At 67.3% G+C, this 56,274-nt stretch carries 51 protein-coding genes, 1 other RNA gene and 1 riboswitch (2 of these 53 cut by a window edge); of the genes, 19 read left to right on the forward strand and 33 right to left on the reverse strand.

All coding sequences use genetic code 11. The features are described from left to right. Together AC1RDS_RS09525 and AC1RDS_RS09530 are read right to left on the reverse strand one after the other, a co-directional pair. A protein-coding gene (locus AC1RDS_RS09525; RefSeq protein WP_026436609.1) for a porin crosses the window boundary here: on the reverse strand, positions 1-520 show its start. It extends 695 nt beyond the left edge of the window; only the first 520 of its 1,215 coding nucleotides appear in the window; its start codon is at positions 518-520; the stop codon falls past the left edge of the window. 341 nt (positions 521-861) lie between these two features. Continuing rightward, positions 862-1,926 (reverse strand): porin, encoded by a 1,065-nt coding sequence (locus AC1RDS_RS09530; protein ID WP_492226876.1) that lies wholly within the window; start codon positions 1,924-1,926, stop codon positions 862-864. 489 nt (positions 1,927-2,415) lie between these two features. Here AC1RDS_RS09530 and coq7 point away from each other — a divergent pair, with 489 nt between their 5' ends. Continuing rightward, positions 2,416-3,033, forward strand: coding sequence for a 2-polyprenyl-3-methyl-6-methoxy-1,4-benzoquinone monooxygenase (gene coq7, locus AC1RDS_RS09535; RefSeq protein WP_092697665.1), 618 nt, complete (start codon positions 2,416-2,418; stop codon positions 3,031-3,033). Positions 3,034-3,064: 31 nt separating this feature from the next. Here the strand turns inward: coq7 and AC1RDS_RS09540 are convergent, their stop codons facing one another. Further along, positions 3,065-3,514 (reverse strand): OsmC family protein, encoded by a 450-nt coding sequence (locus AC1RDS_RS09540; protein WP_092697689.1) that lies wholly within the window; start codon positions 3,512-3,514, stop codon positions 3,065-3,067. 357 nt (positions 3,515-3,871) lie between these two features. Here AC1RDS_RS09540 and ilvA point away from each other — a divergent pair, with 357 nt between their 5' ends. The 3 genes from ilvA (at position 3,872) to AC1RDS_RS09555 (ending at position 7,018) form a co-directional block, all read left to right on the forward strand. Next, the gene (ilvA, locus tag AC1RDS_RS09545) at positions 3,872-5,431 is read left to right on the forward strand and encodes a threonine ammonia-lyase, biosynthetic (protein WP_287877099.1); all 1,560 of its coding nucleotides are present in this window, start codon (positions 3,872-3,874) and stop codon (positions 5,429-5,431) included. 85 nt (positions 5,432-5,516) lie between these two features. Then, positions 5,517-6,323: an adenosylcobinamide-GDP ribazoletransferase gene (locus AC1RDS_RS09550; RefSeq protein WP_092697663.1), complete on the forward strand. Its 807-nt coding sequence runs from the start codon at positions 5,517-5,519 to the stop codon at positions 6,321-6,323. A gap of 98 nt (positions 6,324-6,421) precedes the next feature. Then, the gene (locus AC1RDS_RS09555) at positions 6,422-7,018 is read left to right on the forward strand and encodes a histidine phosphatase family protein (protein WP_492226877.1); all 597 of its coding nucleotides are present in this window, start codon (positions 6,422-6,424) and stop codon (positions 7,016-7,018) included. On the opposite strand, the gene AC1RDS_RS09560 is transcribed toward AC1RDS_RS09555, so the two are convergent. After that, positions 7,008-7,463, reverse strand: coding sequence for a type II secretion system protein N (locus tag AC1RDS_RS09560; RefSeq protein ID WP_092697661.1), 456 nt, complete (start codon positions 7,461-7,463; stop codon positions 7,008-7,010). The two genes, AC1RDS_RS09555 and AC1RDS_RS09560, sit on opposite strands and share 11 nt — an antisense overlap. 71 nt (positions 7,464-7,534) lie before the next feature. Here AC1RDS_RS09560 and gspG point away from each other — a divergent pair, with 71 nt between their 5' ends. The 10 genes from gspG (at position 7,535) to AC1RDS_RS09610 (ending at position 16,929) form a co-directional block, all read left to right on the forward strand. Then, a complete protein-coding gene (gspG, locus tag AC1RDS_RS09565) occupies positions 7,535-7,975 on the forward strand; it encodes a type II secretion system major pseudopilin GspG (RefSeq protein ID WP_208859699.1) in 441 nt (146 codons plus the stop codon). A 157-nt stretch (positions 7,976-8,132) separates the two neighbouring features. Further along, positions 8,133-8,522, forward strand: coding sequence for a type II secretion system protein GspH (locus AC1RDS_RS09570; protein ID WP_348683376.1), 390 nt, complete (start codon positions 8,133-8,135; stop codon positions 8,520-8,522). Next, a complete protein-coding gene (gspI, locus tag AC1RDS_RS09575) occupies positions 8,519-8,878 on the forward strand; it encodes a type II secretion system minor pseudopilin GspI (protein ID WP_092697658.1) in 360 nt (119 codons plus the stop codon). Before AC1RDS_RS09570 ends, gspI begins: the two co-directional genes overlap by 4 nt. A 16-nt stretch (positions 8,879-8,894) precedes the next feature. Then, entirely contained in the window at positions 8,895-9,572 is a 678-nt protein-coding gene (locus AC1RDS_RS09580; protein WP_092697688.1) for a PulJ/GspJ family protein, read from the forward strand. Next, positions 9,569-10,567: a type II secretion system minor pseudopilin GspK gene (gene gspK, locus AC1RDS_RS09585; protein WP_159433773.1), complete on the forward strand. Its 999-nt coding sequence runs from the start codon at positions 9,569-9,571 to the stop codon at positions 10,565-10,567. Before AC1RDS_RS09580 ends, gspK begins: the two co-directional genes overlap by 4 nt. Positions 10,568-10,629: 62 nt before the next feature. Further along, the gene (gspL, locus tag AC1RDS_RS09590; RefSeq protein WP_287877103.1) at positions 10,630-11,892 is read left to right on the forward strand and encodes a type II secretion system protein GspL; all 1,263 of its coding nucleotides are present in this window, start codon (positions 10,630-10,632) and stop codon (positions 11,890-11,892) included. After that, positions 11,889-12,431 (forward strand): type II secretion system protein M, encoded by a 543-nt coding sequence (locus tag AC1RDS_RS09595; RefSeq protein WP_092697656.1) that lies wholly within the window; start codon positions 11,889-11,891, stop codon positions 12,429-12,431. The genes gspL and AC1RDS_RS09595 overlap by 4 nt, the downstream gene beginning before the upstream one ends. Before the next feature lie 27 nt (positions 12,432-12,458). Then, complete coding sequence (gene gspN / locus AC1RDS_RS09600; RefSeq protein ID WP_287877105.1) at positions 12,459-13,274, forward strand: type II secretion system protein N; 816 nt, start codon at positions 12,459-12,461, stop codon at positions 13,272-13,274. 4 nt (positions 13,275-13,278) lie between these two features. Beyond that, a complete protein-coding gene (gene gspD / locus AC1RDS_RS09605; RefSeq protein WP_287877107.1) occupies positions 13,279-15,528 on the forward strand; it encodes a type II secretion system secretin GspD in 2,250 nt (749 codons plus the stop codon). A gap of 12 nt (positions 15,529-15,540) precedes the next feature. Further along, positions 15,541-16,929, forward strand: a complete 1,389-nt coding sequence (locus AC1RDS_RS09610; RefSeq protein WP_092697654.1) for a GspE/PulE family protein — start codon at positions 15,541-15,543, stop codon at positions 16,927-16,929. A gap of 177 nt (positions 16,930-17,106) precedes the next feature. Here the strand turns inward: AC1RDS_RS09610 and thiC are convergent, their stop codons facing one another. The 24 genes from thiC to AC1RDS_RS09730 all read right to left on the reverse strand — a co-directional run bounded on the left by thiC (position 17,107) and on the right by AC1RDS_RS09730 (position 47,010). Next, a complete protein-coding gene (thiC, locus tag AC1RDS_RS09615; protein WP_092697653.1) occupies positions 17,107-18,999 on the reverse strand; it encodes a phosphomethylpyrimidine synthase ThiC in 1,893 nt (630 codons plus the stop codon). A gap of 110 nt (positions 19,000-19,109) precedes the next feature. After that, positions 19,110-19,229, reverse strand: a riboswitch (TPP riboswitch). A gap of 42 nt (positions 19,230-19,271) precedes the next feature. Then, the gene (locus AC1RDS_RS09620) at positions 19,272-19,448 is read right to left on the reverse strand and encodes a hypothetical protein (RefSeq protein WP_167544066.1); all 177 of its coding nucleotides are present in this window, start codon (positions 19,446-19,448) and stop codon (positions 19,272-19,274) included. A gap of 129 nt (positions 19,449-19,577) precedes the next feature. After that, entirely contained in the window at positions 19,578-20,501 is a 924-nt protein-coding gene (gene lpxC, locus AC1RDS_RS09625; protein WP_092697652.1) for a UDP-3-O-acyl-N-acetylglucosamine deacetylase, read from the reverse strand. A gap of 284 nt (positions 20,502-20,785) precedes the next feature. Continuing rightward, a complete protein-coding gene (gene ftsZ, locus AC1RDS_RS09630) occupies positions 20,786-22,027 on the reverse strand; it encodes a cell division protein FtsZ (protein WP_092697651.1) in 1,242 nt (413 codons plus the stop codon). Between the two features lie 148 nt (positions 22,028-22,175). Then, on the reverse strand, positions 22,176-23,405 hold the full coding sequence (ftsA, locus tag AC1RDS_RS09635) for a cell division protein FtsA (RefSeq protein ID WP_026436629.1): 1,230 nt from the start codon (positions 23,403-23,405) through the stop codon (positions 22,176-22,178). Between the two features lie 50 nt (positions 23,406-23,455). Further along, on the reverse strand, positions 23,456-24,247 hold the full coding sequence (locus AC1RDS_RS09640) for a cell division protein FtsQ/DivIB (protein ID WP_092697650.1): 792 nt from the start codon (positions 24,245-24,247) through the stop codon (positions 23,456-23,458). Beyond that, entirely contained in the window at positions 24,244-25,257 is a 1,014-nt protein-coding gene (locus AC1RDS_RS09645; protein ID WP_287877117.1) for a D-alanine--D-alanine ligase, read from the reverse strand. The genes AC1RDS_RS09640 and AC1RDS_RS09645 overlap by 4 nt, the downstream gene beginning before the upstream one ends. Continuing rightward, positions 25,257-26,687: a UDP-N-acetylmuramate--L-alanine ligase gene (gene murC, locus AC1RDS_RS09650; protein ID WP_492226878.1), complete on the reverse strand. Its 1,431-nt coding sequence runs from the start codon at positions 26,685-26,687 to the stop codon at positions 25,257-25,259. Before murC ends, AC1RDS_RS09645 begins: the two co-directional genes overlap by 1 nt. After that, complete coding sequence (murG, locus tag AC1RDS_RS09655) at positions 26,684-27,754, reverse strand: undecaprenyldiphospho-muramoylpentapeptide beta-N-acetylglucosaminyltransferase (RefSeq protein WP_348683344.1); 1,071 nt, start codon at positions 27,752-27,754, stop codon at positions 26,684-26,686. The genes murC and murG overlap by 4 nt, the downstream gene beginning before the upstream one ends. Positions 27,755-27,833: 79 nt before the next feature. Continuing rightward, positions 27,834-29,099, reverse strand: a complete 1,266-nt coding sequence (gene ftsW, locus AC1RDS_RS09660) for a putative lipid II flippase FtsW (RefSeq protein ID WP_092697646.1) — start codon at positions 29,097-29,099, stop codon at positions 27,834-27,836. Beyond that, positions 29,096-30,913: a UDP-N-acetylmuramoyl-L-alanine--D-glutamate ligase gene (gene murD / locus AC1RDS_RS09665; RefSeq protein WP_287877121.1), complete on the reverse strand. Its 1,818-nt coding sequence runs from the start codon at positions 30,911-30,913 to the stop codon at positions 29,096-29,098. The genes ftsW and murD overlap by 4 nt, the downstream gene beginning before the upstream one ends. Continuing rightward, the gene (gene mraY, locus AC1RDS_RS09670) at positions 30,910-32,088 is read right to left on the reverse strand and encodes a phospho-N-acetylmuramoyl-pentapeptide-transferase (protein ID WP_287877123.1); all 1,179 of its coding nucleotides are present in this window, start codon (positions 32,086-32,088) and stop codon (positions 30,910-30,912) included. Before mraY ends, murD begins: the two co-directional genes overlap by 4 nt. 30 nt (positions 32,089-32,118) lie before the next feature. Beyond that, complete coding sequence (locus AC1RDS_RS09675; protein WP_492226879.1) at positions 32,119-33,546, reverse strand: UDP-N-acetylmuramoyl-tripeptide--D-alanyl-D-alanine ligase; 1,428 nt, start codon at positions 33,544-33,546, stop codon at positions 32,119-32,121. Next, positions 33,537-35,039 carry a UDP-N-acetylmuramoyl-L-alanyl-D-glutamate--2,6-diaminopimelate ligase gene (locus AC1RDS_RS09680; RefSeq protein WP_492226880.1) on the reverse strand — a complete coding sequence of 501 codons (1,503 nt, stop codon included), beginning with the start codon at positions 35,037-35,039 and terminating at the stop codon, positions 33,537-33,539. Before AC1RDS_RS09680 ends, AC1RDS_RS09675 begins: the two co-directional genes overlap by 10 nt. Then, positions 35,039-36,784, reverse strand: a complete 1,746-nt coding sequence (locus tag AC1RDS_RS09685) for a peptidoglycan D,D-transpeptidase FtsI family protein (protein WP_287877129.1) — start codon at positions 36,782-36,784, stop codon at positions 35,039-35,041. The genes AC1RDS_RS09680 and AC1RDS_RS09685 overlap by 1 nt, the downstream gene beginning before the upstream one ends. Beyond that, positions 36,781-37,080, reverse strand: coding sequence for a cell division protein FtsL (gene ftsL / locus AC1RDS_RS09690; RefSeq protein ID WP_092697640.1), 300 nt, complete (start codon positions 37,078-37,080; stop codon positions 36,781-36,783). Before ftsL ends, AC1RDS_RS09685 begins: the two co-directional genes overlap by 4 nt. Continuing rightward, on the reverse strand, positions 37,077-38,006 hold the full coding sequence (rsmH, locus tag AC1RDS_RS09695) for a 16S rRNA (cytosine(1402)-N(4))-methyltransferase RsmH (protein ID WP_026436641.1): 930 nt from the start codon (positions 38,004-38,006) through the stop codon (positions 37,077-37,079). The genes ftsL and rsmH overlap by 4 nt, the downstream gene beginning before the upstream one ends. An 8-nt stretch (positions 38,007-38,014) precedes the next feature. Next, entirely contained in the window at positions 38,015-38,443 is a 429-nt protein-coding gene (gene mraZ, locus AC1RDS_RS09700; protein ID WP_026436642.1) for a division/cell wall cluster transcriptional repressor MraZ, read from the reverse strand. 323 nt (positions 38,444-38,766) lie between these two features. Next, the gene (hslU, locus tag AC1RDS_RS09705) at positions 38,767-40,092 is read right to left on the reverse strand and encodes an ATP-dependent protease ATPase subunit HslU (protein ID WP_092697639.1); all 1,326 of its coding nucleotides are present in this window, start codon (positions 40,090-40,092) and stop codon (positions 38,767-38,769) included. 87 nt (positions 40,093-40,179) lie between these two features. After that, positions 40,180-40,743, reverse strand: a complete 564-nt coding sequence (hslV, locus tag AC1RDS_RS09710) for an ATP-dependent protease subunit HslV (protein WP_092697638.1) — start codon at positions 40,741-40,743, stop codon at positions 40,180-40,182. A gap of 72 nt (positions 40,744-40,815) precedes the next feature. Further along, complete coding sequence (locus tag AC1RDS_RS09715; RefSeq protein ID WP_348683328.1) at positions 40,816-42,522, reverse strand: STAS domain-containing protein; 1,707 nt, start codon at positions 42,520-42,522, stop codon at positions 40,816-40,818. 46 nt (positions 42,523-42,568) lie between these two features. Further along, entirely contained in the window at positions 42,569-43,066 is a 498-nt protein-coding gene (gene dksA, locus AC1RDS_RS09720) for an RNA polymerase-binding protein DksA (protein ID WP_425285650.1), read from the reverse strand. Positions 43,067-43,535: 469 nt separating this feature from the next. Continuing rightward, positions 43,536-44,612, reverse strand: coding sequence for a CobW family GTP-binding protein (locus AC1RDS_RS09725; protein ID WP_092697635.1), 1,077 nt, complete (start codon positions 44,610-44,612; stop codon positions 43,536-43,538). A 139-nt stretch (positions 44,613-44,751) separates the two neighbouring features. Continuing rightward, the gene (locus AC1RDS_RS09730) at positions 44,752-47,010 is read right to left on the reverse strand and encodes a heavy metal translocating P-type ATPase (protein WP_092697634.1); all 2,259 of its coding nucleotides are present in this window, start codon (positions 47,008-47,010) and stop codon (positions 44,752-44,754) included. 105 nt (positions 47,011-47,115) lie between these two features. Between AC1RDS_RS09730 and cadR the strand changes: the two genes are divergently transcribed. Then, complete coding sequence (gene cadR / locus AC1RDS_RS09735) at positions 47,116-47,607, forward strand: Cd(II)/Pb(II)-responsive transcriptional regulator (protein ID WP_287877186.1); 492 nt, start codon at positions 47,116-47,118, stop codon at positions 47,605-47,607. A 108-nt stretch (positions 47,608-47,715) separates the two neighbouring features. Here cadR and AC1RDS_RS09740 read toward each other — a convergent pair whose 3' ends face one another. From AC1RDS_RS09740 to dapF, 3 genes are all read right to left on the reverse strand, one after another. Continuing rightward, the gene (locus AC1RDS_RS09740; RefSeq protein ID WP_287877141.1) at positions 47,716-48,687 is read right to left on the reverse strand and encodes a tyrosine-type recombinase/integrase; all 972 of its coding nucleotides are present in this window, start codon (positions 48,685-48,687) and stop codon (positions 47,716-47,718) included. A 165-nt stretch (positions 48,688-48,852) separates the two neighbouring features. After that, complete coding sequence (locus tag AC1RDS_RS09745; RefSeq protein WP_092697632.1) at positions 48,853-49,548, reverse strand: DUF484 family protein; 696 nt, start codon at positions 49,546-49,548, stop codon at positions 48,853-48,855. After that, the gene (gene dapF / locus AC1RDS_RS09750) at positions 49,545-50,423 is read right to left on the reverse strand and encodes a diaminopimelate epimerase (RefSeq protein WP_492226881.1); all 879 of its coding nucleotides are present in this window, start codon (positions 50,421-50,423) and stop codon (positions 49,545-49,547) included. Before dapF ends, AC1RDS_RS09745 begins: the two co-directional genes overlap by 4 nt. Positions 50,424-50,572: 149 nt before the next feature. Here dapF and AC1RDS_RS09755 point away from each other — a divergent pair, with 149 nt between their 5' ends. Beyond that, complete coding sequence (locus AC1RDS_RS09755; protein ID WP_287877145.1) at positions 50,573-52,264, forward strand: MBL fold metallo-hydrolase; 1,692 nt, start codon at positions 50,573-50,575, stop codon at positions 52,262-52,264. A gap of 30 nt (positions 52,265-52,294) precedes the next feature. Next, a complete protein-coding gene (locus AC1RDS_RS09760) occupies positions 52,295-53,080 on the forward strand; it encodes an rRNA pseudouridine synthase (protein ID WP_287877147.1) in 786 nt (261 codons plus the stop codon). A 94-nt stretch (positions 53,081-53,174) separates the two neighbouring features. Here AC1RDS_RS09760 and rnpB read toward each other — a convergent pair. After that, an RNA gene (rnpB, locus tag AC1RDS_RS09765) (RNase P RNA component class A) lies at positions 53,175-53,626 on the reverse strand. A 103-nt stretch (positions 53,627-53,729) separates the two neighbouring features. Between rnpB and cysK the strand changes: the two genes are divergently transcribed. Then, positions 53,730-54,650, forward strand: a complete 921-nt coding sequence (gene cysK / locus AC1RDS_RS09770; protein WP_287877149.1) for a cysteine synthase A — start codon at positions 53,730-53,732, stop codon at positions 54,648-54,650. Positions 54,651-54,694: 44 nt separating this feature from the next. Continuing rightward, positions 54,695-55,849 (forward strand): J domain-containing protein, encoded by a 1,155-nt coding sequence (locus AC1RDS_RS09775; RefSeq protein WP_492226882.1) that lies wholly within the window; start codon positions 54,695-54,697, stop codon positions 55,847-55,849. A 129-nt stretch (positions 55,850-55,978) separates the two neighbouring features. On the opposite strand, the gene AC1RDS_RS09780 is transcribed toward AC1RDS_RS09775, so the two are convergent. Next, positions 55,979-56,274, reverse strand: partial view of a TetR/AcrR family transcriptional regulator C-terminal domain-containing protein gene (locus AC1RDS_RS09780; protein WP_492226883.1) — the 3' portion only. The gene runs 343 nt beyond the window's last position; only the last 296 of its 639 coding nucleotides appear in the window; its start codon lies beyond the right edge, outside the window; the stop codon is at positions 55,979-55,981.

Below are 56,274 nucleotides of genomic sequence, written 5' to 3' on the forward strand. Positions count from 1 at the left end.
CCTCGGCCATGTACTTGATCATGTTGTTGGCACGCGAGCCCATGGACATGCCCAATTCGGGCTTGTATGCCTCCATGTACGGCGAATAGGGAAAGGATGCGTAGGTCGTGGTCACCAGGTCGAACAGCATGTTGTATTGACGCCCCACGGTCAGGCGACCCAGGCTGCTGCTCTGCAGGCCCACCCAGGACTGCTGGAAATAATTGGCGGCGGCCACGGTGCCGCTGTCGGCGAGAAAGCGGTGCTCCAGATTGGCGATCGCCTTCAATCCGCCGCCCAGATCCTCGGTGACATTGATACCCAGGCGGCTTTGCGACATGCCGCCACCAATCATCTGGTCCAGCGACTGTCCCCGGTCGGTGGCCGGACCTTCGTTGGTGGTATGGCGATAGGCCACATCAACGATGCCGTACAGCTGCACGCTGCTCGCAGGGGCGCCGGCGGTCTGCGCGCAAGCAAAGCCCGAAGCCAGGGCAACGGCTCCGAAGGCGAACAGCTTCTGGATCTCGGTTTTTTTCATGGGTCGCGTCTCTTTCCGTGGTTGAGTGGATGCCAATTGAGTGTAGTAAAGGCACGCCCGTGCGAAAGCGCTTGTTGCACATTGCCTACACAGGCTTTCCCTAATAGAACGATCGTTCACTTATTGAAAAGCCAACCCTCAGCTGCTTCTCAAGTCGCGCATGAGACATGCATCCACCTGCTCTGCCGGCTCACACGCAACGCACCACAGTTGCGCACGCCAACTGGCCGGCACAGAAAAAAGTACGAACGGAAATACACATCCATAAAAAAAAGCCGCCCGTCTTGCGACGGGCGGCTTTTGTCATACCTCTATGAAAGCTGGCTCACGCCAGCCATTCATCAGAAAGCGTGGGTGATACCGACTTGCACGCCTTGCTGCGAACCGTTGGTCTTCAGACCGCCGGAACCCAGGGTGTACAGGCTGGCGCCGTCCTTGTTCTTCAGGTAGGCGTAGGTGCCATACACCGAGGTGCGCTTGGACAGGCTGTACACATAGCCCAGACCAAACTGGTCAGCTTTTTCCTTGAAACCGGCGAGCTTGTTTTCGTAACGGTTGTACGAAGCACGCACCAGGCCAGGGCCCACAGGAGCGGTTGCAGCCAGGTAGTAGCCAAGGCGCTTGTTCTCGCCGGTAGCGACGTCAACCTTCGACTCACGGTAGCCAGCCAGCACCTTGGCCACGCCGAAGTCATACGAACCACCCAGGCTCCAGGCGTCGATGTTGCTGGTAGCGACCGAGTTTGCACCGCTATTCAGGCGTTCCAGACCCAAGCCCAGGCTCAGGGGGCCGTTGTCATACATCAGGCCAGCGCCCATGTAACCGCTCTTGCTGTTACCGCCAGCAACTTCACCAAAACCGTAGTTCACGCCGACCTTGAAGCCGCTGAAGTTGGGCGACACATAAGTCACAGCGTTGCTGATACGCAGGTTGGTCGTCACAGCCTTAGCGTTGGCATTGGCATCAAGCACGCCGCCGTCAGCCCACAGGCGCGACTGGGCAAGACCCACGCTGCCGAACACGTCGTAACGGGCGGTAGCGTTGTAGGCAGCGGTCAGTTCGCGGCCCAGGCGCACTTCACCGAAGTTGCCTGCCAGGCCCACGGTGGATTGACGCTTGAACTGGAAACCGTTGTCGGTTGCACCGCCGGACTTACCATCACCGGTGTCCAGGTTGATGCCGCCTTCCAGGACGAAGTTGGCCTTCAGGCCACCGCCCAGGTCTTCCACGCCGCGGAAGCCGAGGCGGCTGGTCTTGTTGTTGCCGGAGGTCACGCCGCTCCAGTTGGAGCCGCCATTCAGGTAGGTCACGCCAGCGTCAGCAATACCATACAGGGTCACGGAAGATTGGGCCATTGCGGCGCCGGAAGCAGCCAGCACAGCCAGGGCAATCAGGGATTTTTTCATTGCGAGTTACTCCAAGGTTAAACATGGGCACCGGTTCGGAGGTCTGGGGCGCAGCGCCAGCACAGTCCCACCGGTTCCCCGGGCCAACCTCCTGGTGGGGAAGTTGGTGTTATTGCACCAGACGGGGCGCGGTTGCGCAAAGGAAATCACCGCGCAGGGTCAATTTCGTTGCGGCATTGCAACAATACACCCTCGTCGCGGAAGCCCTGCGCAACACGGCACCATGCCAATACCAATCCTGGTGCGGCAGAAAATGTCGCAATACAGCGCCTCATTGGCGGCAGCCACCACAGAAGCCATCGCAAACTACCTCAAGACAACCACTTCTGTCTGTAACAACTGTCGCATTCTCTTCAGGCATTCTTGCAACAGACCCGGAACGTTGCAACACTTCGTCGCATTGCCCCTCGCCCAATGTGCAAGCGGGAATGCATTGGCAAAACGCCTGTTTCGCACCACCCTCGCCCATTTTTCTCCCAAGAAATTCCCATGGACCCATTCCTTTGCGCCGCAGACACCGCGCTGCGCACCCTGTTTGCCAAACCCCATGCCGTGGAGGCCTCGCCCGCCGAGCCCTTTGCCGAAACCGCGCTGAATCCCGCGCAAAAGCGCCTGGCGGGCGCGCTGATGCGGGTGAACCATGTGGGCGAGGTGTGCGCCCAGGCCCTTTACACGGCGCAGGCGGCGGTCACGCGCGATGCCCGGTTGCGCAGCCATCTGCTCGAATCGGCCCGCGAGGAAACCGACCACCTGGCCTGGACGCAGCAGCGGCTTGATGCCCTGGGCGCCAGGCCCAGCCTGCTCAATCCGCTGTGGTTTGCGGGCGCCTTCGCGCTGGGCCTGGTGGCCGCCAAGGTGAGCGACCGCGTGAGCCTGGGTTTTGTGGTGGAAACCGAAAACCAGGTGGCGGAGCACCTGCAGGGCCACCTGGAAAGGCTTCCGGCCGAGGATCTGGCCTCACGCGCCGTGGTCAGCCGCATGAAGAACGACGAAGAGCGCCACGCGGCCAATGCGCACGATGCCGGGGCTGTGACCCTGCCAGCGCCCGCCCGCCTGATGATGAAGATGGCCGCCAAGGTGATGACGACCACGGCGCACTACGTCTGAACCGGCGCGGCCACAGAGCCCGCTTACGATCTCAGGCCTCGACGATCTCGAACCCGGTGGTGATGCGTGCCGTTTTGCCCAGCATGATGCTGGCAGAGCAGTATTTTTCGTGGCTCATGGCAATGGCGCGCTCCACCACGGCGGGCGCAAGGCCCTTGCCCGTCACGGTGAACTGCATGTGGATGGCGGTGAACACCTTGGGCTCCACCTCGGCCCGTTGCGACGTGAGCCTGACACTGCAGCCGCGTACATCGTGGCGGCCGCGCTTGAGGATCAGCACCACGTCGTAGGCGGTGCAGCCGCCCGTGCCCGCCAGCAGTGTTTCCATGGGCCGGGGCGCCAGGTTGAGCCCGCCATTGGCCGGGTTCGCCGCATCGGGGGCGCCATCCATGGCCAGGATGTGGCCACTGCCCGTTTCGGCCACAAAGCCCATCCCCGAGCGCGTTCCGGCGCCGCCGGTCCAGCTGACTGTGCATTCCATGTCTGTCACTCCTTGTTGGTGCGTGGCTTTTTTGACGAAATGGGCCGCCACTTCAAAAATATACGGTGAATTTTGCTGCATTGCAGCACCCGACGCGCTAGAATAGCGCCATGCGTTGCCCTTTCGGGAAGAAAGGGTTGGTAGCCCCAGGCAACCAACAGCCGCAATGCACCGATTGTCTCCTCCATCTCCTCAAAGGATGGATTCAGCCCTGGGCCTTACCGCCTGGGGCTTTTTTTTGCCTGTGCGCCGCCCAGCACTGTACGGACAGGCCCCGCCCCTGCCGGGCCGTCAGGCGTTGCGCCTATGATGGCTGCCCCGCCACCTTCGCTGCGGCGGCGCACACCCTGCCATCCCATGACCCAGCCTCTCACCCCCCTCGATTACCTGAAGAAGATCCTGACCGCGCGCGTCTATGACGTGGCCGTCGAGTCTGCCCTGGAGCCCGCCAGGAACCTCAGCCGCCGCCTGCACAACAAGGTGCTTTTGAAGCGCGAGGACCAGCAGCCGGTGTTCAGCTTCAAGCTGCGCGGCGCCTACAACAAGATGGCCCACCTGGCGCCCGAGCAATTGCAAAAGGGCGTGATCTGCGCCTCGGCCGGCAACCACGCGCAGGGCGTGGCCATGAGCGCGCGCAAGCTGGGCACGCGCGCGGTGGTGGTGATGCCCACCACCACGCCACAGCTCAAGGTGGACGCCGTGCAGGCGCTGGGCGGCGAGGTGGTGCTGGCGGGCGACAGCTATTCCGATGCCTACGACCACGCGGTGCGGCTGCAGCAGGAGCAGGGGCTGACCTTTGTCCACCCCTTTGACGACCCCGACGTGATCGCCGGCCAGGGCACGATTGCCATGGAAATCCTGCGCCAGCTGCAAAAGCTGGGCAGCAACCAGCTCGACGCCGTGTTCGTGGCGATTGGCGGCGGCGGCCTGGTGGCAGGCGTGGCCAATTACATCAAGGCGGTGCGGCCAGACATCAGGGTCATTGGTGTGCAGATGAACGACTCGGACGCCATGCTCCAGTCGGTCAACGCGCACGAACGCGTCACGCTGGCCGATGTGGGCCTGTTTTCCGATGGCACGGCTGTCAAGCTGGTGGGCGAGGAGACCTTTCGCATCGCCCAGGGCCTGGTGGATGAATTCGTCACCGTGGACACCGACGCCGTGTGCGCCGCCATCAAGGACGTGTTCGTGGATACGCGCAGCATCGTCGAGCCCGCCGGAGCGCTGGCTGTGGCGGCCATCAAGCAGTACGTGGCCAAGAACAAGACCAAGGGCGAAACCTACGCCGCCATCCTGTGCGGCGCCAACATGAACTTCGACCGCCTGCGCTTCGTGGCCGAGCGCGCCGAGGTGGGCGAGGAGCGCGAGGCCCTGCTGGCCGTCACCATCCCCGAAGAGCGCGGCAGCTTCCGCCGCTTTTGCGAGGTGGTGGGCGGCCTGCCCGGCGGCCCGCGCAACGTGACCGAGTTCAACTACCGCATCAGCGACGCCCAGCGCGCCCATGTGTTCGTGGGCCTGGCCACGCACGGCAAGGGCGAGTCGGAGAAGATCACCAGGAACTTCGAGCGCCACGGCTTCGAGTCGCTCGACCTGACGCACGACGAGCTGGCCAAGGAGCACCTGCGCCACCTGGTGGGCGGCCATTCGGCGCTGGCGCAGGACGAGCGCCTGCTGCGTTTCGTGTTCCCCGAGCGGCCCGGCGCGCTGCTCAAGTTCCTGAGCCTGATGCAGCCCACCTGGAACATCAGCCTGTTCCACTACCGCAACCAGGGCGCCGACTACGGCCGCATCCTGGTGGGCCTGCAGGTGCCGCCCGAGGACGCTGCGGCGTTTGATGCATTCCTGGCCACGCTGGGCTACCCGTATGTTGAAGAAACGCTGAACCCGGCCTACCGGCTGTTTTTGCGCTCCAAGTAACCACAATATTGCGAAAAATGGCTGCTAGTGATTACCCAATAAGCGCTAGCAGCTATCAATTTTGATAGCCTCCCGGCCCCGCACCATGCAAGCCCTGCGCCACTACCTGCTGGCCGTGCAGTTTTTTACCCGCATTCCCGTTACCGGGCGGCTGGCCGGCTGGGTGGGCTACAGCCCGGCCATGCTGCGCGCCAGTGCCGCGCATTTCCCGGGCATCGGCTGGCTGGCGGCGGCGCTGGCGGCGGGCGTGTATGCCGCCCTGCACGCGGCCCTGGCGCCCAACCCGATGGCACCGGCCGTGGCGGCGGTGTTCTGCACCATCGCCACGGTGCTGATGACCGGCGGCTTCCACGAGGATGGCCTGGCCGACGTGGCCGACGGCCTGGGCGGCAGCCATGACCGCGAGCGGGCGCTCGACATCATGAAAGACTCGCGCATCGGCGCCTTTGGTGCCATGGCCCTGGTGCTGGCGCTGCTGGCCAAGGTCAGCCTGCTGGCACTGCTGGGTGCGCACAGCCTGCTGGCGGCGGTGGCGGCGCTGGTGGGCGGCCATGTGCTGTCGCGCCTGTGGCCGCTGTTCATCGTGCGCGGACTGCCGCATGTGGGCGACACGGCCCGGTCCAAAAGCAAACCGCTGGCCGACCAGATCTCGGTTGGCGCCCTGGCGGCCGCGATGTGCTGGTGTTGGATGCCGCTGGCGCTGGTATGGCAAGCGCAATCAGCTACATACTTGATAGCATCCTTGACAGGAAGTGCGCTGGCTGCCGCGTGGCTGGCGCACTGGTTCGCGCGGCGCCTGCAGGGTTTCACGGGCGACTGCCTGGGCGCCACGCAGCAGGTCAGCGAGATCGGTTTTTACCTGGGCGCGGCGCTGGCCCTGCGATGGATGTAATTCCGTTTCCAGATCCTTCGTGTCTAGGCGCGAAGCCGCAGACAGTGCTGCAGCACGGCAAGGCGAAGCAACAACGACACGGAGGGTCTGGAAATGGAATGAGCCCGCCCACCGGCGCCCGCCTGTGGCTGGTGCGCCATGCACGACCCCTGGTGGCACCGGGCACCTGCTACGGTGCGCTCGATGTGCCAGCCGACGCCGCAGCCACCCGCGTGGCAGCGCAGCGCCTGGCAGACGCCCTGCCGCCGAAGGCGCAGGTCTTTCATTCAACGCTACAAAGATGTGAGCTGCTGGCACATGACCTTCAAGCGCTCAGGCCCGATTTGACCTCCAATCCCGACGCCCGCCTGCGTGAAATGGACTTTGGCCACTGGGAAGGGCGGACCTGGGAGCACATCGGCAAAACGGCCATCGACGCGTGGACGGCAGCCTTTGCCACCCACGCACCCGGCGGCGGCGAGAGCCTGAGCGCCATGCTGGCCCGCGTTTCGCTGGCCTTGCGCGCCACGCAGCCACAGCCCGCAAAGCAGGCCGCGCAGGATGTGGTGTGGATCACCCACGCCGGCGTGACGCGCTGCGTGGCCTGGCTGCAGGCCCATGGCGACGGCGTCTGGCCCCGGCCGGAACAATGGCCGGCGGCTGCGCCCGCGTGGGGCGAATGGGAAATCCGGAACCTGGACCGGTTCAGTTCTTGAGGGACATGTCCAGCGTCAGCGTGGCCGGCCCATCGACGCTCGCGCCCAGCCGGGCCTGGCGCGGGTCCAGCGACTGCAGCACCAGCCCCTCGTCCACTGCGGCGCCCACGCGGAACGGCTTGGCCGGCTTGCCGTCCACCGCAATCAGCGCGGCACCACCGCCGCTGCTGCGGCCCGCCAGCACACCGATCAGCGCAAAGCGGCTGGCCAGCGAGGCCACGGGCGCCCGGCCCGCCACCGCATCGGTCGCTGCCGGCACACCCAGCAGGCGCGCCATGGCCTGGGCATCGGGTGCCACGGGCGCGGGGGCCACGGCCGGCACCGCCAGCCCCACGGGCCGTGCCGACAGGCGCAGCCCCCAATAGACCACGCTGGCGCCCGCCAGGGCCCAGAGAGCCAGAGTCCCCAGGCGCACGCCCCATTTGCTGTGTGTATTGGTCACCATGCGGGGATTATGATTCACGCGATCCGACCCTCCCGAGACCGCCTGCAGTGAACAAATCCTCCACCCTCCCCCTGCGCCCCGCCCGCAGCCGCCTGGCCACGCACCTTGCGCGGGGCTTCACCCTGATCGAGCTGATGGTGGTGCTGGTCATCATCGGCGTGCTGGCCGCGCTGATCGTGCCCAACGTGCTCGACCGCGCCGACGATGCGCGCAGCACCGCCGCCCGCACCGACGTCACCAATGTGATGCAGGCGCTCAAGCTGTACCGCCTGGACAACCAGCGCTACCCCACGGCCGAACAGGGCCTGCAGGCGCTGGTCGCCAAGCCCACGGCCGCCCCCATCCCCGGCAACTGGAAACCCTACCTCGAAAAGCTGCCCAACGACCCCTGGGGCCGCCCTTACCAGTACCTGAACCCCGGCATCAAGGGCGAGATCGACGTGATGTCGTTCGGTGCCGATGGTCAGTCGGGCGGCGAGGGCAAGAACGCGGATATCGGCAGCTGGCAGTGACCGGTCTTCTTTCCCCACGCATCCCAGGCCCATGAAACCGGCGCGCCCCCGGCCAGGGACGCCGTGGAACTGGCTTTGCCAGGCCACTGGCGCCGTCCCCCTTCCCGCGCGCAGCGCGAGCCGCGCAGCGGCTCAGGGGGGCTTTACCCTGCTGGAATTGCTGGTGGTCATCAGCATCATGGCACTGGCCACGGCGGGCGTCAGCCTGGCGCTGCGCGACGGCGGGCAGACGCAGCTGGAGCGCGAAGCGGCACGGCTGGCGGCCCTGCTGGAATCTGGCCGGGCCCAGTCGCGCGGCACGGGCGTGCCGGTACGCTGGCGCGCCGATGCGCAGGGTTTCCGGTTCGAGGGCCTGCCCGCCGGCACGCTTCCCACCCGGTGGCTGGATGCCGGCACCACGGTGCGCGGCCCCGCCACCCTGCAACTGGGGCCCGAGCCGCTGATCGGGCCGCAGCAGGTGCTGCTGACCCACCAGGCCCACCCCGAACGCACGCTGCGCGTGGCCACCGACGGCCTGCGGCCTTTCGCGGTGGAGCCACTGCCATGAAAACGCCAGAACAGGGCTTTACCCTGGTCGAGGTGCTGGTGGCGCTGGCCATTGTGGCCATTGCCCTTCTGGCGGGCTTGCAGGCCACCACGGCGCTGACGCGCAATGCCCTGCGGCAATCGGACATCGTGCTGGCCCAGCTCTGCGCCGAGAACGAACTGGTCAAGGCCCGCCTGTCGCGCCAGATGCCGGGGGTGGGCGACAGCAGCCAGCCCTGCGAGCAGGCGGGGCGGCGCTTCGATGTGGCGGTGATCGTGCGGCCCACGCCCAACCCGAGTTTCCGGCGCGTGGATGCGCAGGTGTTCGATGGCGAAAACTCCGTGCTTCGCCTGTCCACCATCGTGGGCAGATATTGATATGGGAATGGCTGGCATGACGCACTGGGGCGCGCGCCGCGCACGCTCTCCCAACGGCTTCACCCTGATCGAGCTGCTGGTGGCCATTGCCATCATGGCGCTGATGGCCATCCTGGGGTGGCGCGGGCTGGACGGCATGGCGCGGGCGCAAGAGACGACACGCCAGCGGGCCGATGAACTGCTGGTGGTGCAGGCCGCGCTCGCGCAGTGGGGCGCGGATCTGGACGCCATCGTGTCCGTGCCCTACACCACGCCGCTGAACTGGGACGGCCAGGTGCTGCGCATGACGCGGCGCAGCAGCGCCCGGCCCGACGAAGGCGCCCTGGTGGTGGCCTGGACCCGGCGCGATGTGCAGGGCGCCAGCCACTGGCTGCGCTGGCAATCGCCCCCGGTGCGCACCCATGCCGACTGGCAACAGGCCTGGCAGCAGGCGGCCCAGTGGGCCGGCAACCCCGGCGAAGCCGAGCGGCGCAGGGAAGTGGTGCTGCTGCCCCTGGACAACTGGCAAATCTATTTTTACCGCGGCGGCGCCTGGTCGAACCCGCAGTCCAGCGGCAATAGCGCGCCCGGCGAGGCCAACGCCGCGCTGCCCGATGGCGTGCGCCTGCAGATCACCATCAGCCCGGGCCAGGCTCTGGCAGGGCAGATCACGCGCGACTGGGTCAACCCGGTGCTGGGCGGCGGCAAGTCATGAGGCACCGCACCGGCTCTTTGCACAACGCCGCAGGCCCGGCCCGCCAGCGCGGTGCGGCCCTGCTGGCGGCCATGCTCACGGTGACGCTGGTGGCCACCTTTGCCGCCGCCGCCCTGTGGCAGCAGTGGCGCGCGGTCGAGGTCGAAACGGCCGAACGCGCCCGGCTGCAGTCGGCCTGGATTCTGGTGGGCGCGCTCGACTGGTCGCGCCTGATCCTGCGCGAGGACGGCATCACCGGCGGTGCCGACCACCTGGCCGAACCCTGGGCCGTGCCGCTGCAGGAGGCGCGCCTGTCCACCTTTCTGGCGGCCGACCGCAACATGACCCAGGTGGACGACGCCAGCACCGACACCACCGACGCCTTTCTGTCCGGCCAGATCACCGACCTGCAGGGGCGGCTGAACCTGAGCAACCTGATCGATGGCGACAAGGTCAACGCAGGCGCCTTGCGCCAGTTTTCTCGCCTGTTCGAGCGCCTGGGCCTGCCTGCGCAGCAACTGAGCCTGCTGGTGCAGGGCCTGCGCGAAGCCAAGGCCAGCCAGGGCGCCAACAGCAGCGCGCCCCTGCTGCCGCCGACCCTGGCCCAGCTGGGCTGGCTGGGCCTGCCCCCCGCCACACTGGCCGTGCTGGCGCCGCATGTCACGCTGTTGCCGGTGCGCACCCCGGTGAACCTGAACACGGCCGACGTGGATGTGCTGTTGGCCGCGATCGACGGGCTGGACATGGCGGACGCGCAAAAGCTGGTGCAGGCCCGGCAGGCGCGCCATTTCCGGGCGTTGACCGATGCCTCCGACCAGCTGGGCGCCAGCATTGCGCTGAACGCCGACGACCATGCCATCGCCTCGCGCTACTTCGAGGTGCGCGGACGCCTGCGCCTGGGCTCCAGCGTGGTGGAAGAACGCTCGCTGGTGATGCGCCAGGGCACCACCGTCACCACGCTGTGGCGCGAACGCGGCGCTTTTGACAGCGCAGGCGCGACCGCTGCGGCGCGCTGAGCGGCCTTGCCGCACGCAGCACTGTCAACTCTGCCCCCTAAAATGGCCCGCAAATCCCGCCCATGAGCACCCTGATCCTTTTCCTGCCCCAGGCACCTTCCGGGTCCGCCACCGCCTACAGCTACACGCTGACCGCCGACGGCCACACCGCACTTCGCCACGCCAGCGCCCCGGCGCCGCTGCTGCCCGAGCCTGCCCGGCCGGGCGGCGAGGTGGTGGCGGTGGTGCCGGCAGCGGCGCTGTCGTGGCAGCGCGTGCAATTGCCCCAGGGTGTGCCGCTGGGGGTGAGCCAGCAGACACCGCGCCTGCGCTCGGTGCTCGAAGGCCTGCTGGAAGACCAGCTGCTCGACGAACCTTCCCAGCTGCACTTTGCCCTACAACCGGGTGCCCGCGCTGGCGAGCCGGTATGGGTGGCCGTGTGCGACCGGGCCTGGCTGCGCGAAGCGCTGCAGACACTGGAGGCCGCAGGCCGGCGCGTCGCGCGCGTGGTGCCCGAATTTGCACCGGGCCCCACCGCCAGCGGCGGGCCCGAGCTGTTTGCGCTGGGCAGCCCCGAGGATGCCCAGCTTGTGGTTTGCGGCCACGGACCCGATCAGGGCGTGGCCGTGCTGCCCCTGTCCGCTGCGGCACTGGGTCTGATCGGCCCGGCCCCCCGTCCCGGAGACCCCGACGAAGCGATGCCGCCGGTGCGCGCCGAGCCCGCCGTGGCGACACTGGCCGAGCGCACGCTGGGCCGGTCGGTGGTGCTGCACACCACCAGCCAGCGCGCACTCGATGCGGCGCGCAGCGACTGGGACCTGGCGCAGTTCGACCTAGCCAGCACCGGGCGCACCCGTGCCCTGCGCAAGGCTGGCAGCGCCGCCAGCGCCTTTCTGCATGCACCGCAGTGGCGCGCGGCACGCTGGGGCGCAGGCCTGCTGGCCGCCGCCCATCTGGTGGGCCTGAACGCATGGGCCTGGCAGGAGCGCGGTGCGCTCGCCGCCAAGCAGGCGGGTGTGCGCAATGCGCTCACCCAGACCTTTCCCAAGGTGCAGGTGGTGGTCGATGCCCCCGTGCAGATGGAACGCGAACTGGCCACGCTGCGCCAGGCCGCCGGCAGCGTGTCGCCGCGCGACCTGGAGCCCCTGCTCGCGGCGGCAGGCGCTGCCCTGCCCGCAGGCCAGCTGCCCAATGCACTCGAATACACCGCGGGCGAGCTGCGCCTGCGCGGCGTGACGCTGACGGCCGAAGAGCAGGCGGCCCTGGCCACCCGGCTGCAAGCGGCAGGCTACAGTGCCCGCCTGGACGACGGCAGCCTGTTGCTGCGCCCGGAGACCACACCATGAACACCCCCCTCCACACCGTCGTACAAGACCGCTGGAAGGCCCTGGCCCCGCGCGAGCAGAACCTGCTGCTGGCCGCGGGCGCCGTGGTGGCCCTGGCGCTGCTGTGGTGGGTGGCCCTGGCGCCAGCCCTGGCCACGCTGCGCACGGCCCCCGCGCGCCATGCGGCCCTGGATGCCCAGCTGCAGCGCATGCAAAGCCTGCAGGCCGAAGCCCTGCAACTGCAGGCCGCACCCCGCAGCGCCCCCGGCGATGCCGTGGCCAGCCTGCGCGGCACGCTGACCGAGCGCCTGGGCGCCACGGCCCAGCTCACGCTGGCGGGCGACCGCGCCACCATCACGCTCAAGGGTGCGCCCGCCGACGCCCTGGCCCCATGGCTGGCCCAGGCGCGCAGCAATGCGCTGGCGGTGCCGGTCGAGGCCCGCCTCGCACGCAGCGCGCCAGCAGCCAGCCCTGCGGCCCCCACCCCCCTCGGCAATGGGCCCGCTGCAGCCGCACCGCGCTGGGATGGCAGCCTGGTGCTGCTCCTGCCAGCCCGCTGACCGGTTGCCACTTCCGTGTTCCGCAACGTGTCCCTTCCCCAGCGTTCCCGGCCCCGGCGCACCGCCAAGGCAGCCCCGCGCGCGCCCTGGGGCTGGGCTGCGGCCGGCGTGCTCGCGGGTGTGCTGCCGGCATTGGTGGTTTTTGCGCCGGCGCAGTGGCTGGCCGGGGCGGTGGACCGCGCCAGCCAGGGGCAAGTGCTGCTGGCCCAGGCGCGCGGCACCGTGTGGACCGGGTCGGCCCAGCTGGTGCTGACCGGCGGCGGCGCCAGCCAGGACCGCACCGCCCTGCCCGGGCGCCTGGAGTGGCGCTTGCGCCCCCGCTGGACCGGCCTGCACGCCCAGGTGCACGCCGCCTGCTGCATGGCTGCGCCCCTGCAGGCCCGCATGGACGCGCGCTGGGGCGGCGCACGCCTGGCCATCGCCGATGGCCAGAGCCAGTTCCCCGCCGGCCTGCTGACCGGCCTGGGAACACCCTGGAACACCCTGCAACCCCAGGGCCAGCTGGCCCTGCAGACCCGGGGCCTCGAAGCCCTGTGGACCGCAGGCCGCCTGGTACTGGCGGGCACGGCGCAACTGGACGCGCGGGCCATGTCCTCGCGCCTGTCCACCCTGCGCCCCATGGGCAGCTACCGGCTCGTGCTGCAGGGCGGCGAAGTGCCCACGCTCACCCTGAACACACTCGATGGCGACCTGCAGCTGAACGGCAGCGGCCAATGGGTGGGCCAGCGCCTGCGCTTTACCGGCGAGGCCAGCGCCACGCCCGAGCGCGAGGCGGCCCTGGCCAATCTTCTGAACATCATCGGACGGCGCAATGGCGCGCGCTCCATCATCACCGTGGGTTGACGCTATGACTTCCAATCTTTCACCCCGACTGCAATTTGCTATCAACACAATAGCTGCATGCGCTTTTTTGGTATGCACAAGCGGTCCAGTTCATGCCCAAACGGCGATAGGAACCGGCACCAGCAGCGTGCGCCCGGGCGAGCCCGTCACGCTGAACTTCGCCAACGCCGAGATCGAGGCCGTGGCCCGCACCATGGCCACCATCACCGGCCGCAACGTGGTGGTGGACCCGCGCGTGAAAGGCCAGCTCACGCTGATCACCGAGCGGGCCGTGACGCCTGCGGCCGCTTTCCAGCAATTTCTGGCGGCGCTGCGGCTGCAGGGCTTCACGGTGGTCGAGTCCGCCGGCCTGTACAAGGTGGTGCCCGAGGCCGATGCCAAGCTGCAGGGCGGCAGCGTGAGCGTTTCGCGGGGCGGTGCGGCGGGACCCGGCGGCGGACAGATCGTCACGCAGATCTTCAAGCTCAACTATGAGAACGCGGCCAACCTGGTGCCGGTGCTGCGCCCGCTGATCAGCCCCAACAACACCATCAACGTGAACCCCGGCAACAACTCGCTGGTGATCACCGATTACGCCGACAACCTGCAGCGCCTGGCGCGCATCGTGGCGGCCATGGATGTCTCGAACGCCAGCGATGTGGAGGTGATCCCGCTCAAGAATGCCGTGGCCGCCGACCTGGCGCCGCTGGTGGCACGGCTCATCGATGGTGGCGGCGCAGCCGGCCCGGCCGCGGCCCAGGGCCAGACCGACACCTCGTTCAAGACCACGCTGCTGCCCGAGGCGCGCAGCAACTCGCTGATCCTGCGCGCCGCCAACCCGGCCCGCGTGGCCCAGGTGCGCGCGCTGGTGGACAAGCTCGACCAGCCGCCCGTGCCCGGCAGCAGCGCGGCCAGCGGCAACATCCATGTGGTCTACCTCAAGAATGCCGATGCCACCAAGCTGGCGACCACGCTGCGCGCAGCCATCTCGGCCACGGGGGGCGGCAACGCCGTGTCGTCGGGCTCTGCGGGAACGAGCGGCCTGTCCACCACGGTGGCGTCCTCCGGCACGGCCGGCACCAGCAGCGCCGGCAACAGCGCCGGGCTGGGCGCCGGCAGCGGCGGCGGCGGCCTGGGCATGGGTGCGGGCGCGGGCTCCAGCAGCAGCGCCAGCGGCAACCAGCCCTCCACCGGCGGGCAGATCCAGGCCGACCCCACGACCAACTCGCTCATCATCACCGCGCCCGAGCCCCAGTACCGGCAGCTGCGCGCCGTGATCGACAAGCTCGACGGCCGCCGCGCGCAGGTGCTGGTGGAAAGCCTGATCGTGGAAGTCACGGCCAGCAAGCTGGCCGAGTTCGGCATCCAGTGGCAGAGCGTGCTGGGCAGCAAGGGCGACGGCGTGGTGGGCGCCATCGGCACCAACTCGGCGGTGTCGGGCGGCAACATCCTGGGCCTGGCCGCCGGCATTGCCACCGGCAGCGCCACGGCCCTGGCATCGCTGGGCGGGGGCCTGAACATTGCACTGGCGCCGCGCGTCAACGGCCAGTACTACCTGGGCGCGCTGGCCAACTTCTTGCAAAACAGCGGCGATGCCAATGTGCTCTCCACCCCCAACCTGATGACGCTGGACAACGAAGAGGCCCGCATCGTCATCGGCAACAACGTGCCCTTCGTCACGGGCTCGTACGCCAACACCACCGGCAACAACTCGGTCAATCCCTTCACCACCGTGGAGCGCAAGGACGTGGGTCTGATGCTGCGCGTGCGCCCCCAGATCAACGAGAACGGCACCGTCAAGATGGCCATCTACCAGGAGGTCTCCAAAATCGACGGCAACACCCTCAAGGACGTGAACGGCCCCACCACCAGCAAGCGCTCCATCGAATCGAACGTGCTGGTCGAGGACGGCAGCATCATCGTGCTCGGCGGCCTGCTGGAAGACAGCTACCAGCAGGCCGAGGACAAGGTGCCGTTGATGGGGGACATCCCCGTGCTGGGCAATCTGTTCCGCAGCGAGAACCGCTCGCGCAAGAAGACCAACCTGATGGTGTTTTTGCGCCCCGTGGTAGTGCGCGATGCCGCCGCCAGCGATGCGCTGATGCTCGACCGCTACGAAGCCATCCGTGCGCTGCAGCAGGTCGCGCAACCCGCGCCCAGCGCCGTGATGGGCTCGGTCTCGGCGGCCCCGGTACTGCCCGCGCTGCGCCCCGAAGCCACACCGCCCGCACCCACGCCCGCGTCGTACGAACCCGCTCCCGTCAGCGCACCCTGAGGCGGCACCACCATGCGCCATCCCCTGCCTTATGCCTTTGCGCGCACCGCCCAGTTGCTGCTGGAGGACGACGGCCAGCAGCTGGTGCTGTGGCACGGCCCCCAGCCCAATGCCAGCGCGCTGTCGGAGGTGCTGCGCAAGCACCCCGTGCAGCAGTTGCTGCCGCTCGACGCCCATGGCCTGGCCCAGCGCATCAGCGCCGCCTATGCGCAGGGTGAATCGAGCGCCGCCACGGTGGTGAGCGAGGTCGAATCCGACGCCGATCTCTCGCGCATGATGCAGGAGCTGCCCGCCGTGGAGGACCTGCTGGAAACGGCAGACGACGCGCCCATCATCCGCATGCTCAACGCCCTGCTCACGCAGGCCGCGCGCGATGGCGCCAGCGACATCCACATCGAGCCCTACGAGCGCCATTCCAGCGTGCGCTTTCGCGTGGACGGCAGCCTGCGCGAGGTGGTGCAGCCCAACCGCGCGCTGCACGCAGCGCTGATCTCGCGCCTGAAGATCATGGCCGACCTCGACATTTCCGAAAAGCGCCTGCCGCAGGACGGTCGCATCAGCCTGCGCCTGGGTACCCGGGCCATCGATGTGCGCGTGTCCACCCTGCCCAGCGCCCATGGCGAGCGCGCCGTGCTGCGCCTGCTGGACAAGAGCGAAAGCAAGATCAGCCTCGAAGCCGTGGGCATGCAGGGGGACACCTTGCAGCGCTTCACCAGCCTGATCGCCCAGCCCCACGGCATCGTGCTGGTGACCGGCCCCACGGGATCGGGCAAGACCACCACGCTGTATGCCGCGCTGAGCCGACTCGACGCCACGCGCAACAACATCATGACGGTGGAAGACCCCATCGAGTACGAACTACCCGGCGTGGGCCAGACCCAGGTCAACAGCAAGATCGAGCTGACCTTTGCCAAAGCCCTGCGCGCCATTCTGCGCCAGGACCCGGACATCATCATGATCGGCGAGATCCGCGATTTCGAAACCGCGCAGATCGCCATTCAGGCCTCGCTCACGGGCCACCTGGTGCTGGCCACGCTGCACACCAACGATGCCGCCAGCGCCGTCACGCGCCTGACCGACATGGGCGTGGAGCCGTTCCTGCTGAGTTCGTCCCTGCTGGGCGTGCTGGCCCAGCGCCTGGTGCGCAAGATCTGCCCCCACTGCGCCGGCCAGGGCTGCGACGCCTGCGGCCAGACCGGCTACGCGGGCCGCACGGGGGTGTTCGAGATGCTGGTGACCAATGACACCATCCGCGCGCAAATCCACAGCCAGGCTTCCGAGGCCGACATCCGCGCCGCGGCACTGGCCAACGGCATGGCGCTGATGCGCGACGACGGGGAGCGCCTGATCGCCGCCGGCATCACCAGCCGCGAAGAAGTGGTGCGGGTGACGAGGGACTGATCGCCAGGTGCGCGCCGGTGGCCGGCGCCGTTGGACCCCGGTACCGCCACGGGAAGTTCGGGCGTGCAATGCGACATGTTCAACAGCGGCAAGCACCTACGGCATAAGCGCCATTCGCCAAAAAGAGCGTCCAGCGCTTATACAGAAAGCGCCAGAAGCTCTTTTTAGTAGCAACCGTCAGACCGGCTGGATCGGCACATACAGGCTGCCACCGCCGCGCTGGAACTCCTCGGCCTTGGTCTCCATGCCCGCCGCCAGCGCCTCGGCCTCGGCCACCCCCTTCTGCGCAGCGAAGTCGCGCACTTCCTGCGTGATCTTCATCGAGCAGAACTTGGGGCCGCACATGGAGCAGAAATGCGCCACCTTGGCCGAGTCCTTGGGCAGGGTTTCGTCGTGGTATTCCTTGGCCGTCTCGGGGTCCAGGCCCAGGTTGAACTGGTCCTGCCAGCGGAAGTCGAAGCGCGCCTGGGAGAGTGCATCGTCGCGCGAGCGGGCGCCGGGGTGGCCCTTGGCCACGTCGGCCGCGTGGGCGGCGATCTTGTAGGCGATGATGCCCTGCTTCACGTCATCACGGTCGGGCAGGCCCAGGTGCTCCTTGGGCGTCACGTAGCACAGCATGGCCGTGCCCATCCAGCCGATCATGGCCGCGCCGATGGCGGACGCAATGTGGTCGTAGCCCGGCGCGATGTCGATGGTCAGCGGGCCCAGGGTGTAGAACGGCGCCTCGTGGCAGGTCTTGAGCTGCTCGGTCATGTTGGCCTGGATCATGTGCATGGGCACATGGCCGGGGCCTTCGATCATGGTCTGCACGTCGTGCTTCCAGGCGATCTGGGTGAGTTCGCCCAAGGTGTGCAGCTCGGCGAACTGCGCTTCGTCGTTGGCGTCCGAAGCACAGCCGGGGCGCAGGCCATCGCCCAGGCTGAACGACACGTCGTACGCCTTCATGATGTCGCAGATGTCCTCGAAGTGCTCGTACAAAAAGCTCTCGCGGTGGTGCGCCATGCACCACTTGGCCATGATGGAGCCCCCGCGCGAGACGATGCCCGTGCGGCGCTGGGCCGTGAGGTGGATGTAGGCCAGGCGCACGCCGGCGTGGATGGTGAAGTAGTCCACGCCCTGCTCGGCCTGCTCGATCAGCGTGTCACGGAAGATTTCCCAGGTCAGGTCTTCGGCGATGCCGCCCACCTTCTCCAGCGCCTGGTAGATAGGCACGGTGCCAATCGGCACGGGCGAGTTGCGCACGATCCAGTCGCGCGTGGTGTGGATGTTCTTGCCGGTCGAGAGGTCCATCACGTTGTCGGCACCCCAGCGGATCGCCCACACGAGCTTTTCCACTTCTTCTTCAATGCTCGACGTGACGGCCGAGTTGCCGATGTTGGCGTTGATCTTGACCAGGAAGTTGCGGCCAATCGCCATCGGCTCCACCTCGGGGTGGTTGATATTGGCGGGAATGATGGCGCGGCCCCGGGCCACTTCGTCGCGCACGAACTCGGGCGTGATGATGCGCGGGATGCTCGCGCCCATGGGGTTGCCCATCAGGCGCTGCTCACGGCCTGCGTCGGCCATGTACTGCTGCATCCACTCGCGCTTGCCGTTTTCACGGATGGCCACGTACTCCATCTCGGGGGTGATGATGCCTTTGCGTGCGTAGTGCATCTGCGTGACGTTGGCGCCAGCCTTGGCGCGCAACGGCTTGCGCTGCAGGGCAGCGGCTTCGGCGCGCAGCTGGGCCAGGCGGGTGGCGTCCTCGCTCTTTTGCCCGTCGTCCAGCGCCACGGGAGCGCGGCCTTCGTAGTGCTCCACGTCACCGCGGCCGGTGATCCAGCCGCCGCGCACGCTGGCCAGGCCCTGGCGCACATCGATCACGGCGTTCGGGTCGGTGTAGGGGCCCGAGGTGTCGTACACGCTGACCTGCTCGCCGTTGGTCAGCGCAATGTCGCGCACGGGCACGCGCAGATCGGCGTGCAGCTGGCCGGGGATGTAGGCCTTGCGCGAGGCAGGGAATGGTTCGCGGGTGAGGGCGAGCAGTTCGGCGAATTTCTCGCGGGCGACAGGTTCGGGGGCATTCATGGGGCAGTCTCCTGGTTCCGGTGGCGGGGCTGCTCCGGAATGGACCTGCTCCCCCGCAGCTGCACGGGACAGCTGGGGCATGGCGCCCGCGCCAGGCAGCTGGCATGGGGCATGGAGGGATCGGCTCTTCTTCCGCCGGAATGAACCGGATCAAGTTCGTCGGGTTCGCGTCTGGGCCCGCATTTCAGGCCTCCGCATCTCAGTGCATCAGCACACCCCGGAGCAGGCGCGAGTATAGGCCAGCGCGGCGGCGGCTGCTGCCGTGCCGGTTTTCATGCCAGGCGCCCGATGAACAGCACGGCAAAGAAAAAGACCGTCGCGATGAGGGTCCACTTCAGCACCACCAGGCCAAAGCGCTTGTAGCGCGCCTGGCCCGTGCCGGCATAGAACGCAAAGGAAACCGCTGCCGCCAGCAGCAGTGCCATGGCCAGCCAGCGAAACAGCAGCATTTCAGCGACTCCCTGCGCGGCGAAAACTTGCGCAGCGCAAGCCAGGGACGCCAGGCAAGGGCCACCCCGCAGCGAGGGTATCTTCCCCCTGGGGAGAAGCCGCGAAGCGGCTCAGGGGGGATCTCATATTCACCAGGCCCGCGCGGGTTGCAGGAAGCCGCTGGGCGCCTGGCGCTCGTCCTCGAACGTCACTTCTTCCCAGGCGTCGCGCTGCGCCAGCAGCTCGCGCAACAGCAGGTTGTTCATGGCGTGGCCCGAACGGAAGGCACTGTAGGCAGCCAGCAGGGGCTTGCCAACCAGGTACAGGTCGCCCATGGCGTCAAGGATCTTGTGTTTGACGAACTCGTCGTCGTAGCGCAAGCCGTCGCTGTTGAGCACCTTGTAGTCGTCCATCACGATGGCGTTGTCCAGCCCGCCGCCCAGCGCCAGGCCGCTGGAGCGCATCATTTCCACGTCGCGCGTGAAGCCAAAGGTGCGCGCGCGCGCAATGTCACGGCTGTAGTTGCCGGTCCCCAGGTCGAACTCGACCCGCTGGCCCGTGGAGTCGACCGCCGGGTGATCGAAATCGATCTCGAAACTGAGCTTGTAGCCATGGTAGGGCGTGAGCCTTGCCCATTTGGCTGCGGCCCCCTCGCCCTGGCGCACCTCGACCGGCCGGGTCACGCGAATGAAGCGGCGCGGCGCGTTCTGCAACGCTATGCCTGCGCTTTGCAGCAGAAAGACAAACGATGCCGAGGAACCGTCGAGGATGGGGACCTCTTCTGCCGTGATGTCCACATACAGGTTGTCGATGCCGAGGCCGGCGCAGGCCGACATCAGGTGCTCCACGGTGTGCACCTTGGCATTGCCCGTGCCAATGGTCGATGCCAGGCGGGTATCGGTCACCGCCGTCGCGCAGATGGGGATGTCCACGGGCTGGGGCAGATCCACGCGGCGAAACACGATGCCCGTGTCGGGCTGTGCCGGCCGCAGGGTCAACTCGACCCGCTGGCCGCTGTGCAGCCCCACGCCAACAGCGCGGGTGATCGTCTTGAGGGTGCGTTGCTGAAGCATGGGTAGATTTTAGTGGGCCGACCCGTTGATCACGGCACCGTCTCAACTATGACCCTGATAGAAAACGGAGTGGCCGAGACCGGCGCAACACGTACCAGGGATGCCGAGCAAGGGCCGCCCCGCAGCGAGGGCCTCGTCCCCCTTCCCGGAGCGCGTGGCGAGGCGAGAGAAGGGGCTGAGGGCCGCGGCTCCAAGCCTGCCTGCGCAGGTTTGGACGGTCCCGAAGAGCAGCCACCTCTGGGGGCTGCCCCGAGCGGCGCAGCCGCTCAGGGGGATGGACCGGATCAATCCGCCTGCTTGCGCAGGAAAGCCGGGATCTCCAGATCGTCCATGCCACCCGACGAGAGCGCATCCACGCGGGCGGCCGCCTGCGTGCGGTTGGTGCGCCAGACGCTGGGCACCGACATGCCGCCGTAATCGGCCTGGGAACCACCGACCATGCCACCGGCCACCCCGACGGCACCGCCCATGCCACCGCCAACAGTCATGGGCATCTGGTAGGCCATGTTGTCCGTGCCGGTGCGCAGGCCGCCCTGCACCACCGAAATGGGCTGGCGGCGTGCGTTGGGGCGCGACAGGCCCGTGGCCACCACGGTGACGCGGATCTCGTCGCCCAGGCTGTCGTCGTAGGCGGCGCCGTAGATGACATGCGCATCAGGCGATGCGTAGGCATTGATGGTGCTCATGGCCAGGCGCGACTCGGACAGTTTCAGGCTGCCCTTGGCGGCCGTCACCAGCACCAGCACGCCCTTGGCGCCCGACAGATCGATGCCTTCGAGCAGCGGGCAGGCCACGGCCTGCTCGGCAGCGATGCGGGCGCGGTCGGGGCCGCTGGCGGTGGCCGTGCCCATCATGGCCTTGCCGGGTTCGCCCATCACGGTGCGCACGTCTTCGAAGTCGACGTTCACATGGCCGTATTCGTTGATGATCTCGGCAATGCCGCCCACGGCGTTTTTCAGCACGTCGTTGGCATGCGCAAACGCTTCGTCCTGGGTGATGTCATCGCCCAGCACTTCGAGCAGCTTCTCGTTGAGCACCACGATCAGCGAATCGACATTGGCTTCGAGTTCGGCCAGGCCGTTGTCGGCATTGGTCATGCGGCGGCCGCCTTCCCAGTCGAAGGGCTTGGTGACCACGCCCACGGTGAGAATGCCCATTTCCTTGGCCACGCGCGCGATCACGGGCGCTGCGCCGGTGCCCGTGCCGCCGCCCATGCCCGCGGTGATGAACAGCATGTGGGCGCCCTGGATGGCGGCACGGATGTCGTCCACCGCCGCCTCGGCAGCGTCCCGCCCCTTGTCGGGCTTGCTGCCCGCGCCCAGGCCGCTCTGGCCCAGCTGGATGGTGCGATGGGCCGAGCTGCGGGTGAGCGCCTGCGCGTCGGTGTTGGCGCTGACGAACTCCACGCCCTGCACGCTGCGGGCAATCATGTGTTCGACGGCATTGCTGCCGCCACCGCCCACGCCGATCACCTTGATCTGGGTGCCCTGGTTGAATTCTTCGGCTTCGATCATTTCGATGGTCATGTTGGAGCTCCTGGTGCTAGATTCGTATGCAATTGCCAAATGGGAAAAGGAAGTTGGGTGGAAGAGCATGGCGGTCCGGTACATCGCCATCGCTCACGCGGCAGGAGATGAGGGCTTCCCCGCGCTAACCAGAGTGGATATTTCATGGTCAGAAATTCCCCACGATGAAATCCTTGAAGCGCCCGAACGCGGTCTTCATCGACCCGCTCTTTTGCGCCACCTTGAAGCCACGCAGCCGCGCCAGCCGGGCCTCTTCGAGCAAGCCCATGACGGTGGCGGCACGGGGCTGGGCCACCATGTCCGACAGGGCGCTGGAATACTTGGGGATGCCGCGGCGCACGGGCTTCAGGAAAATGTCTTCACCCAGTTCGATCATTCCGGGCATCACCGAACTGCCGCCCGTGAGCACGATGCCCGAGGACAGCACTTCTTCGTAACCCGACTCGCGCACCACCTGCTGCACCAGCGAGAAGATCTCCTCGACACGCGGCTCGATCACGCCGGCCAGCGCCTGCTTGGACAACATGCGCGGGCTGCGGTCGCCCAGGCCGGGCACTTCCACCTGCGCCTCGGGGTCGGCCAGCAACTGCTTGGCGTAGCCGCTTTCGACCTTGATGTCCTCGGCGTCCTTGGTGGGCGTGCGCAGCGCCATGGCGATGTCGCTGGTGATCAGGTCGCCGGCGATCGGGATCACGGCGGTGTGGCGGATGGCGCCACCGGTGAAGATGGCCACGTCGGTGGTGCCGGCGCCGATGTCCACCAGCACCACACCGAGTTCGCGCTCGTCGTCGGTCAGCACGGCCTGGCTGCTGGCCAGCGGGTTGAGCATGAGCTGCTCGACTTCCAGGCCGCAGCGGCGCACGCACTTGATGATGTTCTCGGCGGCACTTTGGGCGCCGGTCACGATATGGATCTTGGCCTCCAGGCGGATGCCGCTCATGCCGATGGGCTCTTTCACGTCCTGGCCATCGATCACGAATTCCTGCGGCTCCACCAGCAAGAGGCGCTGGTCGCTGCTGATGTTGATGGCCTTGGCCGTCTCGACCACGCGCGCCACGTCGGCAGCAGTGACTTCCTTGTCCTTCACGGCCACCATGCCGCTGGAGTTGAGCCCCCGGATATGGCTGCCCGTGATGCCGGTATAGACGCGCTGGATCTTGCAGTCGGCCATCAGCTCGGCCTCTTTCAGCGCCTGCTGGATGCTCTGCACCGTGGCATCGATGTTCACCACCACGCCGCGCTTGAGGCCATTGCTCGGCGCCACGCCCAGGCCAGCCAGCTTGAGTTCGCCATTGGGCAGCACCTCGGCCACCACGGCCATGACCTTGGCCGTGCCGATGTCCAGCCCCACCACCACGTCTTTGTATTCTCTTGCCATATCAGTGTCTGCCCTTCGTTGTCCTGTCCAGTCGCGGCCGCTCCCCGCGGCTATTTCTTCTTTGCGGCCGCTTCCGCGGTCACGGTCGTCACCCCGCGCAGGCGCAGCGCGTAGCCCCCGGCATGGCGCAGGTCGGCCGACTCCAGCGCGTCGGCGCGGCGCCGGTATTGCGCCGCCACCTGCGTCAGCGTGCGGGTGAAGCGCTGCGTGCGCTCCACCACCTCCTGCGGCGTGCCGCCCCCCAGCTCCAGCACGGCGTTGCTGTCGAGCGTGGCGCGCCAGCCACCGCGCCCCGTCAGCTCCAGCGCCTCCACCGCCATGCCCAGCGGCTCGAACACCGGCTGCAACAAGCCATGCATCCGCAGCACTTCGGCCGAACTGCCCTGGGGGCCCATCAGGCGGGGCAAGCCTTCTTGCTCCACATCGCCCACGTTGGCCTCGAACACCTCGCCCTCGCGGTTGACCAGTGCCGCGCCCGTGTCGGGCCCCCAGTAGGCGGCGGCATCGTGTTCCTGCAGCACCACCCGCAGGCCGCGCGGGAATTCGCGCCGCACCAGGGCCTTGCGCACCCAGGGCGCCTGCTCGAAGGCGGCGCGCGCCGCACGCAGGTCGATGGTGAAAAAGTTGCCCACCAGCTGCGGCGCTACGTTGGCCCGCAAGGTCACGGCGTTGTTGTGCACCAGCTCCCCCTGGACCACGATGCGCGCCACCGAAAAACCGGGGTAGCGCAACACCCAGCGCGTCCCCGCTGCCAGCAGCAGCAGGACGCAGCACAGGAACAGGACCGATGCGGTCAGGTTCATGAGCTTGACGTCCAGCGGTGCGGGCAGCGACTGGTTCATGGCGCGGTGTTCTCCTGCGGTTGGCCTTGCGCGGGGCTGAGCGTGGCGCCCGGCGGCGTGTCCAGCGTGGCCGTGGCGAGCACGCCCACGCACAGGTTTTCGTAGCTGATGCCCAGGGCGCGGGCCGACATGGGCACCAGCGAATGCCCGGTCATGCCCGGCGAGGTGTTGATTTCCAGCAAAAAGGGCTTGCGGTCACTGGCGCGGATCATGATGTCGGCCCGCGCCCAGCCACGGCAGCCCAGCGAACGGAAGGCCTGCACCACCAGGCGCTGGATCTCGCGCTCCTCGGCTTCGGGCAGGCCGCTCGGGCAGTGGTATTGCGTGTCGTCGGTGAAATACTTGTTCTGGTAGTCGTAGTTGCCCTGGGGTGCGACGATGCGGATCACCGGCAGGGCATAGGCACCGGCGCCTTCGCCCAGCACCGGACAGGTGGTTTCGTCGCCCTCGATGAATTGCTCGCACAGCACCTCGGGGTCGTAGCGCGACGCCAGCGCATAGGCCTGCGCGCACGCCTCGGGCGTGGAGACCTTGGTCAACCCGAGGGTCGAGCCCTCGCGCGCCGGCTTGACAATCATGGGCGTGCCCAGCACCTGCAGGGCCTGCGCGGTTTCCTCGGCGCTGGCCACGAGACGCCAGTCGGGCGTGGGCAGCCCTTCGGCGCGCCAGATGCGCTTGGTCATGATCTTGTCCATCGACATGCTGGACGCCATCACGCCAGGGCCGGTGTACGGAATGCCCAGCAATTCCAGCGCACCCTGCACCGTGCCGTCTTCGCCATGGCGCCCGTGCAGGGCAATGAAGCAACGGTCATAGCCGCCGCGCTGGAGTTCGCCCAGATCGCTGTGCGCGGGGTCGAACGCGTGGGCATCCACGCCGCGCGAGCGCAGTGCCTGCAGCACGCCGCGGCCGGACATCAGCGACACATCGCGCTCGGCCGACGCGCCGCCCATCAGCACCGCCACCTTGCCCAGTGCACGCGCATCAATATTGGAACCAAATGTATTCATTACGCTTTCCCTGTCTGCGACAGTAGCTCATTATTTTGTAGCATTTCAACGATTTTCCCGGGTACGGCACCGATGGTCCCCGCGCCCATGCACATCACCACGTCGCCGTCTTTGGCGTTGTCGGCAATGACCTGGGGCATGTCGGCCACGCTGTCGACAAAAAGTGGTTCCACCCGGCCCGCCACACGCAGCGCGCGCGCCAGCGAGCGGCCATCGGCCGCGACGATGGGCGCTTCGCCGGCGGCGTACACCTCGGTGAGCAGCACGGCGTCGGCCGAACCGATGACCTTGACGAAATCCTCGAAGCAGTCGCGCGTGCGGCTGTAGCGGTGCGGCTGGAAGGCCAGCACCAGGCGCCGTCCGGGGAAGGCACCGCGCGCCGCCGCCAGCGTGGCGGCCATCTCGACGGGATGGTGGCCGTAGTCGTCGATCACGGTGAACTGGCCACCGCCCTTGGCGGGCAAGTCGCCATAGCGCTGGAAGCGCCGCCCCACGCCCTTGAAGCCGGCCAGCGCGCGCTGCACGGCGTCGTCGGGAATGTTCAGCTCCACGGCCACCGCGATGGCCGACAGGGCGTTGAGCACGTTGTGCTCGCCCGCCAGGTTGAGCACCACCTCCATGTCGGGCAGCGAGACGCCGTTGCGCCGCTGCACCGTGAAGCGCATCTGGCCGGCATCGGCCCGCACGTTGATGGCGCGCACCTGGGCATCCTCGGAGAAGCCGTAGCTGGTGACAGGGCAGGTCACGCTGGGCAGGATGTCGCGCACCGCCGGGCTGTCCACGCACAGAATGGCGGTGCCATAGAAAGGCATGCGGTGCAGGAAATCGATGAACGCCTTCTTGAGCCGGCCGAAATCGTGCCCGTAGGTCTCCATGTGGTCGGCGTCGATATTGGTCACCACCGCCATCACGGGCAGCAGGTTGAGGAAGGACGCATCGGACTCGTCGGCCTCCACCACGATGTAGTCGCCGCTGCCCAGCTTGGCATTGGCGCCCGCGCTGTTCAGGCGCCCGCCGATCACGAAGGTGGGATCGAGCCCCGCCTCGGCCAGCACGCTGGTCACCAGGCTGGTGGTAGTGGTCTTGCCGTGCGTGCCGGCAATGGCGATGCCCTGCTTGAGGCGCATGAGTTCGGCCAGCATGAGCGCGCGGGGCACCACGGGAATCTTCTTCTCGCGCGCAGCCAGCACCTCGGGGTTGTCGGCCGTGACGGCGGTGGAGGTGACCACGGCGTCCGCGCCTTCGATGTGGGCCGCCGCATGGCCCAGGCAGGTCTGGATGCCCAGCGCTTGCAAACGGCGCAGTGTGGCGCTGTCGGCCAGGTCAGAGCCCGAGATGCGGTAGCCCAGGTTGAACAGCACCTCGGCGATGCCGCTCATGCCGGCGCCGCCCAGGCCGACGAAATGGATGTGGCGAATCGCGTGTTTCATGATCCGGCGAGCTCCTCGCAGGCTGTCACCACTTCGCGCGTGGCGTTGATTTTTTGCATTTTTTGGGCCTTGAGCGCCACATCCGCAAGCATGGATCGCTCCAATTTCAATAGCATTTCAGACAGTCCCTGGGGCGTGAGGTCGCGCTGCTGCACCAGCCAGCCGCCGCCCGCATTCACGAGAAACTGCGCATTGGTGGTCTGGTGGTCGTCCACGGCCGACGGGAAGGGCACGAAGATGGACGCGGCCCCCACGGCAGCGATCTCGGTGACCGTGCTGGCACCCGCGCGGCAGACGATGATGTCGGCCGCCGCAAACGCGCTGGCGGTGTCGTCGATGAAAGGCGTCAGTTCCGCCTCCACCCCAGCCGCGGCGTAGTTGGCGCGCAGCGCATCGATCTGCGTCGCCCCGCTCTGGTGGAGCACGGCGGGGCGTTGTGCAGCAGGCATGAGCGCAATGGCTTGCGGCACGATTTCGTTGAGCGCGCGCGCGCCCAGGCTTCCGCCCACCACCAGCAGGCGCAGGGGGCCGGTGCGGCCCGCAAAACGTTCCGCCGGGCCCGGCTGTTGCGTGAAGGCGGTGCGCAGGGGGTTGCCCACCCACTGGCCCTTCCTGAACACGTTGGGGAATGCGGTGAACACCCGTTCGGCCACGCCGGCCAGCACCTTGTTGGCCATGCCAGCCACCGAGTTCTGCTCGTGCAGCACCAGCGGCTTGCCCGCCAGCACGCCCATCATGCCACCCGGAAAGGTGATGTAGCCGCCCAGGCCCACCACCACGTCGGGCTTCACGCGCCGCACCACCTGCAGGGCTTGCCAGAAGGCACGCAGCAGGCGCAGCGGCAGCAAGGCCAGCGTGACCAGGCCCTTGCCGCGCACGCCCGAGAAATCGATGAGTTCCAGCGAAAAACCGTGCGTGGGCACGATGCGCGCCTCCATGCTGCCCGGCGCGCCCAGCCAGTGCACGCGCCAGCCACGCGTGCGCAGCTCCTCGGCCACGGCGAGGCCAGGGAAGATGTGGCCACCGGTGCCGCCGGCCATGATCAAGGCGGTTTTCTGCGCGCTCATACGCGGCCTCCACGCATCGAATGCTTCGCATTCGGCAGCGTTGCACGCTGCTGCAGCTTGTTTTGGTGAAACAAGCTCCTCATACGCGGCCTCCGCGCATGAGGAGCTTGTTTTCATAGTCGACGCGAAGCACCACCGCCAGCGCCACCAGATTCATCAGGATCGCCGAGCCGCCAAAGCTCATCAGCGGCAGCGTGAGACCCTTGGTGGGCAGCGCGCCCAGGTTCACGCCCATGTTGATGAAGGCCTGAAAGCCGATCCAGATGGCCACGCCCTGCGCCACCAGGCCTGCGAACACGCGATCGAGCGCAATGGCCTGGCGGCCGATGTGCATGATGCGGCGCGTCATCCAGACAAACAGCAGGATCAGCGTGAGCACGCCCACCAGGCCGAATTCCTCGCCGATCACGGCCAGCAGGAAGTCGGTGTGGGCTTCGGGCAGCCAGTGCAGCTTTTCGACACTGCCACCCAGCCCCACGCCGAAGATTTCGCCGCGCCCGATGGCAATGAGCGAGTGCGAGAGCTGGTAGCCCTTGCCCAGTGCATGCTGCTCGCTGAAGGGGTCGAGGTAGGCAAACACGCGTTCGCGGCGCCAGGGCGAGGTGGCGATCATGAGGCCGAAGGCCGCCACCAGCACGCCCGCGATCAGGAAGAACATGCGGGCATTGACGCCGCCCAGGAACAGGATGCCCATGGCGATCACGGCCACCACCATGAAGGCCCCCATGTCCGGCTCGGCCAGCAGCAGCACGCCCACGATGGCCACGGCCGCGCCCATGGGCAGCACCGCGCGAAAGAAGCGCTCTTTTACCTCCATCTTGCGCACCATGTAGTCGGACGCATACACCAGCACGGCAAACTTGGCCAGTTCCGAGGGCTGGAAGTTCATGATGCCCAGGGACAGCCAGCGCCGCGCGCCATTGACCACCGTGCCTACATGCGGAATCAGCACCGCGACCAGCAGCACGATGGACACCACGAACAGCCAGGGCGCCACGCGCTCCCAGGTGGCCATGGACACCTGGAACGCCAGCAACGCCACCACGAAGCCGACGATCAGGGCGAACACATGGCGCGTCAGAAAATGGGTGGCGGCAATCTTGCCGAAACGGGGGTTGTCCGGCATGGCGATGGACGCCGAGTACACCATCACCAGCCCCCAGGCCAGCAGCGCCACCACCACCCACAGCAGGGCCTGGTCAAAACCCAGCACCGTGGCGGGCGTGCTGTGGCGCTGGCGGTAGTCGGTGCCGCCCACGCGCACCGGCAGCACATCGGCGGCCTTGCCCGACAGCCCTTTCAGCCAGGCCGTGACGCGCGACCAGGTACCGGTGGCGGCGGTCATGGCATGCCCCCCAGTTCCTGCCCGGCTTCGTGTGCCATGTCGCGCACCGCGTCGCAGAACACCTGGGCGCGGTGGGCGTAGTCGCGGAACATGTCAAAGCTGGCGCAGGCGGGCGACATCAGCACCGCATCGCCCGCGTGGGCGCGCTGCGCGGCCAGCTGCACGGCCTGCGGCAGGGTCTGCGCATCGACCAGTGGCACACCCGCACCTTCCAGGGCTGCGTGGATCAGCGGTGCATCGCGCCCCATCAGCACCACGGCGCGCGCATACCGCGCCACCGGCGCTGCCAGCGGCGAAAAATCCTGCCCCTTGCCCTCGCCCCCCAGGATGACCACAAGGCGCCGGTCGGCGCCCAGCCCGGCCAGGGCCGCCACCGTGGCCCCCACATTCGTGCCCTTGCTGTCGTCGAAATACTCCACGCCCGACACCATGCCGATGGGCTCCACGCGGTGCGGCTCGCCGCGGTATTCGCGCAGGCCATACAGCATGGGCGACAGCGCGCAGCCGGCCTCGCAGGCCAGCGCCAGGGCGGCCAGGGCGTTGATGGCGTTGTGGCGCCCCCGGATGCGCAGCGCATCGGCCGGCATCAGGCGCTGGATGTGCAGCTCTGGTTCTTCGCTGCGCCCGCGCTTGCGGGTTTCGTCTGATTCGTGGGCACGCACCAGCCAGGCCATGCCACCGACCATCTCGATGCCGAAATCGCCCGGGCGCCTGGGCATGTCGCCGCCAAAGGTGGTGTGCGCACGCTGCTGCGGCTTTTGCAGCTTCACGCGCACCGGCTCCGGCAGCATGGCCATCACGGCGGCGTCTTCGCGGTTGAGCACCATCACGCCGTGCTGCCCGAAGATGCGGGCCTTGGCGCCGGCATAGGCCCGCATGTCGCCATGCCAGTCCAGGTGATCCTGCGTGATGTTGAGCACCGCAGCGGCCGTGGGCTCGAAACCCGCCACGCCGTCGAGCTGGAAGCTCGACAGCTCCAGCACCCACACCTGGGGCAGCGTGCCCGCGTCGATGCGGGCCGCCAGCGTGTCGAGCAGCGTCGGGCCGATATTGCCCGCCACGGCCACCGTCTTGCCTGCGCGCTCGACCAGCTGGCCCGTGAGCGAGGTGACCGTGGTCTTGCCATTGGTGCCGGTGATGGCCAGTACCGCCGGCGCATAGCCGTGCGCGGTGCGCAGCGTGTCCAGCGCCATCGAATAGAGGCTCAGTTCGCCGCCAGTGCTGATGCCCATTGCGTCGGCAGCTGCCAATACAGCCGCAATCGATGCAGGACTCAGGCCCGGCGAACGGTACACCGCGTGCAGGCCCTGCCCCTCGACCAGATGGGCACCGAACTCGCCCGCCACGAAACGCACCTGCGGCAGCTCCTGCTGCAATGCGGCGAGCTGGGGCGGGGCTTGCCGCGTATCGGCCACGGTGACCTGCGCGCCGCAGCGCACGCACCAGCGCGCCATCGCCAGGCCCGACGCGCCCAGGCCGAGGATGAGGATGTTCCGGCCCTGCAGCGGCACCATGCCTTCGCCGGGCCGGCCCAGCGGCTCGGCGGGTTCGCCGGCGGACACCTTTTCGGTGGCATCCACGGCCTGCGGGACCGGGGCGGACACGGCCTCGGGCGCGGTCACGTCGGCAAAAATCTGCGCCACAAAATCGGCAGCCGCCTGGGCGGCAGAGACCGCAGGCGGCGCTTCGGGGTCCCATGCGGGCGCGGCCGCACGCTTGCCCGCGGCCGGCAGGCCTGGGCCGGCCTCCACCTCGGGCGGCGTGGCCACCGGTGACTCGGCGGCTGCGGGGATGAGGGGATCGTCCGGGTTCATCGCAGTTTCAGCGTGGACAGGCCGACGAGGCACAGCAGCATGGTGATGATCCAGAAGCGCACGACCACCTGCGTTTCCTTCCAGCCGCTCTTTTCGAAATGGTGGTGCAGCGGCGCCATCTTCAGCAGGCGCCGGCCTTCACCGTAGCGGCGCTTGGTGTACTTGAACCAGGTCACCTGCAGCATCACCGACAGCGCCTCGACCACGAAGATGCCGCCCATGATGGCCAGCACGATCTCCTGGCGCACGATGACGGCGATGGTGCCCAGTGCCGCGCCCAGGGCCAGCGCGCCCACATCGCCCATGAACACCTGGGCCGGGTGCGCGTTGAACCACAGGAAGGCCAGGCCCGCGCCCGCCATGGCCGCGCAGAAGATCAGCAGTTCGCCCGAGCCGGGAATGTGCGGAAAGAACAGGTATTTGGAATACACCGAGCTGCCCGTGACGTAGGCAAACACCCCCAGCGCCGAACCCACCATCACCACCGGCATGATGGCCAGGCCATCGAGCCCGTCGGTCAGGTTGACGGCGTTGCTGGAGCCCACGATCACGAGGTAGGTCAGGATGACGAAACCCAGCACACCGAGCGGGTAGCTCACTTCCTTGAAGAACGGCAGTTGCAGGCCGGCCTTGGGGGGCAGATCGAGCGAGAAACCCGACTGCACCCAGCTGATGAACAGCTCCAGCACCCGGGCGTTGGAACTCTCGGAGATGCTGAACACAAGGTACAGCGCGGCCACCAGGCCGATCACCGATTGCCAGAAATATTTCTCGCGCGAGCGCATGCCCTCGGGGTCCTTGTTGACCACCTTGCGCCAGTCGTCCACCCAGCCGATGGCGCCAAAGCCCAGCGTGACCAGCAGCACGATCCAGACGAAGCGGTTCGACAGGTCGAACCACAGCAGCGTCGAGATCGCGATCGACAGCAGGATGAGCACGCCGCCCATGGTGGGCGTGCCGCTCTTGGACAGGTGCGACTGCATCGCATAGCCCCGGATCGGCTGGCCGATCTTGAGCGAGGCGAGCACGCGGATCACGCGCGGCCCCGCCACCAGACCGATGAGCAGCGCCGTCAGGGCCGCCATCACCGCACGGAACGTGAGGTACTGGAACACCCGGAAGAAGCCGAACTCGGGCGACAGGCCCTGCAGCCATTGCGACAGCATCAGCAGCATGCGGCACCTCCCTGCGGTGGGCGACGGACATCAATGGCTTGCATCTGGGCGTCCCTCCGGGTGAGCGGTTGGCTTTGCTTGTTGTTCTGCGGTGGCAACCATCGCCTCCACCACCTGTTCCATCTTCATGAACCGCGATCCCTTCACCACCACGCTGCCCACCTGGGGCAGCATCTCCAGCACCGCCGCCTGCAGCGATGCCATGTTGTCAAAATGCCGCGCAGCCCCGAAGGCGCGGGCCGCGTTGGCCGACTGCGCACCCAGCGCATACAGGTGCGCAATGCCCGCAGCGTGCGCGTGTTCGCCGGCCTCGGCGTGGAACTGCGGGCCCTGGTCGCCCACCTCTCCCATGTCGCCCATCACCAGCAGCTGCGGCGCGGGCAGCGCGGCCAGCACGTCAATGGCGGCGCGCATGGAATCGGGGTTGGCGTTGTAGGTGTCGTCCACCACGGTGATGTCACGGCCCGCCAGCAGCAGATTGAGCGCGCGCGAGCGCCCCTTGACGGGTGTGAAACTGCTCAGCCCGCGTGCTATCGCGTCCAGCGGAGCCCCTGCCGCCAGGGCACAGGCCGCCGCAGCCAGCGCGTTGGTGACGTTGTGCTGGCCGGCGATCTGCAGGGTGCATGACAGCGCGCCCGCGGGCGTGGCCATCTCCACCGCCCAGGCGCCCTGCTGCCAGCGGGCGTGCAGACATTGCACGTCACCGCCCTCGCCGAACGTGATGCAGCGGCGCGGCGCGGCCAGGCGGCTCCACAGTGCGGTGTAGGCATCGCCTGCGGGAAACACGGCCACGCCATTGGCCGGCAGCGCCGCGAAGACCGAACCGTTTTCCTCGGCCACGGCCTGCACGGTGTGCATGAATTCGAGGTGTTCGCGCTGGGCGTTGTTCACCAGCGCGACCGTGGGCTGCGCCATGGCCGCCAGGGTGACGATCTCGCCCGGATGGTTCATGCCCATCTCGATCACCGCGGCGGCATGGCCGGCGCGCAGGCGCAGCAGCATCAAGGGCACGCCGATATCGTTGTTGAAATTGCCCTGCGTGGCAAACGCGGCCTCGCCCTTCCAGCCGCGCAGGATGGATGCCACCATCTGCGTCACCGTCGTCTTGCCGTTGCTGCCCGTGATGCCGATCAGCGGCAGGCCGAACTGGGCGCGCCACCCGGCCGCCAGGGCACCCAGCGCCGCCAGGCTGTCGGGCACCTCGATGCCGGACAACCCTGCGGCTTGCAGCCCGCCATGGGCGATGGCGGCCATGGCACCGCCTGCACGGGCATCGGCCAGGAAGGCATTGGCATCAAAGCGCTCGCCCTTGAGCGCCACGAACAGGTCACCCGCCTGCAGGGTGCGGGTGTCCGTGTGCACCCGTGCCAGCGGCGTTGCCCCATCGCCCACCAGGCGTGCCTGGGGAATGGCGGGGCGAATCCAGTCGAATGCCTGCTGCAGGTTCATCATGCCCATGCGCTGGCTCCCCGGGCGGCCAGCGCTGCCCGCGCCTGCGCCATGTCATCAAACGGCCGGCGCACGCCGGCGGTTTCCTGGTAGTCCTCGTGGCCCTTGCCGGCAATCAGCACCACATCGGCCGCATCGGCCTCGCCGATGGCCAGCGCAATGGCGGCCGCCCGATCCGGTTCGGCGCGGACGGTTTCGCCGGCAATCGTGCCCTGCAGGATCTGGTGCAGGATGGCCACCGGCGCTTCGCTGCGCGGGTTGTCGCTGGTCACCACCACCCAGTCGGCATGCTGCTGGGCCACGGCGCCCATCAGCGGGCGCTTGCCGGCATCGCGGTCGCCGCCGCAGCCGAACACGCACCAGAGCTGGCCGCCGCGCTCGGCCGCCAGCGGGCGCAGCGCCTGCAAGGCCTTGTCCAGCGCGTCGGGGGTGTGGGCGTAATCCACCGCCACCAGCGGCTGCCCCGGTGCCACCAGCCGCTGCATGCGGCCGGGCACGGGCTGCAGGCTGGCGCAAGCCTGCACGGCATCGGCCAGCGGCACGCCCTGGCTGCGCAGCGTGGCCAGCACGCCGAGCAGGTTCAGCACGTTGTAGTGGCCGATCACGCGGGTCTGCAGCGGCAGCCGCTGCGCCCCCTCCACCACCGTGAAACGCAGGCCCTGGTCACCCAGGGCAATGTCCTGCGCCACCAGCCGAGCCGTGCCCTGGGCAGAAATGCTCCACAGGTCGAGCGCGCCACCCGCGAGTTCGGCGTGCAGTTGCGCACCGGCGGGGTCGTCCACGTTGATGACGGCGGCCTGCAGGCCGGGCCAGTCGAACAGGGCCCGCTTGGCCAGCCAGTAGTCGGCCATGCTGCCGTGGTAATCGAGGTGGTCCTGGGTGAAATTGGTGAAGACGGCCACGCGGATCGGTGTGCCATCCAGGCGCGCCTCGGCCAGCCCGATGGAAGACGCCTCGATGGCGCAAGCGCCCAGCCCCTGGTCGGCATACCGGCGAAACGCGCGCTGCAGGCGCACGGGGTCGGGGGTGGTCATGCCCGTGGCTTCGAGCCCAGGCGGAACCCCCATGCCCAAAGTGCCAACCAGCGCACACCCGGCACGCACATGCGGCGCTTGATTCGATAGCGCATTCCAGGCATCCGCCAGCCACCAGGCGGTGCTGGTCTTGCCATTGGTGCCCGTCACGGCCAGCACCGCCAGCTGCTGCGCGGGGTGGCCAAACCACTGTGCGGCGATCGGCCCCGTGGCGGCCTTGAGGCCATGCAATGCGGCCATGTGGTCGCCCGTGAACCCAAACGCCTCCACGCCGGCCTGTTCCACGAGGCAGGCCGTGGCGCCCCGCACCATGGCATCGGCCACATGGGCACGCCCGTCGGTCGCGGCTCCGGGCCAGGCAATGAAGCCATCGCCCGGTACCACCAGGCGGCTGTCGGTCTGCAAGGTGCCGGTGACGCGCGCGCGCAGCCATTGCACGGCATCATGGGCAGAGGTCAGCACATGCATCACAGCGACTCCTCCACCCCGTTGGTGACGATCTGCGGCTTGACGGCCATGTCCGGCTGCACGCCCATCATGCGCAGGGTCTGCTGCACCACCTCGCTGAACACCGGCGCGGCCACGAGGCCGCCGTACACCTGGCCATTGCTGGGCTCGTCGATCATCACGGCCACGATGATGCGCGGCTTGTCGATGGGCGCCATGCCGGTGAACCAGGCGCGGTACTTGCCGGCGGCATAGTTTTTTCCGACCTGCTTGCGCGCCGTGCCCGACTTGCCACCCACCGAGTAGCCCACGGTCTGCGCTTTCTGCCCCGTGCCGCCGGGGCCTGCGGCCATCTGCAGCATCTTGCGCACCTGGTCGGCCGTGCGCTCGGAGAACACGGGCACGCCCACCGCCGCCGTGTCGGTCTTGAGCATGGTGGCAGGAATCACGCGACCACCATTGGCAAACACGGTATACGAGCGCGCCATCTGGAACAGGCTGGCCGACAGACCGTAGCCGTAGGACATGGTGGCCTGCTCCACCGGGCGCCAGCTCTTGTAGGGACGCAAACGGCCGGTGACCACGCCGGGAAAATGCAGCTGCGGCTTTTGTCCGAAGCCGGCCGCCGAAAAGGTTTCCCACATCTCGCGTGCAGGCATCTGCATGGCCAGCTTGGTCGTGCCAACGTTGCTGGATTTCTGGATCACACCTTCCACGGTGAGCGCACCGTAGTTGTGCGTGTCCGAAATGGTGGAACCCGTAATGGTGATGCGCCCGGGGCTCGTGTCCACGATGGTCTCGGGGCGCACGCGACCTGATTCAAGCGCCAGCCCGATGGTGAAGGGTTTCATGGTCGAACCGGGCTCGAACACGTCGGTGAGCGCACGGTTGCGCAGCTGCTCGCCGGTGAGGTTCTGGCGTTTGTCGGGCACGTAGCTGGGGTAGTTGGCCAGCGCCAGCAGCTCGCCCGTGTGCGCATCGAGCACCACCACGCTGCCCGCCTTGGCCTTGTGCGCGGCGACCTGGTCACGCAGCTTCTGGTAGGCGAAGAACTGCACCTTGCTGTCGATGGACAGCTGCATGTCGCGGCCGTCCACCGGTGGCACGGTTTCGCCCACGCCTTCGACCACGCGGCCCAGGCGGTCCTTGATCACGCGGCGCGAGCCGGCACGCCCGGCCAGCTCGCTGTTGAAGGCCAGCTCCATGCCCTCCTGGCCCTTGTCTTCCACATTGGTGAAACCCACCACATGCGCGGCCGATTCGCCTTCGGGATACTGGCGCTTGTATTCCTTGCGCTGGTAGATGCCCTTGATGTCGAGGGCGGCGATCTGCTGGCCCAGCTCCCAGTCCAGCTGGCGCTTGATCCAGACGAAAGTCTTGTCTTCGTCGGCCAGCTTGGCATTCAGCTCCGACGCAGGCATGTCGAGCAGCCGTGCCAGCTGCTTGAGCTTGGCGCGCACCTCGGGCTTGTCCTGCTCCACATCTTCGGGGATGGCCCAGATGCTGGCCGCCGGCACGCTGGAGGCCAGGATGAGCCCGTTGCGATCGAGGATCTTGCCCCGGTTGGCGGGCAACTCCAGCGTGCGCGCAAAGCGCACCTCGCCCTGGCGCTGGAAGAAATCGTTGCCGAATACCTGCACATAGGCCGCGCGCGCGCCCAGCCCCACGAATCCCAGCGCAATCATCGCCACGATGAACTTGCTGCGCCACACGGGTGTCTTGCTGGCCAGCAGCGGGCTGGAGGTGTAGAGAACGCTGCGGCTCACGGCTGCACCCCCGAAGCGGTCGTCGCGGCACCGGCAGGGTCGGCCACATACTGGGTGATGGCCGGGGTGGCCGTGCGCATCTGCAACTGCGCCCGCGCGATTTTCTCCACCCGCAGGGGGGTGGCCTGCGCGCGTTTTTCCACCTGCAGGCGCTGGTGCTCGGTCTCCAGCCGGCGCGCCTCGGAGTTGGCCCGGTCCAGCTGCGTGAACAGGCGGCGCGACTCATACTGCGTGTGCACCAGATACAGGGCGCTGGCCATCACCGCCACCAGCAGGACGAGGCTGAGCCGGGTCATGCGGGCGCCTCCGTGCGCTCGGCCACGCGCATGATGGCGCTGCGCGAGCGGGGATTGGCCGCCACTTCGGCGGCGCTGGGCTTGATGCGGTCCAGCGCGACCAGCTTCATGACCTTGGGCGGTGCAAACGGCGCACGGCGGTCGTACACCTCCTTGGAATGCTGCGCGATGAACTGCTTGACGATGCGATCTTCGAGCGAATGAAAGCTGATCACCACCAGCCGCCCACCTGGCTGGAGCACCGACAGGCTGGCTTCTAGCGCCTGCTGCAGCTCTTCAAGTTCAGCGTTGATGAAAATCCGTAAAGCCTGAAATGTGCGCGTTGCAGGGTTCTGGCCCGACTCGCGGGTTTTGACCGCACCAGCCACGAGATCGGCCAGTTCGGCGGTGGTTGCAAGAGGCCCCCGCTCCTCGCGCCGAGCAACAATCGCCTTTGCAATGGGGCCAGCAAACCGTTCTTCACCGTAGTCACGTATCACCTCCGCAATCTGTTGCACCTCGGCAGTGGCCAGCCACTGGGCCACACTGGTCCCCCGCGTGGTGTCCATGCGCATGTCCAGCGGGCCATCGAAACGGAAACTGAAACCCCGCTCGGGACTGTCGATCTGGGGCGAGCTCACCCCCAGGTCCATCAGCACGCCGGCCGCACTGCCCGGCGGCAAATCCGCCAGATGGCGAAAACCTTCATGCCGAATGGAAAAACGCGCATCAGTGATGCGCGTTGCCTCCTGGATGGCTTGCGGGTCCTTGTCGAACGCCACAAGACGCCCTTGCGGCCCCAGCCGCAGCAGGATGTGCCGCGAATGCCCCCCGCGACCAAAGGTGGCGTCGACCCAGGTGCCGGCAGGCTCGGGGCCCGCGCCACCCAGCAGCGCGTCCACCGCTTCATCGAGCAGGACCGTGGTGTGTTGCAAATCAGGGGTCACCACGGGCCTTAGAAAGAGAAATCCTTGAACACATCGGGCATTTCGCCCTGCATGGCCTGCGCTTCCTGCGCGTCGTAGGTGGCCTTGTCCCACAGTTCGAAATGGTTGCCCATGCCCAGCAGGATGGCGTCCTTGGCGATGCCGGCCGCCTCGCGCAGCTCGGGCGACACCAGCACCCGGCCGGTGGCATCCATTTCCACATCCATCGCATTGCCCAGGAAGATGCGCTTCCACCACTGGGCAGACATCGGCAGCTGGCCGATGCGCTCGCGGAACTTCTCCCATTCGGGACGGGGAAACACCATGAGGCAGCCGTGGGGGTGCTTGGTGATCGTGAGTTGGCCGGCCGCGGTCGCGCTCAGGACGTCACGATGCCGGGTCGGCACGGACAGCCGACCTTTCGCATCGAGACTCAGCGACGAGGCACCTTGAAACACGGAACGATTCCCCTAGCAGGACGATGAACCCTTGAACCCAGAACTGGCGTTTCAAGGCACTTTTCACCACTTAATTGCACTTTTTTGCACTGTAGCAGGAAAAACATTCCATGCAAGGGCGCCTGCAACAAACTTTTGCAATGGAATCAAGGACTTAGAAGCGTTTTCGAAGGATTCGAAACCCTAAAATCCGTTGCTCAGCAAGCACTTAGAACTGCCTATGCAAGTGATACCTGAAGGCAGGACGGGCACGCATTTGGTTTTGCCCCGCCAGCAAGAGCAGGGCGCGGCAACGCAGTTCTCGTTGGGAGCGCGAATCCGTCTCAGAGGATGTAGCGCGACAGGTCTTCGTCCTGGCTCAGGGTTTGCAGCCGCGTGTCGACATAGGCCGCGTCCACGGTGACCTTCTGGCCGGCCAGGCGCGCCGCGTCGAAGCTGACATCGTCCAGCAGCCGCTCCATCACGGTGGACAGGCGGCGCGCACCGATGTTTTCCGTGCGCTCGTTCACCTCGAAGGCAATGTGTGCCAGGCGCGTGATGCCCTCGGGCTGAAAGTCGAGCGCCACCCCTTCGGTGGCCAGCAGCGCCTGGTATTGCTTGACCAGCGAGGCGTGGGTTTGCGTGAGGATGGCTTCAAAGTCCTGCACCGACAGGGATTCCAGTTCCACCCGGATCGGAAAGCGCCCCTGCAGCTCGGGAATCAGGTCGCTGGGCTTGGACAGATGGAATGCGCCGGAGGCGATGAACAGGATGTGGTCCGTCTTGACCATGCCGTATTTGGTGGACACCGTGGTGCCTTCCACCAGCGGCAGCAGATCGCGCTGCACCCCCTGGCGCGACACATCGGCGCCGCTGGTTTCCTGGCGTGCCGCGACCTTGTCGATCTCGTCGATGAAGACGATGCCGTTCTGCTCGGCATTCTGGATGGCGCGGGCACGGATCTCTTCCTCATTCACCAGCTTGCCCGCCTCTTCTTCGGTGAGCAGCTTGAGCGCTTCGGCAATCCTGAGCTTGCGGGTGTGGCGCTTGCCCTGCCCCATCTGGCTGAACATGCCGCGCAGCTGCTCGGTCATTTCCTCCATGCCGGCCGGGCCCATGAGCTCCACCTGGGGGCGGCTCTCGGCCAGGTCGATCTCGATCTCCTTATCGTCCAGGCTGCCTTCGCGCAGCTTCTTGCGAAACACCTGGCGCGCCGTGCTGTCCGCCGCCGGCTCGGCGCCCGTCGCGGCACGGGCCGGCGGAATCAGCACATCCAGGATGCGCTCTTCGGCCGCGTCCTCGGCGCGGGCCCGCACCTTCTTCGTCTCAGACTCGCGCGTCTGCTTGACGGCCATCTCGGCCAGATCGCGGATGATGGCGTCCACATCCTTGCCCACATAGCCCACCTCGGTGAACTTGGTGGCCTCGACCTTGATGAAAGGCGCGTCGGCCAGGCGCGCCAGGCGCCGGGCGATCTCGGTCTTGCCCACGCCGGTGGGGCCGATCATGAGGATGTTCTTGGGCGTGATCTCGTGGCGCAGGCTGCCTTCGACCTGCTGGCGGCGCCAGCGGTTGCGCAGCGCAATGGCCACGGCGCGCTTGGCGCTGGCCTGGCCGACGATGTGGCGGTCGAGTTCAGAGACGATTTCCTGGGGGGTCATGGACGACATAAGGCTAATCCACTGTCAAAAATGGCTGCAGCGCTTATCCATCAAACGCAAACAGCTACAAACAAAATAGCAATCACACACCCGCCGTCACAGCGTCTCGATGGTGTGGTTCATGTTGGTGTAGATGCACAGTTCGCCGGCGATTTCCAGCGACCGCTTCACGATGTCCTGGGCCGACAGGTCGGTGTGGTTCAGCAATGCCTTGGCAGCCGAATGCGCATACGCACCGCCCGAGCCGATCGCCACGATGCCCTGCTCGGGCTCCAGCACATCGCCATTGCCCGTGATGATGAGCGAGGCACTCGCGTCGGCCACAGCCAGCATGGCCTCCAGGCGGCGCAGCACGCGGTCGGTGCGCCAGTCCTTGGTGAGCTCGATGGCGGCGCGGGTGAGGTGGCCCTGGTGCTTCTCCAGCTTGGCCTCGAAACGCTCGAACAGCGTGAAGGCATCTGCCGTGGCGCCGGCGAAACCCGCCAGCACCTTGCCGTGGTAGAGCTTGCGCACCTTGCGCGCCGTGCCCTTGACGACGATATTGCCCAGAGTCACCTGGCCGTCGCCGCCGATGGCGACCTGTACGCCCTGGGGCGTCTGGCGGCGCACGCTCAGGATGGTGGTGCCGTGAAAAACAGGGTTTTGACGAGATGAATCCATAGCCATCCCAGCTGGGGGCGACGCGGTATTTTGCAAGCCACCGCCCCGGCCACGATCACCCCGTGCGCCGGTTCAGTTCTTGCGCGGGACGACCCAGGCGTGCTCATTGACGCCAATCACATTGAAGAAAATCGCCACCAGGCGGTGCAGATTGTGGAACTGCACCACATGGCCGCGGGACTGCTGCTCGGCAGCCCAGTTGAGCACCGATCCGGCAGCGCCAAAATCGATGCGGATCAGGCGGTCGCAGGCAATGACCAGGGGTTCTCCGGGCCGCATCAGCGCCTGGAAAGGCTCCAGCTGTGGCGTGGCATCGCCGTCGATGTGGCCACTCAGCGTCGCCGCGGGAGCCGATTCGGGCGCCGCAGGCACGGCGGCCTCGGGGGCCAGCAGATCGTGGCCGGCAGCCTCTGCGGCATGCGCCGCTGCGTTTTCGCTGTCCGCGTAGCTGCAGCGCGGTACCGTCCACGAAGGGGGCGACACCTCATAGGTCACGCAGTAATCCAGTGCGACCAGTTCGAACTCATCGGGGCTGGCCATGAGCCGCAGGGCCGCCATGCGCAGGCGCCACCACTCGGGGCTGCTGGACCGGTCGCCCGACTGGGTCTTGCTCTCCAACAGCGCGTTGAGCGCAGACACGCCGGAGAACACAAACTGTCCTCTGCGCTCCGCCCACTGCGTGAACTGGTCGGCCAGCAGCGGCACGGCCGCGTCCTCGATGGCCACCAGCCGCCCCCAGGCCAGGGTCCAGGGCGAGGCGGCGCGCCCCAGCGCGGCCTGCAACGCGGCCACGGACGACACCGCCATGGTCGAAGGTGCCGTCCAGCTGAAATCGCGCCGTGCAGCCACCGGCGCTTCGGCGGGCGCCGCAGAAGATGCCAGCCCCAGCTGCTCGGGTATCGAGAACCACAGCGGCGCCGAGCGGTTGAAGCGCGCGGCAAAATCAATCGCCAGCGTGTCAAAACGGTCCTGCTGACCTGTCGCGCGGTACAGGTCAAACAGCGTCATCCAGATTTCCAGTTGCTGCTGCGGGTCGTCCTGCTGGTGTTGTGCGAGTACCTCCCGCAAACCTGACTCGGCGCCGGCATGGTCGCCATTGGCAAACCGGATGGCGGCTTCTTCTAGATCGGGTTCGTGCACGAATTCCTCCGGTTCGACGGCGTATTCAGGTTCGGCGGCGGGCGCCGCAGGGCTGAAGGACGCCGCAGGTGCATGGGCCCGCATGGAGGCATCCGTGCCGCCAGCGCCTGCAATGGCCATGCTGTCATCTGCAAACAAGGGCGCGACCGAGGGCTTGGCCTCCAGCGGTACCTGCAAAGTGCCCGGCCTGGTGGGCGCATACGCACGCGCGGCGGCGTTTTCATCCCCCTGGGGCTGCATATCCAAAGGCTGGGTGGGCGCATCTGCATGCTGCTTGCCCTTCCACCACTGCTGCGACATCTGCGCTTCGATTTCGTCGATTTTCTTGAGCGTGACCGCACGCTCGTCGGGCGAAGTCATGCTGCTCTGGAAGAAAGACGGACGACCCGCAGGGTCTTCGGCGCCATGGCCCTGCAGCACCTCGCGCTGGCGCAGTTTGCGCAGCTGATCGAACTCGCGGCGACGAACGAAGTCGTTGCGCCGCTTGCGCTCGATCATCTCCTTGAGCATCTGCTTGCTGTACTGGCTCTCCCGATCGGCCTGGATCGAGTCGAGCTCTGTCCAGTTGACCGTGGGGTTGCGCACAAACCGCACCACCTTGGACAGCAGACCGCCGAGTGTGGTGTCTTGCTTGCTCATAGGCAGTCAGGTCGGGTGCGCATAAAGAGTTCAGGCCCGCCCGCCTTCAGTCGCCAAACATCTTCTGCTTGAGTTCACGGCGTTGCTGCGCTTCCAGCGACAGCGTGGCGGTGGGACGGGCGATCAGGCGGCCCACCCCGATGGGTTCGCCGGTTTCATCGCAATAGCCGTAGTCACCCGAGTCGATGCGGGCAATGGATTGCTCGATTTTCTTGAGCAGCTTGCGTTCGCGATCACGGGTACGCAACTCCAGCGCATGCTCTTCCTCAATGGTGGCGCGGTCGGCAGGATCGGGCACCACCACGGTGTCTTCGCGCAGGTGTTCGGTGGTTTCACCGGCACTGTTGTGGATGTCCTGCTTGAGCTGGACAAGCTTGAGGCGGAAAAACGCCATCTGCTTGTCGTTCATGTACTCGCTGTCGGGCATCGCCATCACTTCGGCGTCGGTCAGCTCTTCGGCGCTCTTGTCTTTCCAGTTGTTCGCCAGTTTGGGGTCTTTCTTGGCAGCCGTGTAAACAGGGTGCGCTTGCGCGGTCGTGGGCATGGTGTGTAGATAACTGGCTTTGGCAGCGGTGGAAGCCACTGCCTGGGCCATGGATGGTACGGTCAATTGGGCCAGCCGGGAAGAAGGCCGGGTGCTGCGCACGGGTACTTGGCTGCCGGCCCGCAAGGCCTGCTCGGAGGCCTCTGCGACGGCAGGGCTGGCGGCTTTGGGGGCGACCTGGGCAGTAGCCTTTGCAGCAGCCTTGCTTGCCGCTGGGGCGGCGGCATTTTTTGCCGCGGTTGGGGCCGCTTTTGCGGCCGCCTTGGGTTTGCTGGTTTCGGCTTTCACTGACAGAACTCCTCGCGTAACGGGCTGGCCCGGGCTGCGCAGGCAGCCAAGGGCGGGTGGCAAGCCTTCCGGGGTTTTGCCGGGGCGCGATTGTATCGACCTGCGCGGACGCAAACGGGAACGTTGCAGATACAACACAAAAGGATGTGGGGCCATCCCTGCCCGTTCCGGTGCAAACCGTTCAAACGAGACTCTGCTCCAGCCCCTGCAGAAAGATGTCCTTGGGCAGGTCGATGCCGATGAAGACCATCTTGCTGGTGCGCGCCTCCCCTTCGGCCCACTGGGGGCCCAGGTCGCTGCCCATGAGCTGGTGCACGCCCTGGAAGATCACCTTGCGATCGGTGCCCTGCATGTTCAGCACGCCCTTGTAGCGCAGCATGCGCGGGCCATAGATGTTGACGATGGCACCCAGAAAATCCTCCAGCTTGGCCGGATCGAACGGGCGATCCGAACGGTAGACGAAGCTCTTGACATCGTCGTCATGGTGGTGATGGTGCCCATGGCCCTCGTGTCCGTGCTGGTGCGAAGGGTGGTTGCAGTGCTCGCCGTGCACATGGTCGTGGTGCCCATGCCCATGGCCGTGGTGGTCGTGCTCCTCCTCTTCCTTGAGGAAGTCGGGGTCGATATCCAGCTTGGCATTGAGGTTGAAGCCCCGCAGGTCCAGCACCTCCTTGAGCGGCACCTCGCCAAAGTGCACGGCCTTGATGGGCGCGCGCGGGTTCATGTGTTTCAAGCGATGGATCAGCGCCTCGGTGTCCTCGGCGCTCACGAGGTCGGTCTTGGACAGGAAGATCTGGTCCGCAAAGCCCACCTGGCGGCGTGCCTCCTGGCGGTCGTTGAGCTGCTGGGCCGCGTGCTTGGCATCGACCAGCGTGATGATGGAGTCGATCAGGTAGGTTTCGGCGATCTCCTCGTCCATGAAGAAGGTCTGCGCCACGGGGCCGGGGTCGGCCACGCCGGTGGTCTCGATCACGATGCGATCGAACTCCAGCAGATTCTTGCGCCGTTTGGCAGCCAGCAACTGCAGGGTTTCGCGCAGGTCTTCGCGGATGGTGCAGCAGATGCAGCCATTGCTCATCTGCACGATCTGCTCCTTGGAGTCGGTCACCAGGATGTCGTTGTCGATGTTCTCTTCGCCAAATTCGTTCTCGATCACGGCGATCTTCTGGCCATGGGCTTCGCTCAGCAGGCGCTTGAGCAGCGTGGTCTTTCCGGAACCCAGAAAACCGGTGAGGATGGTGACAGGAATGAGGGACATGGGGAGTAGCCTTGGGAGATGCAATGGGCCGTGCAGCCCGTTGGACGGAGCACCAGACCGCGAAGGGGTGAGTTTAGCGGGGCACAAAAGCCCGCGCCGGACGCGGCGCAACCGGGCCACCAGCGGAAAAGGCCGTCGTCTATGCCACCGGCTGCTCGTCCACCGCGCGCAGCATGCGCAGACCGTTGAACACCACGATCAGGCTGGCACCCATGTCGGCAAATACCGCCATCCACATCGAGGCGCCGTTGAACAGCGCCAGCCACAGAAATACCAGCTTGATGCCCAGCGCCAGCGCAATGTTCTGCCACAGCACGGCGCGCGTGCGGCGCGACAGCCGCATGAGCTCTGGAATGCGCCGCAGATCGTCGTTCATGATGACCACATCGGCCGCCTCCATGGCCGTGTCGGTGCCTGCCGCCCCCATGGCGATGCCGATGTCCGCGCGGGCCAGCGCGGGGGCATCGTTGATGCCGTCCCCCACCATGGCGGTGAGGCCGTGGCGCGCCTGCAGGGCTTCGATGGCCGCCAGCTTGTCTTGTGGCAGCAGGTTGCCCTGCACCTCCTCCACGCCCGCCTGGGCGGCGATGGTGCCAGCCGTCACCTGGTTGTCGCCTGTCAGCATCACCGGGGCCACGCCCATGGCACGCAGCGCGGCCAGCGCCTGGCGGGAGCTGTCCTTGATCGTGTCGGCCACCGCAAAAATGGCCAGCACGGCGGTATCGGTTGCCAACAGCGTCACGGTGCGGCCCTGGGCCTCGTGGGCGGCCAGCCGCGCCTCGATGTCGGCACAGCACAAGCCGCGCTCCTCGATCAGGCGATGGTTGCCCAGCACCAGTGCCTGCCCGGCAATGCGGGCCTGCACGCCGCGCCCGGGCAGGGCCGTCAAGGCCTCCAGCGCCGCGCCCGTTGGCGCACCCTGGACGGCATCCAGCCCCTGCGCAATGGCCCGCGACACCGGGTGGTCGGAATGCCCTGCCAGACTGGCCGCCCAGCGCAGCACCTGCGCCGGCACCACCGGGGCACGCCCCTCGGGCAGCGGCAGAACCTCGGTCGCCACCAGCCGGGGCCGGCCTTCGGTGATGGTGCCGGTCTTGTCGAGCGCTATCGCCTGGATCTGGTGGGCGGTCTCCAGATAGACCCCGCCCTTGATGAGAATGCCGCGCCGCGCAGCGGCGGCCAGCCCGCTCACCACCGTGACCGGCGTGGCAATGACCAGCGCGCAAGGGCAGGCAATCACGAGCAGCACCAGGGCCTTGTACAGCGCCTGCGTCCAGGGCACATCCATCAGCCAGGGCATGAGCAGCGCCACCGCCACGGCCAGCGCAAACACCACCGGCGTGTAGATGGCGGCAAACCGGTCCACCAGCTGCTGCGTGGGCGCGCGGCTGCCCTGGGCCTGCTCCACCGCATGGATGATGCGGGCCAACGTGGTATGGCTGGCCGTGGCCGTCACCCGCATTTCCAGGGTGCCGGTGTCGTTGATGGTGCCGGCAAACAGGGTGTCGCCCGCAGCCTTGTCCACGGGCAGGCTTTCGCCCGTCACCGAGGCCTGGTTGACCGCGCTGGTGCCCGCGATGACCACGCCATCGAGCGGTACGCGCGCGCCCGGCCGGATGCGCACCACCGCGTCCAGCGCCACAGCGGCCGCGGCGGCTGGCTGCCAGGCACCGTCGGGCTGGCACACCTCGGCCGTATCGGGCGCCAGGTCGAGCAGGCTTTTGATGGCGTTGCGGGCACGATCCACCGAACGTGCCTCGATCAGCTCCGCAATGGCATACAGCGCCATCACCATGGCGGCCTCGGGCCACTGGCCGATGACAAACGCGCCGCTCACGGCCACGGTCATCAGCGCATTGATGTTGAGCCGTCCGCGCCCCAGTGCAGCCAGGCCCTTGCGGTAGGTGGAAAAACCGGCCAGCCCGATGGCAGCAGCGGCCAGTGCCATGCCGGCCGCCTGCAACACCCGCGTGTCTGGCGCCAGAAAGGCCAGCAGATCGGCCGCAATGGCCAGTCCCAGCGCCCACCCCAAACGCCACAGCCCCTGCGCGCCCGGCAGATGGGCATATGCCTGCGCCACAGGCTGCGGATCAAACCCCGCCTGCCGGATGGCCGCCAGAATTTGCGGCATCGCCGCGGGCGCCGCATCAATGGCCAGCGTGCGGGCCGCCAGCTGGAAGCGCAGGCCGTGCAGGCCAGAAATGCCCGCCAGGGCGTGGCGGATCTCGCTTTCCTCGGCCGCACAGTCCATGCTGGCGATGCGGAAAACCGCCCCGTGGGCGGCCCCACGCGCGACGCCTTCGGCGCCCTGCACGGCGGTGGGCCCAAGGGCCGGCGCGCAGGAACAATGGCCGCAGGCATCCGCCGGGGCGGGAGAAGTGTGGGGGGGTGTGCTCATGCTGGCTTTCCTTGCTTGACCCTATTGGAAACCCTGATGCCACTTCAGAGTCAAGCACGCGCGCGGCGTACCATGGCCACACCACCCCACGAGCAGCACACCCCCATGAAAATCGGCGAGCTGGCCGCCCTGGCCCACACCCCGGTCGCAACCATCCGGTATTACGAACGCGAAGGCCTGTTGCCCGAGGCCGCCCGCAACGGGAGCAACTACCGCATCTACGACGAAGCCCAGGCCACGCGCCTGTCGTTCATACGGCACTGCCGGGGCCTGGACATGACGCTGGACGAAATCCGCACCCTGCTGCGCTTCAAAGACGCGCCCACGCGCAGCTGCGGCGATGTCAACGCCCTGCTGGACGCGCACATCGGCCACGTCGCGGCGCGCATCCGCGAACTGCGCCAGCTCGAAAAGCAGCTCAAGCAGCTGCGCAAGCAGTGCCACGAAGCCCAGGATGCCGCCCACTGCGGCATCCTCAATGGGCTGACCGACATCGCCAGCCGGCCGGGCCGGCTGCACGCGGGCCATGTGCACGGCACGCATGTCCGCGCGACCGCACCCAGCGCCACGCGCACGCCGCAAAAGCCCGGCGGTTGACCGGCGCTAGCGCCCATGAATATTGCGCAGACAGCCATATAAAAAGAAATGTTATTGCACCACCGCTCGGTGGGTTGACGGGCCCCTGGGCCGTAGCGGCCTCAGCGGCTACTTGCGCCGCGCGCGCGGGTGCGCCGCGTCGTACACCTTGGCCAGGTGCTGGAAATCCAGCCGCGTATAGACCTGCGTGGTGGTGATGTTGGCGTGGCCCAGCAGCTCCTGCACGGCACGCAGGTCGCCGCTGCTTTGCAGCAGGTGGCTGGCGAACGAGTGGCGCAGCATGTGCGGGTGCACCGGCGTGGTCAGCCCCGCCTGCTGGCTGCGCTGGCGCAGGCGCAGCCAGACCGACTGGGCCGTGAGCCGCGCACCGCGCTGGCCCACGAACAGCGCCGCATCGAGCCGCGCAGAGCCATCACCACCAAATGGCGTGGCGCGCAGCGCCAGCCAGGCCTGCAGCGCGGCCACGGCGGCAGCGCCCACGGGCACGCTGCGGCGCTTGCTGCCCTTGCCGAACACATGGGCCTCGCCAGCCTGCAGGTCGATCCAGCCACGGCCCTGGCGCTGCGTGTCGGGGCCGGGCACGGCATCCAGCCCCACCAGCTCGCCCACCCGCAGGCCGCAGCCATACAGCAGCTCGACCATGGCCGCATCCCGCGCTTCCAGCCAGGGGTCGGCGCCGGCATGGTCGAACTCGGCCAGGCGCACGGCGTCGTCCACGCCCAGCGCCTTGGGCAAGGGTTTGGGGGCCTTGGGTGCGCGCACGTCCTGCACGGGGTTGTGCCCTATCAGGCCCTGCCGCCCGGCCCAGGTGAAAAAACCGCGCCAGCCCGACAGGATGAGCGCAATGCCCCGCCCACTGCGCCCCGCACTGTGCATCTGCGCCACGAAACGGCGGATGTGGGCGCTGGTCAGTTGCAGCAGGGGCAACTGCACGCCCGCCGCCAGCTGCGCCAGTTTTTCCAGATCGAGGGTGTACAGCGTGAGCGTGCGCGCGGCCAGGCGTTTTTCGACCCGCACATGCTCCAGATACCGCAGCACATGGGGGTCGGCAGGCAACGGCACGCTCGACACGTCAGACATGGCGACTCAGAAAGATTGCAGTGGAGAGTCCACCGCCGTAAGAACCACGCGCAATGTCGGCAACTGGCGCGCCGCCATACCAGCGCCACCGCGGAACCGGCTTTGCCGGGCCGGGGGTGGCGTCCCCCCTCGGGGGGGATGACGCGCAGCGTCTCAGGGGGGAGGTCATCGCAGGCGCATCAGCGCCGCGCTCGCCAGTTCGGCCATGCGCGCCAGGAATTCGGTGCCCAGGGTGGCATCAAAGCGCTGCGGGTCGTGCGAGCCCAGCACCAGCAGGCCAAAAGCGGGGGTGGCGCTGTCGATGGCGCCTTCGCGCAGCGGCAGCAGGGCCAGGGACTGGGGTGGTTCGCCCGCCTCGCCGGCCAGCCAGGCGGCGGGCTCAAAACCCAGGTTGGGGCCGCAGAACGGCATGGTCAGCGAGGAGGCGAAGGCCTGGGCGTCCTCGCTGGCGCCCTGGGTGAAGTCGGCGTCGATATAAGGCCCTGCAACACCCCACACGCGCACGGCAGCCTGCGGCACATCGAACAGCGTGCGCAGCCCGTCCACCACGGCCTGGGGTAGGTCCATGGGGTCGCGTACCTGCAGCAGGGCGCTGGTCCAGTGGTCCACCTTGGCGGAGATGGCGGCGTTCTCGTTGCCGTGGCGCACCATTTCCATGATGCGCTGCTCCAGGCCCTTGATCTTCTCGCGCAGCATTTCTGCCTGGCGCTCTTGCAGGCTTACGGCGCGGGTGCCATGCGGGCTGGAGATCTGCACGCTGGCCAGCACCTCGGCGTGGCGCTCGAAAAAACCGGGTGTCTGGGTGAGAAACTGGGCGATGTCGTCTTCGGTGATCGGAGGGATGTGGGAGCTGGTGGTCATGGCGTGTCAGGGAGTTCGATCTGGCCGTCAAAAACAGCGGTGGCCGGGCCGGTCATGAAAACGGAGTCGGCCTCCTGGCCGCTCCAGGCAATGGTGAGCAGGCCGCCGCGGGTCTGCACGTCCACCTGGGCGTCGAGCAGTCCCAGCCGGATGCCCGCTGCCACGGCAGCGCAGGCGCCGGAGCCGCACGCCAGGGTTTCCCCCGCGCCGCGCTCGAACACGCGCAGGCGCACATGGCTGCGGTCCACGATCTGCAGGTAACCGGCGTTCACCCGCCGCGGAAAGCGCGGGTGCGATTCGATCAGCGGGCCGGTCTCGGCCACGGGCGCGGCGTCCACATCCTCCACCAGTTGCACGGCATGCGGGTTGCCCATGGACACCACCGCGACCAGGACAGCAGCATCTTGCGCAGACCCAGAGAGCGCCAGAGGCCATTTTTGCCCCACACCCTGCGCCACCGGCGTGAGGCCAGTCGCGTCAAAAGGCACCAGCGCCGCGTCAAACACCGGGCGACCCATGTCCACCGTCACGCGGCCATCAGGATTGAGACGGGGGGCAATCACGCCGGCCAGCGTCTGTACGCGAATCGTGTCCTTGTGCGTCAGGCCCTTGTCATGCACATAACGCGCAAAGCAGCGCGCGCCGTTGCCGCACTGTTCCACCTCGCCGCCGTCGGCGTTGTGGATCACGTATTCGAAATCGATGCCCTCGCCCGGCGAGGGCCGCACGGTGAGAATCTGGTCGGCGCCCACGCCAAAGTGGCGGTCGGCCAGCCAGCGGTAGTGCGCCGGAGTCAGCCCCAGCCGGCCCCGCGTTTCGTCGAGCACCACGAAATCGTTGCCCGCGCCCTGCATTTTGGTGAAGCGAATCTTCATGGGCTGGATTATCGTCGGTGGGCTCCATCCACCCACAATAGCCCCGACACTCCCTGCTCCCCATGGCCCGATTGCAAGCTTTTTCCGAGCCAGTGCCATCCGGACATGTACGGCCGAAAAGCAACCCGCGCCCTGCCCATAATTCAAGCATGCCCCGCACCACCCAACAACTGCACACCCACCGCGAACCCGTTGCCACCCGCCCTGCCGCCACCGTGCTGTTGCTGCGCGATGCACCGGACAACGGCGGGTTCGAAATCCTCATGACCCGGCGCTCGGGCACGGCCAGCTTTGCACCTGGCGCCTATGTGTTTCCGGGCGGGGGCATCGATGCACTCGACGCGCAATCACACGCCGCCGCCGACCGCCGCCCCACGCAGGACGACCTGCACCTCACCCAGGCCATTGCCGCCATCCGCGAGAGCTTTGAAGAGCTGGGGGTGCTGCTGGCGCGCCATGCGGATGGCCCCCGCAAGGGTTGGATGGCCGATGCGCAGGACATCGCCGCCATCGACCGCCACCAACCCTTTGTCGCGCAGTGCCAGGCCCGCGGCCTGCGCCTGGCGGCCGACAGCGTGTACCTGCTGGCCCACTGGACCGGCGACCGCGACCTGCCCCGGCGCTTTGACGTGCCGTTTCTCGTGGCCCGCATGCCCGAGGGCCAGGAGCCCGTGGCCGACGAGGCCGAGCAGTTCGAGCCCGTGTGGGTGCGCCCTGCCGATGCCCTGGCGCGGCACGAGGACGGACAGTTCTTCATGATCTTCCCCACCATCCGCACGCTGCAGCGGCTGGCCCAATTCACCAGCACCCAGGCGGTGCTCGACGCCGTGGCGCACGAGCAGCCGCTGTGGGTGAGCTGCCCGCGCGCCGGCATCCTGGCGGGCAAGGAAGCGCGCTACATGGAAGACGAAGCGCCGTTTGGCGAGCTGGCCCTGGTCTGCCCCGACGGACAGATCGTGCACCCGCTCGACTGGCAGGCCGAGCGCCCCATGCCGCTGCTGCGCAACGTGATGCGCCTCACGGCCCCCAACCCCGGCGTGATGACCGGCCCCGGCACCAACAGCTACCTGGTGGGCGACCCGGCCACGGGCTTCATCGCCATCGACCCCGGCCCGGCCGATGCCGAGCACCTGGACAAGCTCTGGCGTGCCGCCGGGGGCGATATCCGCATGATCGTGTGCACCCATTCGCATGCCGACCACTCGCCCGGCGCCGCGCCGCTGCAGGCGCTGTGCGTGCAGGCGGGCCAGGTCAGGCCGCCCATCCTGGGCCTGCCATCGGCACCCACGGCCCGCGCCGCCAGCCAGTTCACGCCCGACCGTTCGCTACAAAACAATGAGCTGCTCGCGCTGACCGGACAAACGCCAGAGGGAAAAATAACGCACACCCTGCAGGTCATCCACACCCCCGGCCATGCCGCCAACCACCTGTGCCTGCTGCTGCAGGAAGACGGCCTGCTGTTCAGCGGCGACCACATCCTGAACGGCAGCACCACCGTGATCGACCCGCCCGACGGCAACATGGCCGACTACCTCGATTCGCTCGATCGGCTGGATGCGGTGTGCGCCGAACACGGCGTGGAATTCATCCTGCCCGCCCACGGCTACGTGCTGGGCGGACCGATCCATGGGGCGCGCAGCGCGATTGCCCGGCTCAAGGCCCACCGCCTGGCGCGCGAGGCCAAGGTGCTGGCCGCCATGCAGGCGCAGCCCGATGGCAGCATGGACGACTGGGTGCAGCGCGCCTACGACGACGTGCCCCCGCGCCTGTGGCCCGTGGCCCAGCGCTCGCTGCTGGCGCATGTCGAGCGCATCCGTTCGCTGCAGCCTGGCAATAACTGAACGACAAAAACACCTCACACCACCCATTCAATGACCGACAAGAACCCCGACCCCAGCCACATCCGCCTGGCCAAACGCGTGGCCGACCAACTGAACTGCTCGCGCAGCACGGCCGAGCAGTTCATCGAAGGCGGCTTTGTGCGCGTGGACGGCCAGGTGGTGGAAGCCCCCGGTGCCCGCGTGCGCCCCGACCAGGCCGTGGCGGTGGCGCCAGACGCCAGCCTGCTGGAGCTCACGCCGGTCACACTGCTGCTGCACAAGCCGGCGGGGTTCGAGGCTGGCCTGGGACTTCCGGCCGGGCAAGCCGCCCACGCCAGCCGCAGCCAGGGCGCGCCACAGGCCGCCACGCTGCTCGGTGCTGCCTCGCACCTGGCCGAAGACGCCTCGGGCATCCGCGTGCTGCAGCGCCATTTCCGGCAGCTCGAATGCTTCACGCCGCTGCCCACCGAGGCCAGCGGCCTGGTGGTCTACACGCAGGACAAACGCATCGCGCGCAAGCTGGCGGAAGACATCGAATCGCTGGAGCAGGAATGCATCGTCGAGGTGAAAGGCGAGATCGCCCCCAATGGACTGCAGCGCCTGTGCCACGGCCTCACGTTCAACGGCCGCCCGCTGCCGCCCATCAAGGTGAGCTGGCAAAACGAGACCCGGCTGCGCTTTGCGCTGAAGGGCATCCGCCCCGGGCAGGTCCCGGCGATGTGCGAGGCCGTGGGCCTGTCGGTGGTGGCCCTCAAGCGCATCCGCATCGGCCGCGTGCCGCTGGCCAAGGTGCCCGAGGGGCAGTGGCGCTATCTGCAGCCGTGGGAACGGTTCTAATCCGCTGCGCGGCTGCGCGCTGCCCGGGGAGAGGATTCAAAAACAATAGCTGCCAGCGCTTGATTGACAAGCACTGGCAGCCATCTTTATCAATGTGTGAAGCGCGCCGATAAGCCGGATTCTGTGCACTGCCGGCCCTCTTGCGAAGACCCGCAGCGTGACCGCCATTACTCTGGGCCGGGTGTCGCCACCACGGCTCGATGCTACCTACCCGCCAGCTCTGCGGAACCACATCAACGCTGGCCTACTTGGTATTGCTGCGCGTAGAGATTGCCCGTTTCACCCCGAGCGGGCTTGCCCGCTCGGGGTGGCTGTTCGGACCCGGCTTTCGCCGGGTTCGGACAGCTCTCGCTGTCCTCTCGCCAGCTTGCGCTGGCGCCTCACAGAACACTCCGTGGCAGGTAGTTTCCACCCGGACTCGTCTCTGTTGCTCTGATCCTCACCTCACGGTGGGCAGCCGTTAGCTGCTACGCTGTCCTGTGCAGTCCGGACGTTCCTCCAGTGCCTGGTTTCCCAGATTGCACCAGCGGCGGTCTGGCGCGCTTCACAGGAGTGATTATCGCCCCGATCGGCATATCCATATGCTGCACACCCACGATGAACTGGGCCAGAATGCGTGGGCAACCCCTCTTTTCCCAGGAGACTTCCCATGAAAACCGACAACATTCTGCAAGCCATCGGCAACACCCCGCATGTGCGCATCAATCGCCTGTTTGGTTCGGGTGCCAACGTGTGGATCAAGTCCGAGCGCAGCAACCCCGGCGGCTCCATCAAGGACCGCATTGCGCTGGCCATGGTGGAAGACGCCGAAAAATCCGGTGCGCTGAAGCCCGGCGGCACCATCATCGAGCCCACCAGCGGCAACACCGGCGTGGGCCTGGCCATGGTGGCGGCCGTCAAGGGCTACAAGCTCATCCTCGTGATGCCCGACAGCATGAGCATCGAACGCCGCCGCCTGATGCTGGCCTACGGCGCCAGCTTTGACCTGACGCCGCGCGAAAAGGGCATGAAGGGCTCGATCGCCCGCGCGCAGGAGCTGCAGGCCCAGACACCCAACTCATGGATCCCGCAGCAGTTCGAGAACCCGGCCAACATTGAAGTGCATGTGCGCACCACGGCGCAGGAGATCCTGGCCGACTTCCCCGACGGGCTCGATGCGCTCATCACCGGTGTGGGAACGGGCGGCCACCTCACCGGCGTGGCGCGGGTGCTGAAAGCCAAGTTTCCCCAGCTCAAGGTGTTCGCGGTGGAGCCCACGCAATCACCCGTCATCAGCGGCGGCCAGCCATCGCCGCACCCCATCCAGGGCATTGGCGCGGGCTTCATCCCCAAGAACCTGGACACCAGCGTGCTCGACGGCGTGATCCAGGTCGATGCCGAACCGGCGCGTGAATACGCGCGCCGCAGCGCGCGCGAGGAAGGCATGCTGGTGGGCATCTCCAGCGGCGCCACGCTGGCGGCCATTGCGCAAAAGCTGCCCGAACTGCCCGCCGGCAGCCGGGTGCTGGGCTTCAACTACGACACGGGTGAGCGCTACCTGTCGGTCGAAGGCTTTTTGCCCACGGCTTGACAACCCACGCCGGGTGCGCGCGGCAAGGCACAATCTCGCGCTCCATGGCCACCCGACACCACGCCCCCGTCCACATCTCCGTGGCGCACCCCGGTGCGCCGCTGAGCGCACAGCAAAAGAAGTTCAACCGCCACATCGAGCGCATCGCCCAGCAGCGTGCGTTGCTTGCCGACTGGCAGCAGGCCATCGCCGCCTACCGCGAGCGCCATGCGCGCGAGGCCGTGCCGCTGCAAAAGATGCACCAGGAGCTGATGGTCGAGCTGGTGCAGTACCTGGACGCGGCCAGCGACAACAAGAAGCTCACCAAGGCCGAGCGCCGCACCCTCGGCGAGGCCATCACCGACCGGCTCGCCATGCTGATCGACGCCCTCCCCGACGAGGCCACGCGCGCCAGCCTCAAGGAGATCTACAACCGCCACAGCGGCAGCGACTACGACGCCGAAGAGGCCGCGGGCAACGACGTTGCCAAGGAAATGGCGCAGGCCATGGCGCGGCAGGTGTTCGGCGTGGACGTGGACCTGCAGGATGCCGACATGGACTCGCCCGAGGACTTCCTGCGCCGCCTGCAAGAGCAGTTGCAGGCCCAGCAGGAACGGCATGAACAGGCCGGGCAGCAGCGCGAGGCCCGCCGCGCCGCGCGGCCGCGCAAGCCCAGCACCCGCGAGCTCAAGGCCCAGGAAGAGGCGGCGCAAGCCACGCAGTCGGTGCGCGAGATCTACCGCAAGCTCGCCAGCCACCTGCACCCCGACCGCGAGACCGACCCCGCCGAGCGCGAGCGCAAGACGGTGCTGATGCAGCGCGTGAACCAGGCCTATCAGGACAACAAGCTGCTCGACCTGCTGCAGTTGCAGTTGGAGATCGAGCAGATCGACCCCGAGCACATCGCAGGCCTGAGCGAGCAGCGCCTGCAACACTACAACCGCGTGCTGGCCGAGCAGTTGAAGGAACTGCAGCAGGAGGTGCGGGAGGTGCAAGACCATTTCCTGATGGCGTTCGGGCTCGACCCCTACCAAAACCTCAAGCCCGCGGGCCTCCTGCGCGAGCTGCGTGCGCACCTGCAGATCGTCGAGTACGAGAACCTGCAGCTGCGCAATGCGCTGAACGCCTTGCGCGCCGACCCGGCCACGCTCAAGGGCTGGATCAAGGCCGAGCGCCAACAGCAAAAGGCGCAGCAGGACGACATGGGCGAGTGGTTCTGACGCCGCCCTTCAGGCGCTGTCCCGATAGCGGCCCGGGCGTGCCGACAAACCGCCACCATCACCAGAAACACCAGCAGGTGCTTACTGGAAAATCGTTTTATGCTATCAATAGCATTGCAAATATGGCGATCAGAACTGGGATTGCTGCGCGCACGCGGTCCTAGCCACGGGCCCATAGGCCGCCATGAACGCAGCCACCGCGCGCTGCACGGTGGCGCCGATTTCTTCGGCTGACATCGGCTCCAGGGTCTGGAACAGAAAGCGGTCCAGCCATTCGGCCTCCAGCAGCCCCCGCAGGTGCAGGGCGGCAATGCGGGCATCGGCCTGGCGCAACTGGCCCGCGTCCATGGCCTGCTGCAAAAACGCTGCCGTCACCGCCTCGCTGCGCACGGGACCGAGTTCGTAGCACTGGCGTCCCAGGTCCG

It is taken from the genome of Acidovorax sp. GW823-FHT02H02, assembly GCF_058797075.1.

Bases quoted from the DNA above. Each gene is read 5' to 3' on its own strand.
- ftsZ (WP_092697651.1), bottom strand. From the start codon at position 22,027: ATGACCATCGAAATGATCGAAGCCGAAGAATTCAACCAGGGCACCCAG.
- coq7 (WP_092697665.1), top strand. From the start codon at position 2,416: ATGGACCCATTCCTTTGCGCCGCAGACACCGCGCTGCGCACCCTGTTT.
- lpxC (WP_092697652.1), bottom strand. From the start codon at position 20,501: ATGCTTCAGCAACGCACCCTCAAGACGATCACCCGCGCTGTTGGCGTG.
- AC1RDS_RS09560 (WP_092697661.1), bottom strand. From the start codon at position 7,463: ATGGTGACCAATACACACAGCAAATGGGGCGTGCGCCTGGGGACTCTG.
- ftsW (WP_092697646.1), bottom strand. From the start codon at position 29,099: ATGACCGCCGCCACCGGTACCTGGTCGCGCGTCACGGCCTGGCTGAAA.
- murC (WP_492226878.1), bottom strand. From the start codon at position 26,687: ATGAAACACGCGATTCGCCACATCCATTTCGTCGGCCTGGGCGGCGCC.
- hslV (WP_092697638.1), bottom strand. From the start codon at position 40,743: ATGGATTCATCTCGTCAAAACCCTGTTTTTCACGGCACCACCATCCTG.
- mraY (WP_287877123.1), bottom strand. From the start codon at position 32,088: ATGCTGCTGATGCTGTCGCAATGGCTGCAGGGCCTGTCGCCCGAGTTC.
- gspL (WP_287877103.1), top strand. From the start codon at position 10,630: ATGAGCACCCTGATCCTTTTCCTGCCCCAGGCACCTTCCGGGTCCGCC.
- AC1RDS_RS09640 (WP_092697650.1), bottom strand. From the start codon at position 24,247: ATGAACCAGTCGCTGCCCGCACCGCTGGACGTCAAGCTCATGAACCTG.
- gspK (WP_159433773.1), top strand. From the start codon at position 9,569: ATGAGGCACCGCACCGGCTCTTTGCACAACGCCGCAGGCCCGGCCCGC.
- AC1RDS_RS09715 (WP_348683328.1), bottom strand. From the start codon at position 42,522: ATGAGCAAGCAAGACACCACACTCGGCGGTCTGCTGTCCAAGGTGGTG.
- cysK (WP_287877149.1), top strand. From the start codon at position 53,730: ATGAAAACCGACAACATTCTGCAAGCCATCGGCAACACCCCGCATGTG.
- AC1RDS_RS09680 (WP_492226880.1), bottom strand. From the start codon at position 35,039: ATGCATGTGCTGACCTCTGCCCATGATGCCGTGCAATGGCTGCGCGCG.
- AC1RDS_RS09620 (WP_167544066.1), bottom strand. From the start codon at position 19,448: ATGCTGCTGTTTCGCTGGCTGGCCATGGCACTGCTGCTGGCGGCAGCG.
- AC1RDS_RS09745 (WP_092697632.1), bottom strand. From the start codon at position 49,548: ATGACCACCAGCTCCCACATCCCTCCGATCACCGAAGACGACATCGCC.
- AC1RDS_RS09725 (WP_092697635.1), bottom strand. From the start codon at position 44,612: ATGTCCCTCATTCCTGTCACCATCCTCACCGGTTTTCTGGGTTCCGGA.
- AC1RDS_RS09755 (WP_287877145.1), top strand. From the start codon at position 50,573: ATGCCCCGCACCACCCAACAACTGCACACCCACCGCGAACCCGTTGCC.
- AC1RDS_RS09540 (WP_092697689.1), bottom strand. From the start codon at position 3,514: ATGGAATGCACAGTCAGCTGGACCGGCGGCGCCGGAACGCGCTCGGGG.
- gspI (WP_092697658.1), top strand. From the start codon at position 8,519: ATGAAAACGCCAGAACAGGGCTTTACCCTGGTCGAGGTGCTGGTGGCG.
- cadR (WP_287877186.1), top strand. From the start codon at position 47,116: ATGAAAATCGGCGAGCTGGCCGCCCTGGCCCACACCCCGGTCGCAACC.
- thiC (WP_092697653.1), bottom strand. From the start codon at position 18,999: ATGAATGCCCCCGAACCTGTCGCCCGCGAGAAATTCGCCGAACTGCTC.
- ftsL (WP_092697640.1), bottom strand. From the start codon at position 37,080: ATGACCCGGCTCAGCCTCGTCCTGCTGGTGGCGGTGATGGCCAGCGCC.
- AC1RDS_RS09530 (WP_492226876.1), bottom strand. From the start codon at position 1,926: ATGAAAAAATCCCTGATTGCCCTGGCTGTGCTGGCTGCTTCCGGCGCC.
- AC1RDS_RS09730 (WP_092697634.1), bottom strand. From the start codon at position 47,010: ATGAGCACACCCCCCCACACTTCTCCCGCCCCGGCGGATGCCTGCGGC.
- AC1RDS_RS09675 (WP_492226879.1), bottom strand. From the start codon at position 33,546: ATGGGCATGATGAACCTGCAGCAGGCATTCGACTGGATTCGCCCCGCC.
- dksA (WP_425285650.1), bottom strand. From the start codon at position 43,066: ATGCCCACGACCGCGCAAGCGCACCCTGTTTACACGGCTGCCAAGAAA.
- AC1RDS_RS09595 (WP_092697656.1), top strand. From the start codon at position 11,889: ATGAACACCCCCCTCCACACCGTCGTACAAGACCGCTGGAAGGCCCTG.
- murD (WP_287877121.1), bottom strand. From the start codon at position 30,913: ATGAACCCGGACGATCCCCTCATCCCCGCAGCCGCCGAGTCACCGGTG.
- ftsA (WP_026436629.1), bottom strand. From the start codon at position 23,405: ATGGCAAGAGAATACAAAGACGTGGTGGTGGGGCTGGACATCGGCACG.
- AC1RDS_RS09610 (WP_092697654.1), top strand. From the start codon at position 15,541: ATGCGCCATCCCCTGCCTTATGCCTTTGCGCGCACCGCCCAGTTGCTG.
- AC1RDS_RS09580 (WP_092697688.1), top strand. From the start codon at position 8,895: ATGACGCACTGGGGCGCGCGCCGCGCACGCTCTCCCAACGGCTTCACC.
- AC1RDS_RS09555 (WP_492226877.1), top strand. From the start codon at position 6,422: ATGAGCCCGCCCACCGGCGCCCGCCTGTGGCTGGTGCGCCATGCACGA.
- murG (WP_348683344.1), bottom strand. From the start codon at position 27,754: ATGAGCGCGCAGAAAACCGCCTTGATCATGGCCGGCGGCACCGGTGGC.
- dapF (WP_492226881.1), bottom strand. From the start codon at position 50,423: ATGAAGATTCGCTTCACCAAAATGCAGGGCGCGGGCAACGATTTCGTG.
- hslU (WP_092697639.1), bottom strand. From the start codon at position 40,092: ATGTCGTCCATGACCCCCCAGGAAATCGTCTCTGAACTCGACCGCCAC.
- AC1RDS_RS09775 (WP_492226882.1), top strand. From the start codon at position 54,695: ATGGCCACCCGACACCACGCCCCCGTCCACATCTCCGTGGCGCACCCC.
- AC1RDS_RS09550 (WP_092697663.1), top strand. From the start codon at position 5,517: ATGCAAGCCCTGCGCCACTACCTGCTGGCCGTGCAGTTTTTTACCCGC.
- AC1RDS_RS09645 (WP_287877117.1), bottom strand. From the start codon at position 25,257: ATGAATACATTTGGTTCCAATATTGATGCGCGTGCACTGGGCAAGGTG.
- AC1RDS_RS09760 (WP_287877147.1), top strand. From the start codon at position 52,295: ATGACCGACAAGAACCCCGACCCCAGCCACATCCGCCTGGCCAAACGC.
- AC1RDS_RS09740 (WP_287877141.1), bottom strand. From the start codon at position 48,687: ATGTCTGACGTGTCGAGCGTGCCGTTGCCTGCCGACCCCCATGTGCTG.
- ilvA (WP_287877099.1), top strand. From the start codon at position 3,872: ATGACCCAGCCTCTCACCCCCCTCGATTACCTGAAGAAGATCCTGACC.
- gspD (WP_287877107.1), top strand. From the start codon at position 13,279: ATGACTTCCAATCTTTCACCCCGACTGCAATTTGCTATCAACACAATA.